We start from the raw sequence: 56,292 nt of genomic DNA on the forward strand, positions 1-56,292 counted from the left end.
GCAGGAGCTGACACAGATGCAGGAGCGGATGCTGGAAAAAGCCGACCGTATGGAACAGCTTTTAAAGCAGGCAGCCAAAGCGCTGGCCGCCAACACCAACTATGCTACGATGGTGTCTACGCCCCTGAACAGTGCCAACAAGTTGAAATTTATCCAGTTGTCCATGGTAGATGAAGGCCATGTGATCGCCGTGATCGTTCTGGGAGGCAATGTCATCAAGAATAAGATCATAGAGATCGAAGAGCCGCTAAGCAATGAAAATCTTCTGAAGCTGAATATGCTCCTGAATACCTCTTTAAATGGGATGGCCATTGAGGAGATCAATCTGGGACTGATCGCAAGGTTGAAGGAGCAGGCTGGGATCCACGGAGAGATGGTGGGGATGGTGCTGGATGCAGTAGCAGACGCCATTCAACTGGAGGAAGAGATGCAGATCTATACCAGCGGAGCTACCAACATCTTCAAATATCCGGAACTTAGCGACAAGCAGAGCGCGCAGGAGATCATCAGCGCTTTTGAAGAAAAGCAGCAGTTGACGGAGCTTGTGACACAGACCCTGTCCCAGGAAGAAAACACGGGGATCCAGGTGTATATCGGGGAAGAAGCGCCGGTGCAGACCATGAAGGACTGCAGTGTGGTTACGGCAACGTATGAGCTGGGAGACGGAATGAAAGGAACGATAGGGATCATCGGACCAAAGCGTATGGATTATGAGCATGTACTAAAATCCATGCGAAGGCTGCAGCAGGAGCTGGATCAGATGTTTCATAGAAAAGAATAGGAAGGTGGAAAATGGCTGTGAAAGACAGGCAGGACAAAAGCCAGGAAGAAATTGTAAAAGAGGCAGTAAAAGAAGCAAAGGAAGCAGCGGGCAAAGCATCCTGTGAAGACGCGGAAAAAGAGAGGCAGGCAGACTGCCAGGAGCCTGAAGGCGCGTCTGAGGAAAAGGGACAAGACGCCGCAGATCCCCGGCAGACTTCCGATGAGGAAGAAAAAAAGGGAAAGAAAGACAAAAAAGATGAAAAGATAGAGGAACTGACTGATCGGGTCACCAGACAGATGGCAGAGTTTGATAATTTCAGAAAACGCACCGAGAAGGAAAAGGCGCAGATGTATGAGATCGGAGCCAGAGACATCGTGGAAAAGATCCTGCCGGTGGTAGACAACTTTGAAAGAGGACTTTCCGCCGTGAAGGAGGAGGAAAAGGATCAGCCTTTCGTACAGGGAATGGAAATGATCTACAAACAGATGATGACGACTCTGTCGGAGGCGGGAGTAGAAGTGATCGCCGCCGTGGGAGAAGCCTTCGACCCCAATCTCCACAACGCAGTCATGCATGTGGAGGATGAAGAGCAGGGTGAAAATGTCGTAGTGGAAGAATTCCAAAAAGGATACAAATATAGAGAAACCGTTATCCGACACAGTATGGTAAAAGTAGCAAATTAAGGAGGAATTAGTTATGGGAAAAATTATTGGAATCGACTTGGGTACAACAAACAGTTGTGTGGCAGTAATGGAAGGCGGACAGCCGGTAGTGATCGCCAACACAGAAGGAGCAAGGACGACCCCGTCTGTAGTAGCCTTTACTAAGACGGGAGAAAGGCTGGTGGGAGAACCGGCAAAACGTCAGGCAGTGACCAATGCAGAACGGACGATCTCTTCCATTAAGAGGGAGATGGGGTCTGACTTCAAAGTGGCCATCGACGACAAGAAGTATTCTCCCCAGGAGATTTCTGCCATGATTCTGCAGAAGTTAAAGGCGGATGCAGAAGGATATCTGGGAGAAAAAGTGACGGAGGCGGTGATCACCGTTCCTGCATATTTTAACGACGCACAGAGACAGGCTACCAAGGATGCAGGAAAGATCGCAGGACTGGATGTAAAGCGTATCATCAACGAGCCTACGGCAGCGGCTCTGGCATACGGACTGGACAATGAAAAAGAACAAAAGATCATGGTGTATGACCTGGGTGGAGGAACCTTCGACGTGTCTGTGATCGAGATTGGCGACGGCGTCATCGAAGTATTGTCCACAGCAGGAGACAACAGACTGGGCGGAGACGACTTTGACCAGAAGCTGACAGACTACATGATCGCAGAGTTTAAAAAGCAGGAGGGAGTAGATCTTTCCAATGACAAGATGGCTCTGCAGCGGCTGAAAGAGGCAGCGGAAAAAGCAAAGAAAGAACTTTCCTCTGCAACGACGACCAACATCAACCTTCCGTTCATCACTGCTACGGCAGAGGGACCGAAGCACTTTGATATGAACCTTACCAGAGCAAAATTTGACGAGCTGACACACGAGCTGGTGCTTCGCACATCCGAGCCGGTAACGAGAGCGCTTTCCGATGCAGGTATCACAGCGGCTGAGCTGGGACAGGTTCTGCTGGTAGGAGGATCCACCCGTATCCCGGCCGTTCAGGCAGAAGTAAAGAGACTGACGGGCAAAGAGCCCAGCAAGTCCCTGAATCCGGATGAATGTGTAGCTCTGGGAGCTTCCGTACAGGGTGGAAAACTGGCAGGAGATGCAGGAGCAGGCGACATCCTTCTTCTGGACGTAACTCCGCTTTCCCTTTCCATTGAGACCATGGGAGGCGTAGCTACCAGACTGATCGAGAGAAATACTACCATCCCCACCAAGAAGAGCCAGATTTTCTCCACGGCGGCAGACAATCAGACGGCAGTGGATATCAACGTGGTTCAGGGTGAGAGACAGTTTGCAAGAGATAACAAGTCTCTGGGACAGTTCCGTCTGGATGGAATCCCGCCGGCACAAAGAGGTGTTCCGCAGATCGAGGTAACCTTTGACATTGATGCCAATGGTATTGTAAACGTTTCTGCAAAGGACCTGGGGACCGGCAAAGAACAGCATATCACTATCACAGCCGGATCCAACATGTCTGATGACGAGATCAATAAGGCAGTGAAAGAAGCGGCTGAGTTTGAGGCGCAGGACAGAAAGAGAAAAGAAGGAATCGACGCCAAGAACGATGCAGATGCTATGGTATTCCAGACGGAGAAGGCTTTAAAAGAGGCAGGAGACAAGCTGGACGCAGCAGACAGAGAGGCAGTAGAAGCAGACTGCAAGGCTCTGAAGGAAACTTTGGAGAAAGCAACGGGAGAAGAACTGTCCGACGCACAGATCGCAGAGATCCAGGCAGGGAAAGAAAAGCTGATGGAGACGGCGCAGAAACTGTTTGCCAAGATGTATGAGCAGGCAGGAGGTGCAGCAGGCGGCCCGGCGCCGGATATGGGAGGTTCCCAGCAGGCAGGACCGGCACCGGAGGGGTTCTCCGGAGACGATGTGGTAGACGGAGATTATAAGGAAGTATAAGAAATGAAAGCAGATGTTCTGTGAGGGTAGAGATAGCTGCCTTCACAGAACTTCCTTGCGTTAAAAAACCTGTGGAAAGAAAGGATATATCATGGCAGAAACAAAGAGAGACTATTATGAAGTATTGGGCGTTGGAAAGGACGCGGATGATGCGACCTTGAAGAAAGCCTACAGACAGGTGGCTAAAAAGTACCATCCGGATATGAACCCGGGAGATGAAGCGGCAGAAAAGAAATTTAAAGAGGCATCAGAAGCCTATGCTGTATTGAGTGATCCGGAAAAACGCCGCCAGTATGATCAGTTCGGCCATGCTGCCTTTGAAGGAGGAGCAGGAGGCGCCGGCGGATTCGGCGGATACGATTTTAGCGGAGCAGATTTCAGTGATATTTTCGGAGATATTTTCGGCGACTTTTTTGGCGGCGGAAGAAGAGGCGGCAGAAGCCAGGGGCCAATGAAAGGAATGAATATCCACAAGACTGTCCGGATCTCTTTTGAGGAAGCCGTGTTTGGCTGCGAGAAAGAACTGGATGTGGTTTTGAAGGAGGAATGTGCCACCTGTCATGGAACCGGAGCGAAGCCGGGAACCAGCCCTCAGACCTGTCCCAAGTGCGGCGGAAAGGGCCAGGTGGTCTACACGCAGCAATCCATCTTCGGAATGGTACAAAACGTCCAGACCTGTCCGGAATGTCACGGAAGTGGAAAGGTGATCCGGGAGAAATGTCCCGACTGCGGCGGAAGCGGCTATATTTCCAAACGAAAGAAGATTTCCGTTTCCATTCCGGCGGGAATCGACAATGGACAGAGCGTGCGGATCCGGGAAAAAGGCGAGCCGGGAACAAACGGCGGACCAAGAGGGGATCTTTTGGTGGAAGTGGCAGTATCCAGGCATCCAGTGTTCCAGAGGCAGGATATGCACATCTTTTCTACTGTGCCGGTATCCTTTGCCCAGGCGGCCCTGGGAAGTGATATCCGCATCAAGACGGTGGACGGAGAAGTGGTGTATAGCGTGAAGCCGGGAACGAAGACGGATACCAAGGTGCGTTTGAAGGGAAAAGGAGTACCTTCTGTCAGAAACGCCCAGGTACGGGGGGATCATTATGTGACGTTGGTGATCCAGACGCCGGAGAAACTGAGTTCGGAAGCGAAAGAGGCTCTGCGCAGATTTGATGAATTGTCAGGCAATACGCTGAAACAGGAGACGGAAAAAGAGCCGGAGGCAAAAGGCGGCAAGAAAAAGAAGGGCTTTATGGATCGGATGAAAGAAACGTTCGAGGGATAAGCTGCGACGGATGAAAGATATAAAAGACACAAAAGACACAAAAGACAGTCGTTTTACAGGAAACTGGATCTGTGAAACGAGAGACAGGCTTTGAGAAAGGGGGAACGGGATGAAGGTACTGGATGCGAAGACCATCGAAAAGTTGGTGGATCTGAATGAAATGATGGACCAGATAGAGGAAGCCTACGCTGTTTTTGGAAAGGGAGAGTTTTATATGCCTCCCCGTCCTGTGATCGAACATGACAACAAGACCATGATGTATATGCCTTGTTATACAGAGGAAGTGATCGGAACCAAGATACTCAGCATTTTTCCGGAAAATGGAAAACTGGGACTTCCGGCCATTGACGGTGTAGTGTTGCTGAATGACGGGAAGACCGGGACTCCTCTTGCGGTGATGGACGGTCAGGCTGTCACTGCCTGGAGGACGGGGGCAGTAGGAGGCGTGGGGATCCGCCATCTCTCCAGAAAAGACTGCCGGACTGTGGGCATTATAGGAGCAGGGGTGCAGGGCTTCCATCTGGCGCTTTATGCCTGTGCGGCAAGGCCGATTGAGACGGTTTATGTCTTTAATCACAGTGACAGGGACCTGACAGAATATCTGAAAAAGCTGGAACAGGCCATTGGGCGGCCGGGAGTAAAGGTGGTACAGTGTGCAACTACGGAAGAGCTGGTGAAAAACAGTGATATTATCTGTACGGCAACGCCGTCAGAAACTCCCGTACTGCCGGAAGAGGAAGGACTTCTGACGGGGAAGTGTATCATTGCCATAGGCTCTTATACCCCCAAAATGCGGGAGCTTTCGGACGTGCTGTTTCGGCTGGCAGACCAGGTGATGATCGAGCTTCCTTACGCCTGTGAGGAAAGCGGGGATCTGAGTGTTCCGCTTGAAAAAGGGATCCTTACGCAGGATCGGATCGTGCTGATGCATGAATATCTGGCAGGCGACAGAAAAGATGTGGCTTACGGGCAGACCACCTGCTTTAAATCGGTGGGAATGGGCCTGTTTGACGTATGTGTTGCAAAAAAACTATTAGAAAAAGCAAAGGAGAACAATCTATGAGAGCAGTAGCGACAGAGAAGGCACCAAAGGCATTGGGACCATATTCCCAGGGATTTGTACACGAACATATTCTGTATTCGGCAGGACAGATCGCTCTGGATCCTGCAACGGGAGAACTTGTGGCAGAGGATATTGCGGGGCAGACAGAGCAGGTATGCAGGAATCTGAAAGCTGTGCTGGAGGCAGCAGGAAGTTCCTTTGACAAGGTATTAAAAACCACCTGCTTTTTGGCAGATATGGGCGACTTTGCCGCGTTTAATGAAGTGTACGGAAAGTACTTTACCTCCAAGCCGGCAAGAAGCTGCGTGGCAGTAAAAACGCTACCGAAAAACGTACTCTGCGAGGTGGAAGTGATCGCTGTCACAGAATAAAGCTACGGATTGCGACACAGGCTTCTGAGTGAAAAAGGAGATCTCAGGAGGATAGAAAAGGTATAAGAAGTGGAATAGGATTAAAAAAGCCGCTGCATTCTGGTGAGTGCGGCGGTTTTTTGCTGCGGATAAAGCTTGTAATCTCAGCAGCAGGAAAAATCCGGACAGTGGTTTTGAAGAAAATAGAAAGTGATTTTAAAAGAAAAATCTTCAAAATAGCGGGGTGAAAGAAGAAAAAAGTCTGTGAGAAGGAGAGGTCATAGAAAAAAGATGGCAAAAAACAGAGATATACAGGGGAATCGGGAAAGAAAAAAAGAGAAGGCTTCTGTGATAATTAAAAAAAGAGACGATTTTCCTGAAAGGGGAGTCGGATCGAAGGGAGATTATGAAAAAAATAACGAAGGATTTCGGATGTAAAAAAGTCAAATGAATAGCAAAATAAAACAGCAAAAAATAGAAATCCGAATAATTTGCGAAAAGAAAAAAATGTACAATTAATAATGCGTTTGCAATGACATAGTGAAGAAAAAATGTACAATATGATGAATTACATGTTAAATGAATAACAATTATTGCCGGAATGTCTATAATTGGGTAGAATATGACTAAGAGTTAGTGCGAAATGCACAAAAAGAGAACGAAAGAAAAGAAGGGGGAAACTTATGTTAAAAGCAATTAGTGGATTTGTCGAGACACTGAATGGATGGGTCTGGGGCTGGGCTATGATTATCCTGCTGTTTGGAACACATGTTTTTATGACGGTCCGGACAGGCTTCATTCAGAGACACACGGTTGGAAAAGGGATCAAGCTTTCTGTATCCAAGGATCCGGATGCGGAAGGAGAGGTTTCACAGTTTGGGGCGTTGACGACGGCTCTGGCAGCTACCATCGGAACGGGTAATATCATCGGTGTAGGTACGGCGATCGCTCTTGGAGGCCCCGGAGCCGTGCTTTGGTGCTGGTTGACCGGTGTGTTTGGTATCGCTACCAAGTATGCAGAGTCTCTGATCGCAGTTATGTACCGTGTAAAGACAGAGGATGGACGTATGCAGGGCGGAGCCATGTATGCACTTTCCAGAGGACTGAATATGAAATGGCTGGGCATGCTGTTTGCCATCTTTGCAGGATTTGCCTCTTTCGGAATCGGATGTGCGACACAGGTAAACGCTATCGCAACGGTATGTAAGGAAACGCTAGGCGTTCCTACCTGGATCGTAGGAATCGTGATCGCGATCCTGACAGCGATCGTTATCTTTGGAGGAATCAAGTCCATCGCAAATGTTTGCGAAAAACTGGTTCCCTTTATGGCAATCTTCTATGTGATCGGATGTATCGTGATCCTGGTTATGAATTATGACTTTATCTTCCCGGCTATCGGCGTGATCTGCAAGCTGGCATTTACGCCGGGCGCAGCAGCAGGCGGACTGGTGGGAGGCGGAATCCAGTATGCCATCCGCTTCGGAGTTGCAAGAGGACTGTTTTCCAATGAATCCGGTCTTGGATCTGCCCCGATCGCAGCGGCGGCAGCTCAGACAAGAAATCCGGTGCGTCAGGCTCTGGTATCTTCTACAGGAACCTTCTGGGATACGGTTGTAGTATGTCTGATGACAGGACTGGTTCTGGTAACGACCATCATGAAGAATCCGGCGATCAATGCAGATCAGGTGGACAATGGGGGTGTACTGACTTCCCTGGCATTCGGACAGATTCCGGTACTTGGTCCCATTATTCTGACGCTGGGTATTATCTCCTTTGCGTATTCCACGATCCTGGGATGGGCTTATTACGGAGAACGCTGTGTAGAATACTTCGCAGGAAGCAAGGGACTGATCCCCTATCGTATCCTGTATATCGCAGTAGCGGCGATCGCTCCTGTAGTAGCTTTGGATCTGGTATGGCTGATCGCAGATACACTGAACGCGTTGATGGCGATCCCCAACCTGGTGGCGATCCTGCTCTTGTCCAATAAGATCGTGGCAGAGACGAAGAAGTATATCAACAACCTGGATGCAAAAGACGACACGCCGGTTCCTGTGATCAAGGACTAGGAAGTGGAAGCGAAGGGTTAAAGCCAGAAAAAGAAAAGAACGAAAAAAACTGTTGACAAAGTTGCTTTCTTGCAGTAAAGTAACCGCATAGACAAAACCGATGAGAAAGAGTAGTAGCTTTTCAGGCGATATTTCAGAGAGTGGCAGATGGTGGGATTGCCATATAGAACTGATCAGTGAATGGACTTTCGAGGGCAGCCTGAAATGAAAAGAGTAGGAGCTGTCGGGAACCGAACCCGTTATCAATCAGGAGTGTATGTCAGTACACAAGAAGAGTGGACAGTCGTCAATTTGAGTGGCACCGCGATAATGTGAATTACCGCCTCAAACTATCAGTTTGGGGCGGATTTTTTTATTGTTTCACAGGAACTGTGTCCCAGAAAGGAAACCATGACGACTCCCCCGGATGAACCAATTCTTTCGATCGGAAACCGCATCAGGAAGGGAGAAAAAAGATGAAGAACAAAGCAATGAAAAACAGAGTAACGGCAGGGATCGCAGTGACGGCGCTGGCAGCAGCCATGCTGACCGGGTGTGGAGGAAAAACGGGAGAAAGTGGCAAGAAGGAAACCTATACCATAGGAATCTCTCAGTTTGCAGAGCACAAATCCCTGGACAACTGCCGGGAGGGATTCTTGATGGGACTGGAAGAAGAAGGGATCAAGGAAGGGGACAATCTGAAGGTGGAATACAAAAATTCGGCGGCAGATATGGGAACGGCCGGACAGATCGCGGACAGTTTTGTATCAGACAAGGTGGACTTGATCTGCACCATAGCGACTCCGAGCGCCCAGACGGCATACAATGCGTCAATGGATTCAGACATTCCGGTGGTCTATACAGCGGTGACAGATCCCGTTGCGGCAGAATTGGCAGACAAGGACAAACAGCCGGTGGGAGAAGTGACAGGGACTTCCGACAAGCTGCCTATTGAGGAACAGTTGGAAATGATCCGAAAGATATTGCCGGATGCGAAAAAAATAGGTATTATGTATACGACCAGTGAAGCGAATTCGGTTTCTGCCATCGCAGAATACAAAGAACTGGCAGGCAAATTTGGATTTGAGATCATAGAAAAGGGTGTGACGGCTGCAGCAGATGTACCGCTGGCAACCGACGACCTTCTGGATCAGGTGGACTGCATCACCAATCTGACAGACAACACGGTAGTATCCTCTCTGGCAACTGTTCTGGAGAAGGCGAATGAGAAGAAGATCCCGGTGTTCGGCAGTGAAGTGGAGCAGGTCAAGCTGGGATGTCTGGCAGCAGAGGGGATCGATTATATCAGCCTTGGAAAGCAGACGGGCAAGATGGCGGCAAAGATCCTGAAGGGAGAAAAGCAGGCGTCGCAGATGAAGTTTGAAACGATCACAAAACCAGGATTTTATGCCAATACAAAAGTGGCGGAGACGCTGGGCATTGAGATTCCACAGGATATACTGGCGGAAGCGGTAGAAAGTTTTGATACAATAGAGAAATAAAGCGTCTGTGGGAAATGGCAGACAGGCGTATGGGAGGCAAACATGGATTTTTTGATCACAATCATGGAGCAGGGACTGATCTATGGGATCCTGGCTCTGGGAGTCTACATTACATATAAAATATTGGATTTTCCGGATCTGACAGTAGACGGCAGTTTTCCTTTGGGAGCTGCCGTTACGGCTGCGATACTTACGCGGGGAGGATCTCCCTGGCTGACTCTTCCGGCTGCTTTTTTTGCCGGGGCCCTTGCCGGAGTTTTGACCGGCCTGATCCATGTAAAAGGAAAAGTGCGGGATCTGCTTTCCGGTATCATTATGATGACTGCTCTGTGGTCGATCAATCTGTATCTGGCAGGAACCTCCAATGTTCCGTTGTTTTCCCAGAAGACGATCTTTAAAAATGATCTGACGGCACGGATGTTCCAGGGAGAGCTGAAGTCTTATGGAACCCTGCTGATCATCCTGGTAATGGCAGTGATCTGTAAGCGGATACTGGACTGGTATCTACAGACAAAGTCCGGGTATCTGCTACGGGCGGTGGGAGATAACGACAAGCTGGTCACTTCGCTTGCAAAAGACCAGGGGAATGTAAAAATACTGGGTCTTTCCATTGCGAATGGGCTGGTGGCGCTGGCGGGCTGTGTTTTTGCCCAGGAAGAAAGGGTGTTTGAGATCTCCATGGGAACGGGAGCCATCGTGATCGGACTGGCCAGTGTGATCATCGGAACCAGTCTGTTTCGCCGACTCACACTGCTTCGGACAACAACGGTAGTCCTGGTGGGATCGATCATTTACAAAGGCTGCGTGGCACTGGCGATCCGTCATTTCAGTCCTTCGGCGATGAAGCTGATCACGGCAGTGTTGTTCCTGATCATTCTGGTATTTAGTATGGAAAGAAAAGCGAAGGGGAAGAAGAATGCTTGAATTAAAACATATCCAAAAACATTATAATGTGGGAACGGTCAATGAGCTGTGCCTCTTCGAGGATTTTTCCCTGACGGTGGAGGAGGGAGAGTTTGTTTCGGTAGTGGGAAGCAACGGATCCGGAAAGACCTCTCTTTTGAATCTCATCTGTGGGAGCATCGAGCTGGAAAAGGGACAGATCTGTATGAATGGAAGAGATATTACCAGAGAAAAGGAATTTAAGCGGAACCGGAAGATCGGAAGAGTATATCAGAATCCATCGGTAGGAACCTGCCCTTCTATGACGATCCTGGAGAATATGGCGCTGGCAGATCACAAAGGAAAGCTATATGGTCTGGGCAGAGGAACAGACAAAAAACGGATCGATTTTTACCGGGAACAGTTAAGGACGCTGAATTTGGGTCTGGAGGACAAGCTGGATGTAAAGGTGGGAGTCCTTTCCGGAGGACAACGACAGGCCATGGCGCTTTTGATGTCTACTATGACGCCGATTGAATTTCTGATCCTGGACGAGCATACGGCAGCGCTGGATCCCAAGACGGCAGAGAGGATCATGGAACTGACAGACCAGGTGGTCCGGGAAAAACATCTTACCACCATTATGGTCACGCACAATCTCAGATATGCAGTGGATTATGGAAACAGACTGCTGATGATGCATCAGGGAAGGGCGATCCTGGATAAGAGAGGAGCAGAAAAAGACGGCACCACGGTGGAAGATATCCTGGGATTGTTCAACGAGATCAGTATTGAATGCGGCAACTGACAGACTTGGGGAAAAGGAAGGGGAAAGCAGAAGGGATAGCCGGCAGAGACCGGGATGAAGCGGGCAAAAAAACGGAGAAGGACAGAGAAAGGCAGGAAGCTATGGCAAAGAGGATCGCACGGTTTTATAAGGTGAGTTTGAAGCAGTTTGCAGAAGGATGCGGGGATCTGGGACTGGAAGAGAAGGAGGTGGAACGGATCTACCGGGAGATCGCGCTTCCCAGAAGGGCAACATCGGGATCGGCAGGGTATGATTTTTTTGCACCGATTCCCGTTACGCTGAAACCGGGACAGACGGCGAAAATCCCTACAGGCATCCGGGTGGAGATGGAAGAGGACTGGGTGCTGAAATGCTACCCCAGAAGCGGTCTGGGATTTCGCTATCGGCTGCAATTGAACAATACGGTAGGGATCATTGACAGCGACTATTTTTATTCAGACAATGAAGGGCATATTTTTGCCAAGATCACTAACGATACCAACGAAGAAAAATGCCTGGAATTAAAGGCGGGAGACGGGTTTATGCAGGGGGTTTTTGTGGAGTACGGCATCACGGTGGATGACCGGGCGGACGGGGTGCGCAATGGGGGATTTGGAAGCACTTCAAAAGAATCAGAGAAAACCTTCACAGAAACTTAAGAAATTTGCATGAACAAGGGGAACATGGTATGATGTGAGTGTAAGGAGGGGATTTTATGAACGCAAGTTATGTGATTACGGTCAACAGTACCGTAGACTTACCCAAAGCGTGGCTGAAGGAGAGAGAGGTTCCTGTAGTGCCGCTGCATTATACCATAGATGGGAAGACATATCCGGATGGGGAAGGATTGTCATCAAAGGAGTTTTTTGATCTGCTGCGGGAAGGGAAACAGGCGGTGACTTCGCAGGTGAACTCGGAAGACGCAAAGGAAGTATTGGAGCCTCTTTTAAAAGAAGGGAAAGACATCCTGCACCTGGCGTTTTCTTCCGGACTCAGCGGAACCTGTCAGAGTATGATGCTGGCTGCCAGCGAACTTCGGGAGGCTTATCCGGAAAGAAAGATCCAGGTGATCGATACGCTTTGCGCCTGCATGGGAGAAGGATTACTGTTGTATTATGCCCTGCAGAAGCAGGAGGAAGGGAAAACACTGGAAGAGGTGGCCGAATGGATCACAGAGAACCGGCTGCATATCTGCCATAATGTGGCGGTGGATGATCTGCATCATCTCCAAAGAGGCGGACGGATATCCAAGACGGCGGCTGTGATTGGTACCATGGTACAGATCAAGCCTATCATCCATGTGGATGAAGAGGGGTGCCTGAAGGTTGTGGGGAAAGAAAGGGGAAGAAAGAAAGCCCTGAACAGGATCGCACAGAAAGCCATTGAGCAGACAGAGGGAGGATGGACCAACGAGATGGTTATGATCACGCACGGAGACTGTCTGGAAGATGCGGAGTATGTGGGGAGACTGATGGAAGAAGCCCTGCATCCCGAAGAGATCCTGATCCACAATATCGGGACTGTTATTGGAAGCCATACGGGACCGGGAGTGGTGGCTGTCTTTACGGTGGGGAATAAAAGATAGGAACAACAAAAGAAAGGATGAGCAGAGAATTTGGCTGTTCGTCCTTTTCCTGTGTCACGGACGAGAAAGGATGAACCTTTTAGAGACAGAGAAACGAATCGATGTCTACTTTAACTTTATAGGCAACTGTCAAGTACAACAGAAAGACAACAAAATAATAATTTTTTTAAAAAAATAAAAACAACTGTACTGCTGTAAAAATCCACGTTGAATTTTACGGCTTTTTACTGTTTTTTTTGTTGCGCAAAATCAAAAAGAAAGGACAGGAAAAATGAAAAATATAGACGAAAAAATTTAATGGAGGACGAAAAAATCACTCTTTTTTTGCATCGTTTCATATCGCTGCCGCAGGATCCTGGCAGAGCATTTTTGTTTCATGGGATTGATTTCCTGTGAAACAGAAAACTGCCCGCCTTTTCAGACGGACAGTTGTAAAAAACTTTTTATCAGAGAGATTCTGCATAGCTGCTCTCATGGGCAGGAATTTCTGCCTACAGGGAGAACAGTCCCAGTCCTGTGGCGATAGAGCTTGCCAGGATCACCACCAGAAGGATAGGAGCGATCCACTTGATCATAACGGTAAACAACTTCTCGGACTTGAATGTTCCGCCGGATACACGAACCTCGTCTGCGACCACATCGGGCTTGATGATAAAGCCGACAAAGATGCAGGTAAACAGTGCCAGGATCGGCATCAGGATGCTGTTGCTGATAAAGTCCATAATGTCCAGGATGCTCATACCATGCCAGGAAACAGAACTCAAAGGTCCAAATCCAAGAGAAGAAAGGCTTCCCAGGATCAAGGAGAGAACCGTTACAAAGACGCAGGCAAACTTCCTGGACCAGTGGAATTTGTCACGGAAGATAGACACGATGGTCTCCATCAGAGAGATGGCAGAGGTCAGTGCCGCGAAAAATACCATGATGAAGAAGATGGTTCCGATAAATCCGCCAAACTTCATGCTGGCAAATACCTTTGGCAAAGTGATGAACATCAGCCCGGGTCCTGCGCCAAGTGCGGATTTGTCACCGCCGGAAAATACAAACACGGCCGGGATGATCATAAGTCCGGCAAGGAATGCGATACCGGTATCAAAAATTTCGATCTGGTGTACAGAACCTTCCAGGTTGTCATCTTTTTTCATATAGGAACCATAAGTGATCATAATACCCATTGCAAGGGACATGGAATAGAACATCTGTCCCATGGCTGCCAGAATGGTTTTGGCAGAAAAGTCGGACATACGGGGCCGCAGGTAGTAGATCAGTCCTTCCTTTGCTCCATCCAGTGTAACAGTGTAGACTGCAATGATGAGGGAAAGAAGGACAAGGATCGGCATCATGATCTTGCTGACCTTTTCAATTCCTTTTTCCACACCCAAAAGAACAATGATGGCGGTAAGTGCAATAAACAGGAAGAACCAAAGCAGCGGGCTTACAGAGTTGGTGATAAATCCTGTGAAGTAGTCGTCTCCCGTTGCAGCCTTCATATTTCCGGAAATAAATACGGAAAAATATTTCAGCACCCATCCTCCTATAACAGAATAGTAGGGGAAGATGATGATGGGGATGACCGCCGCTAAAACACCCAGAAAACCAAACCGCTTATCCAGTGCGGTGAAGGCTCCGATGGCACTCAAGCCTGTCTTGCGCCCAAGAGCGATCTCGGCTGTCATCAAGGTGAACCCAAAGGTGACTGCCAGAACCACATAGGTTAAGAGAAATGTCCCTCCGCCGTATTTTGCCGCAAGATACGGGAACCGCCAGATGTTTCCCAGTCCCACAGCAGATCCGGAAGCGGCCAGGACGAAACCGATCTTACTTGAAAAATTACTTCGTTTTTGCATAAAAAACCCTCCTCACAATTTTCATAATAACTTAAATCCTCTATTTCATACGCATAAAACGTTTGCTCTTTTAAATAATGGAATAATTATTAAAAAAGTATAAAAATAGATTATGCTCTATTATGCCATGAAACCAGATGGTTTTCAAGCAATAAATACAAGAATTTTTATTCTACAAACATCCTACAAACAGGAGATTGTCCGAAAAAAATAAAGATTGACAGAAAGGACTGGTTGTGGTAGTCTATTGGAGGTAAAGAAAGCAGAGTATCCACTCTCACCGTAGCACAAAGGTGACTCCGGTTTATATCGTATTAGAGTCCGTTAATGGAGTTCTATGTAGATACGAAGGTGGATAGTCTCAGACTGTTCACTTATTTTTATGGAATAATGGAGGTGTACAACAATTAGCGATTTAATGATTAACGGGCAGATTAGGGACAAGGAAGTAAGACTGATCGGCGAAGACGGAGAACAGTTAGGTATCATGTCCTCCAAAGAGGCGATGAAGCTGGCTCAGGAAGCAGAGCTGGACTTGGTAAAGATCGCACCGAAAGCGCAGCCACCTGTTTGCAAGATCATCGACTACGGAAAGTACAGATACGAGCTTGCAAGAAAAGAAAAAGAAGCAAAAAAGAAACAAAAGACGGTGGAGATCAAAGAAATCAGGATGTCTCCCAATATTGACACCAACGACTTAAATACTAAGGTGAACAATGCCAGAAAGTTTCTGACGAAAGGCAACAAGGTGAAGATCACTCTTCGTTTCAGAGGCAGGGAAATGGCGCATGTACAGCAGAGCAGACATATTCTTGATGATTTTGCAAAACTGCTGGAGGATGTGGCGACTGTGGAAAAGGAAGCCAAACTGGAAGGAAGAAACATGAGTATGATTTTAACTGAAAGACGTTAAAAATATATTTTCAATTTAAGGAGGAATTTATCATGCCAAAGATTAAGACAAATAGAGCGGCAGCAAAGCGCTTTAAAAAGACAGGAACCGGGAAGCTGAAAAGAAACAAAGCTTATAAGAGCCATATCTTAACCAAAAAGTCTACGAAGAGAAAGAGAAATCTCAGAAAGGCTACGATCACAGATGCAACCAACGTTAAGAATATGAAGAAAGTATTACCGTATCTGTAAGAAAGAAAAGATTTGAAGGAGGAATAAGACATGGCAAGAATTAAAGGCGGCTTGAACGCTAAGAAAAAACATAACAGAACTTTAAAGCTGGCAAAGGGTTACAGAGGTGCCAGATCCAAACAGTATAGAGTAGCAAAACAGTCTGTAATGAGAGCGCTGGCAACGGCCTATGCAGGAAGGAAAGAAAGAAAGAGACAGATGCGTCAGCTGTGGATCGCACGTATCAATGCAGCAGCAAGAATGAACGGACTGTCCTACAGCAAATTCATGCATGGTCTGAAGCTTGCGAACATCGACATGAACAGAAAGATGCTGGCAGAGATGGCAGTCAATGATGCAGAAGGATTTGCAGCATTGGCAGAGGCAGCAAAGGCAAAGCTTGCTTAAGAAGAAAAGAAAAGGGATCGCCGGAGAGGGAAGATCTCAAAGAAAGGGGCAGGTGTGGCTCGTAAGAGTGGCACCTGCCCCTGAAATATGTTAAAAACAGTATGTTCGCATGAGTGAAATCATACTTTCCCCGCCGGACTTCCCCCGCCGGAAAAGGCGGTCGGTCTACCGTCTGAAGGTGTTCGGAAAAACCGGCGCAGCCTGAAACGGAGAAAGAACTGTCAGAATCCGTTGATCAGGGATAGACCAGCTGATCTTCGGACGGGGATTCCAAAACGTCTGCCAGATATTTTTTTGCCAGATAGTTTGCCATAGGAAGGTTCAGATCCAGATAGTTGCCGCAATCCCTCGGGGAGGCTCCGGGAATATCGCCGGAAAATCCTGCAACAAACTGAAATGTTTCCCGAAGAAGGGGAAGGACCTGGGAGGAGGTATATTCTCCGGATAAAAGGAGGTAGAAACCGGTACGACAGCCCATGGGACCGAAATAAATGGTTTTGTCTCCGTAGTCCGGATGATTGCGTAAAAAGGTGGCTGCCAGATGTTCGATGGCGTGCATTTCCGCTGTGTTCATCACCGGTTCTTTGTTGGGGCGGGTGAATCGCAGATCAAACGTAGTGACGGGGTGCCCCTGCACGTGATCGATCCGAGATACGTAGACGCCGGGAAGCAACGATAAATGGTCTATGGTAAAGCTTGTGATTTTCTCCATGAAAGATTCCTCCTGTGTTGTTTGAATGAATGACCTCTCTTGGAGACAGTATAACATTTTTGCGCGAAAATGGCATGGATTTTCACGGGAGACCGCAGATTTTGTAAGAGGTCCCGGAACTTTGACCGTTTCAACAGTCGCTGGAAAAAGAGAGGATCCGGGTGGAAGGAATGTGAAAAAAGTGATATAATCCTTTGTGTTTCCATCGATGTTCCCGGTTGGAAGAGGAAAGAAAAGGACAGTCAGACAAAGAGAGAACGGGAAATGAAAAAAGCGGAGAAAAGCTGAGAAGAAAGGAATGGGATCATGGAGATATATTTGGTCAGACATGGAGAAACCGATTGGAATAAAGCAAGACTGATCCAGGGAAGGGCAGATATCCCACTGAATGATTTTGGAAGGAGTCTGGCAAGGAAGACGGGAGAAGGACTCAGGGACGTCGTGTTTGACGTCTGCTATTCCAGTCCTCTGCAAAGAGCCAGGGAGACGGCAGAACTGATCGTGGCCGGCCGGCAGATGGCGATACGGGAAGATGCCAGACTTCTGGAAATGGATTTTGGAGAGTACGAAGGGAAGTGCTGCAAATGGGATGACTGGGAGCTTCCCGCAGAGTTCCGTGATTTTTTTGAAGCGCCGGAGCAGTACAAAGCGCCGGCAGGAGGAGAGGATTTCCTTCAGGTAAAGGAAAGAACGGGGCGGTTTTTAAAGGAACTGACAGAAAAAGAGGAACTGCAGGAATCCAGGATTTTGGTGGTCAGCCATGGCGCTGCCCTGGCAGGGATGCTGAACGTTATGCGGCGAGATCCACTGGCGAAATACTGGGGAAACGGAGTCGCAAAAAATTGTGCGGTAACCATTGTGGAAGCCTCGAAAGAGTGCTATTCTATTTTGGAAGACGGCAGAGTCTATTATGACGATCAGGTAAAGCCGTGGTAGAAGAGGAGAGGAAACATGTTACAAGGAAAAAAAGTGTTATTTAGCGGAATGCAGGCTACCGGAAATCTGACCCTTGGCAATTATCTGGGGGCGCTGAAAAACTGGGTGAGCTTAAGTGATGAATATGAATGCTTCTACAGTGTGGTGGATATGCACTCCATTACCGTCAGACAGGATCCGGCGACGCTGAGAAAGCGGGCCAGAGCTCTTTTGACTCTGTATCTGGCGGCAGGGATCGATCCGGAGAAAAACTGTATCTATTATCAGTCCCATGTGTCCGGTCATGCAGAACTGGCATGGATCCTGAATTGCTTTACTTATATGGGAGAGCTGAACAGGATGACACAGTTTAAGGATAAGTCTGCAAAGCATGCCGATAATATCAATGCCGGACTATTTACCTATCCGGTGCTGATGGCAGCGGATATTCTGCTGTTTCAGGCAGATGTGGTGCCGGTGGGGATCGATCAGATGCAGCATCTGGAGATTACCAGGGATATTGCCCAGAGATTCAACAATATTTACGGGGAGGTCTTCACCGTTCCGGAGGCCTATATCGGAAAAGTGGGAGCCAAGATCATGAGCCTCCAGGAGCCGACGAAAAAAATGTCCAAGTCTGATGAGAATCCCAATGCCAGCATTTATCTGATGGATGATGCGGATACCATCCTGCGCAAATGCAAGCGGGCAGTGACGGATTCAGAAGGAGCGATCCGCTACAGAGAAGAGCAGCCGGGAGTCCGCAATCTGATCGATATTTACAGTGCATGTACCGGAAAAACGCCCGAGGAAACAGTGGGTGAATTTGAAGGAAAAGGGTATGGTGTGTTTAAAGAGGCGGTAGGAGAAGCGGTGGTTTCTGTGCTTCGCCCGCTGCAGGAAGAAGTACGGAGGCTGGAAAAGGACAAGACTTATCTTGATGAGATCATCAAGAACAATGGAGAAAAAGCGGGATATTTTGCCAACAAAACACTGCGTAAGGTGCAAAAGAAGGTAGGTTTCCCGGAAAGGATCCGTTAAGATCCACGGAGATAGAAAGAGAGACAGATCTATGAACACATAGAAATGTCTCTCTCTTTTCTTTTATGAAGATAAGGTTAGTTGTCCTCCTCCTGGAGCGTATAGGTCTGACGTTTTCTTGCCATTTCGTCACTTTCCAGATACTCGTCGTAGGTGGTGATCTTATCGATCAGCTTTCCGCCGGGAACGATCTCCATGATGCGGTTGGCGGTGGTCTGTACGATCTGGTGATCTCTGGAAGAGAACAGAATAACGCCGGGATATTTGATCATGCCGTTGTTCAGGGCAGTGATGGATTCCATATCCAGGTGGTTGGTAGGCTCGTCCAAGATCAGGACATTTGCCCCGGAGATCATCATCTTGGACAGAAGACAGCGAACCTTTTCTCCTCCGGAAAGGACCTTTACCCGTTTGACTCCGTCGTCTCCCGCAAAGAGCATACGTCCTAAAAAGCCTCTGACATAGGTGACATCTTTTTCTTCGGAATACTGCGTCAGCCATTCCACAATGGTAGAATCATTTTCAAACTCGTCTCCCGGATCCAGAGGGAAGTAGGCCTGAGAGGTAGTGATCCCCCATTTATAGGTACCTTCATCCGGTTCCAGCTCTCCGGTGAGAATCTGGAACAGAGTAGTCTTTGCCAGCTCGTTGCCTCCTACAAAGGCCACCTTGTCGTCACGGTTCAGGGTAAAGGTCAATTGATCCAGTACCTTTTCCCCATCGATGGTCTTGCTCAATCCTTCCACCGAAAGGACTTCATTTCCGATCTCCCTGTTAGGACGGAAGTCGATGTAGGGGTATTTTCGGCTGGATGGCTGGATATCGTCCAGTTGGATCTTTTCCAGAGCGCGTTTTCTGGAAGTGGCCTGCTTGGATTTGGAAGCATTGGCGCTGAACCGGGAAATGAAATCCTGTAATTCCTTGATCTTTTCTTCCTTTTTCTTGTTGGCTTCCTTCATCTGGCGAATGAGCAGCTGACTGGATTCATACCAGAAGTCATAGTTTCCGGCATACAGCTTGATCTTTCCATAGTCGATATCGGCGATCTGGGTGCAGACTTTATTTAAAAAGTAACGGTCGTGGGACACCACGATTACAGTGTTTTCAAAATTGATCAAAAACTCTTCCAGCCACGCAATGGCGTCCAGATCCAGGTGGTTGGTAGGCTCGTCCAGAAGCAGGATATCCGGGGAACCAAAAAGCGCTTGGGCAAGAAGAACCTTAACCTTTTCCGGTCCGGCAAGAGTCTGCATAAGGCTATAGTGCAGGTCGGTGGAAATTCCCAGTCCATTGAGCAGGGTAGCAGCGTCCGATTCTGCCTCCCAGCCGTTCATAGCGGCAAATTCTGCCTCCAGTTCACTGGCTTTGATTCCATCCTCGTCCGTAAAGTCCTCTTTGGCATAGATCACTTCCTTTTCCTTCATGATCTCATAGAGGCGAGGATTTCCCAGCATAACCGTATCCAGTACCGTATAGGCATCGTACTTAAAGTGATCCTGCTGCAGGAAGGACAGACGCTGTCCGGGGGTCAGGATCACCTCTCCTTTAGAGGGTTCCAGCTGTCCGGAAAGAATCTTCAAAAAAGTAGATTTTCCAGCTCCGTTGGCTCCGATCAGACCGTAGCAGTTTCCTTCGGTAAATTTAATGTTGACATCTTCAAAGAGGGCTTTTTTGCCCACTCGCAGCGTAATATTACTTGTGCTTATCATAGAGATGAAAGGCTCCTTTATTATAGATTTGGCAGTTCTTGCCACTAGCTTATCTTAACAAAAGCCTATGAAAATAGCAAGGAGAAAGAAATTCCCATAATAAGGAAGGAAAATCCCGAAAAACGGGAAAGCCGGAAGGAGGAAAACAGACAGAGAGGAAGAAAACTGCCTGTGGAGAAAACAGGGGTGTTGTGGTAGGATGAAAAGCAGGAGGTCTTTTGCCTCGATACAAATGAAGAAACAACAGAAAAAGAAGGTGGAAACTTGGACTACGACAGAGTATTAAAGATCATGAAGGTAGCAGAACGGCTGAAATGTAACCCCAGGCATTCCTGGACCAGCACCGGGAGAAGGGAAAGCGTAGCGGAGCATACCTACAGGCTGTGCCTGTTTGCCTGGCTGGTGGGAAGAGAATTTCCGGAATGTGATCAGGAGAAGCTGATGAAGATGTGCCTGTTTCATGATCTGGGAGAGGCGGTAACGGGGGACATTCCCTGTTTTGAGAAAAAAGAAGCGGACAGAGAAACGGAAAAGCAGGCAATCGATACATTACTGTCAGAACTGCTTCCTTGGGAGGAAGAGGCAGAGCTTCGGGAATTGTTTGTAGAAATGGAAGCGTGCGTGACACCAGAGGCCAGGATATTTCACGCTCTGGACAAAATGGAAGCGGTAATCCAGCATAATGAAGCGCCCATAGCTACCTGGATCCCGCTGGAACATGAATTGCAGCTGACTTACGGGGAGAAAGAAGCGGGATTTCATCCCTATCTGCGAGGACTTCGGGAGAGATTGAAGCAGGATTCGCAGGAGAAAATGCAAAAAGAATTGCCTGAAATGGGGAAGAAGGAACAAAACAGTGAAAGAGAAACAGACAGGTGAACGCAAAAGCAGGAGAGGCAGGGAGGAGATCATCCCTGCTTTCTTAGTTTCAGCTTACCCCAGACGGACAGAAGGATCCCCAGCCAGATCAGGGAAAAAGAAATCTTTTCTCCAAAAGAAGGAGATTCCCGGTAATGAAAGATACCGATCAAAAATTGAATGGTAGGATTCAGATACATCAGGATGCCTGACAGATAATAGGGAACCTTTTTGATGCCGGAACTGTATACAAGAAGAGGCACGGAAGTCACAAGTCCGCACAGCGGGAGCAAAAGAAACTGACTGCCGTGAAGAATTCCCAGGCTCCCCTTATGCGAAAGCTCCATCCAGATGATGAAAGGAAGAGCGAGAGGGGTGACGCACAGGGTTTCCAAAAACAGAGAAACGATGGGATCTGTGGGGAGAGAGTTTTTGACGGCTCCATAAACGGCAAAGGTGGAAGCGATCAGTATGGTAAAAAGAGGGATGGCTCTGGTGTAAAAAATCATACAGAGCAGACCGAGAAAAGAAAGCAGATAAGCTCCTTTATCCCAGAAACTGAGAGATTCCTTAAAAAAGAAGATGCCGATCAGCCCCACCAGAAGAGGCTGCACAAAATAGCCCAGACTGGCGTCCAGTACATGACCGCTGCTGACCGCATAAATATAAAGCCCCCAGTTGAGGGAGATCAAAAGACCGGAAAGCAGGCAGATCCGCATAACGGAACCGGTGACAAAGGCGGCCCGGAGCAGGGCGAAGCGCTGAGTGGCTAAAATCACCACAAAAAGAAGACCCATAGACCAGAAGATCCGTTGAGCCAGAACATATACCGGATGCACATGGGATAAGAGTCCCCAAAACAGAGTGAGGAACCCCCAGCACACATAGGAAAACAGGATTTCGGCGGTGCCAAGGGTCTGCTCTTTATTCATAGGACACTTCCTGTAGGTAGAGTCCCTTTGGATCGCAGGGATTGCTTGCCGGCAGGTTTCCGGCAAAGATCTCCTCGATCTCTTCCTTTTTCCGAATGCCAAGGCCGATATCCAGAAGGGTTCCGATCAGGATGCGCGCCATGTTGTGAAGAAAATCATCTGCCTTGATGGTGATCAGCATTTCCTCGATATCTGCGTAGATGTCCAGGTCATAGATGGTCTTGACGGTAGACTTGCTCTTTTTTACAGAAGAAAAGTTGCGAAAATCATGGGTGCCTATGAGAGAGAGGGCGGCCTGCTGCATGACTTTCTTATCCGGGATCTTAAAGCTGTGATAGATATACCGCCTGTCAAATACGCTGGGAACCTCGTCGATAGTGATCCGGTAAACATAGGTTTTGGACAGGGCGTTCAACTGCGCATGAAATCTTTCCGGCTTTTCTTCCACTTTGGTGACAGCAATGTCCATAGGAAGATAGCGGTTCAGATAATGCTGGATTTCTTTGGTGGTCATGCTGCACTCTGTTTTGAAGTTAGCAACCTGAAGGTAGGCGTGCACCCCGACCTCTGTGCGGCAGCCGCAGTGAAGCTCGCAGAGATATTCCCCCGTCATTTTCCGCAGGACTTCGATGATCTTGTTGGAGATGGTATTGCCGGATTCGTCCTTTCCCAGGCGGGTCCAGCCCTGATACCTGCTCCCGTCATATTCGATGGTGAGTTTTATGTTTCGCATAGGATATACTCCTTTTTATAAGAGAAAGAGAACCTGTGAAAGAAGCTGTGCCGGAACTTTTCTGTCAGACAGAAAAATTTCCCGGCAGGACAACAGGTTCTGTGGATTTGTAAGTTACCGGTTCCAGTATAGCAAATCCTATGATACAATGGAAGAGTTCTTTCAGGAGAGAGAACGGAATTGTAAAATCGCAGAAGAGAGGGAAACATATGGATATGGAAAGCAGAACAGTCTCAGAGTCTGTCGTGGAGACCGTGCACATTGTCAGACCGAATCATCTAAATGCAGCCGGGCGTCTGTTTGGAGGCGTGCTGATGCAGTGGATCGACGAAGTGGCGGGCCTTGTGGGGAAAAGACACACCAGAATGAATGTGATCACCGCTTCCGTGGATAATCTGAAATTTTTGCATGGAGCCTACCAGAAGGATGTGATCGTCATCATAGGAAAGACGACTTATGTGGGCAATACCTCTATGGAGGTAAAGGTGGATACCTATGTAGAGCATATGGACGGAGGAAGGACGCTGATCAACCGGGCATATTTTACCATGGTGGCGCTGGATGAGAACGACAGGCCGGCAAGGGTTCCAAGACTGGAGCTGGAAAAAGAGGAAGAGTACGAAGAGTGGGAGAAGGCCAAAAAGCGTCAGGAAGTCAGAAAGATGAGAAAAGAAGAGGACTTTTGATCTGGTGAGGAGTTTTCTTCAGAAGGGAATTTTGGCGCACGGGCGGGCTTGAGAGACCGGAAAGCAGGAAAAGACAGGTGTCAAGAAAAAATACTTGACACCTGTCTTTTTGCGGTGTATGATAGCACAGGTGATGAAAATGGATGAACTTTTGGAACGTACATTATTATTCGATTTTTACGGCGAGCTTCTGACAAAGCACCAGAAGGAGATCTACGAGCAGTATATTTCAGAGGATCTTTCTCTGGGAGAGATCGCAAAAGAAGCCGGAATCAGCAGGCAGGGAGTCCATGACCTGATCAGAAGATGCTCTGCTACCCTAAAAGGGTACGAGGAGAAGCTGCATCTGGTAGGACGGTTTGTGTCTGTGCGGGAGAAGGCCAGGAGGCTGGAAGAGCTGCTGGAGGACAAGGACGGATCTGATGCAGAAGCCTGTCTGGAGAAAGCCCGGAAGCTTTCCCGGGAGATCATAGAGGAATTGTAAAATGGCATTTGACAGTTTAACAGAAAAATTACAAAATATATTCAGGCAGCTAAGGAGCAAAGGACGACTGACGGAAGAGGACGTAAAGGAAGCCCTAAAGGAGATCAAGCGGGCGCTTCTGGCAGCAGACGTCAACTTTAAAGTTGTCAAAGAATTTATCGGAAATGTACAGCAAAGAGCGGTGGGGCAGGACGTAATGAACGGATTGAACCCGGGACAGATGGTGGTCAAGATCGTCAACGAAGAGCTGACTTCTCTGATGGGCTCCGAGACGACAGAGATCGCACTGCAGCCGGGGAAAGCCATGACCGTCATTATGATGGCGGGACTTCAGGGTGCGGGAAAGACTACCACCACGGCAAAGCTGGCGGGCAAATTCAAGCAAAAGGGAAAGAAGCCCTTGCTGGTAGCCTGTGACGTGTACCGGCCGGCGGCGATCTCCCAGCTAAAGATCAACGGAGAAAAGCAGCAGGTGGAAGTGTTTTCCATGGAGGATAGCCGCAAACCTGCGGAGATCGCGAGGGAGGCGGTCGCCTATGCGGAAAAGAACGGTCACAATCTCGTGATCCTGGACACGGCGGGGCGGCTTCATATCGACGAAGAGATGATGGAGGAGCTGCAGCAGATCAAAAAAGCAGTAACGGTACATCAGACCATCCTGGTGATCGACGCCATGACGGGACAGGACGCTGTAAATGCGGCAAAGGAGTTCCACGAGAAGGCGGGCATTGACGGAGTCATCATCACGAAGCTGGACGGAGACACCAGAGGCGGAGCGGCGCTGTCAGTGAAGGCGGTGACCGGAAAGCCTATATTCTATGTGGGTATGGGAGAGAAGCTGTCGGATCTGGAGCAGTTTTATCCGGAGCGGATGGCATCCAGGATCCTGGGAATGGGAGATGTGCTGTCCCTGATCGAAAAAGCAGAGGCCCAGATCGATGAGGACAAGGCGAAGGAGATGAGCCGTAAGCTAAAGAAGGCTCAGTTTGACTTTGAGGACTATCTGGAAAGTGTCAAACAGATGAAGAACATGGGAGGCATCGGCAATATCATGAACATGCTGCCGATGGGAGGACTGGGTAAGATGAAAGGTCTCAGCGAAGATCAGACTTCCCAGGCGGAAAGAAGCATGGCCAGGATGGAAGCTATGATCTATTCCATGACGGTTCAGGAAAGACGGGATCCGGATCTTCTGAATCCTTCCAGAAAGCATCGAATCGCGAAGGGCGCCGGAGTGGACATCAGCGAGGTCAACCGTATGATCAAACAGTTCGGCGAGATGAAGAAGATGATGAAGATGATGGGAAAAGGCGGAAGAAGGGGAGGATTCAGGCTTCCTTTTTAACCGGTATGGCTATGGTATATCGCAGTATGCGTTATATAGATCAAAAAGAACAGAAAGATGAATGGAGGAAAAGTAAGATGGCAGTAAAAATGAGATTAAGAAGAATGGGACAGAAGAAGGCTCCTTTTTATAGAATCATAGTGGCTGATTCAAGATCCCCAAGAGATGGAAAGTTTATCGCAGAGATCGGAACCTATGATCCGACCCGCAATCCAAGTGCGATCCATGTAAATGAAGAAGAAGCAAAGAAATGGCTGGCAAACGGAGCACAGCCGACCGAAGCAGTCAGCAAAATTTTGAAAGTGGCAGGCATCGAGAAATAAGATATGCCTTTGGAGGTGTACATTAGATGAAAAATCTTGTAGAAGTGATCGTCAAGGCGCTGGTAGACCACCCGGGAGAAGTTGTCATCCACGAAAAAGAAGAAAAGGGCGTAGAGGTCCTGGAAGTTCGTGTGGCAGAGTCAGATATGGGCAAGGTGATCGGCAAGCAGGGACGGATCGCCAAGGCGATTCGCTCTGTGGTAAAGGCTGCTGCGACAAAGGAAAACAAGAAAGTCAGTGTAGATATTATGGACTAGGGAAAGATCCCTGTGGGGCAGGCAGTTGTGACAGTCTGTCCCTGTTTCTGTTTTGAGGAGAGATGTATGGAAGAAATGTTACAGGTAGGAGTGATCGCTTCTACCCACGGGATCAGGGGAGAGGTCAAGGTGTTTCCCACCACAGACGATGTGGGACGGTTCCGGGATCTGAAACAGGTATATCTGGATACCGGCAGAGAGAAACTGCTACTGGATGTGGAATCGACAAAGTTTTTTAAACAGATGGTCATCCTGAAATTCCGGCAGTTTCAAAGCATCAATCAGGTGGAGGGCTTTAGGCGGCGCCCCTTATTGGTACGGCGGGAGGATGCTCTTCCTCTGGAAGAGGATGAATATTATATTGCGGATATGCTGGGGATGGATGTGGTACTGGAAGGGGGAGAGCATTTCGGGGTTCTTGCCGATGTGATCGAAACAGGCGCCAACGACGTATATGTGGTGGACAGCGACTGTCACGGTCAGGTGCTGCTGCCGGCCATCAAAGACTGCATCCTGTCTGTGGATATTGCACAGAGACAGATGTGCGTCAGACTTATGAAAGGACTGGTATAAAGAAGATGGAGATTCATATCATGACACTGTTTCCGGAGATGGTCATGCAGGGGCTTGGCGCCAGCATCACCGGACGGGCAATGGACAAAGGGCTGTTGAAGATCCATCCGTGGAACATCAGAGATTATGCCTTCAACAAGCACAGCAGTGTGGACGACTATCTCTACGGAGGAGGAGCCGGGATGCTGATGCAGGCAGAGCCGGTGTACCAGACCTACCAGGCGATCTGCAAAGAGACAAAGGGCCATCCAAGAGTCGTCTATCTCTGTCCGCAGGGCAGGACATTCTGCCAGGAGATGGCAGAAGAGTTTTCCGGGGAAGAGGAACTGGTGCTTCTATGCGGACATTATGAAGGGATCGATCAGCGGGTACTGGACGAGATCGTGACAGATTATGTATCCATAGGAGATTTTGTGCTCACCGGAGGAGAACTTCCGGCCATGATGCTGGTAGATGCTGTGGGGAGACTGGTTCCGGGAGTTTTAAACAACAGCCAGTCGGCAGAAAAGGAAAGCTTTCAGGAGTATCTTCTGGAGCATCCGCAGTACTCCCGTCCGGAGGTCTGGAATGGAAAAAAGGTTCCGGAGGTGTTGCTTTCCGGGCACCATGCCAATATTGAAAAATGGAAACGGCAGCAGTCCGTCCTGCAGACGGCAAAGCACAGACCGGATCTTCTGGAAAAAGCGGACCTTACCGGAGAAGAAAAACAGATGGTAAAAGAATTTCGGGAGCGGCAGGTATCTGACAAGGAGGTGTCGGACATATGCAGGAGGAATTGAGACAGATCATTGAAAAGGGGCGACGGATCGTGTTTTTTGGAGGGGCGGGAGTTTCCACAGAAAGCGGCCTTCCGGATTTTCGTTCCGAGCAGGGATTATATCAGGCAAAACAAGAATACGGATATTCTCCCGAGGAAATGTTAAGTCACAGCTTTTTCATGAAAGACAAGGAATTGTTTTTCAAATATTACAAGGAAAATCTGATCTGGAAGGAGGCGCTTCCCAATGACGCGCATCTTGCCCTGGCCAGACTGGAGCAGGAAGGGAAGCTGCGGGCGGTAGTCACGCAAAATATAGACGGGCTGCATCAGATGGCGGGAAGCAGGACCGTACTGGAGCTTCACGGCAGCGTTCAGAGAAATTATTGCATGGAGTGCGGGCAGTTCTATGATCTGGATTATATTCTGGAAAAAGATCACTGCGAAGGATATATCCCCCGATGTAAAAAGTGCGGAGGAGTGGTAAAGCCGGATGTGGTGCTGTATGAGGAGGCGTTGTCGGACACTGTTTTAAAGGAATCCATCCGAATGATCGCAGAGGCGGATGTCCTGATCGTAGGAGGAACCAGTCTGGTGGTCTATCCGGCGGCGGGACTGATCGATTATTTCAACGGCGACAGACTGGTGCTGATCAACAGACAGCCCACCGCCTGTGACAACAGGGCGGATCTGGTTCTGCATGATTCCATTGGGAAGGTACTGGCCTTTTCCTGAGAGGAAAGAGCAGATAACATGTGCGGATACGACAGGATAGAAAAGGCAGTGGAAAAGAAGGAAAGTCCGTGAATATGCGAGAATATACGAATGTACGAAAAAAATAAAAAATCTTGCAAAGCGGAACTAAGTGTGATAAGATAGGACAGGTTATGAGAAGGAAGATGGTCCGCTGGTACGAAGGTATTAAGAACATCCAGTTTTAATAGGAGGAAAATAGCATGAATGAAATTATCAGAAGCCTGGAAGCGGAGCAGTTAAAGGCAGAGGCGCCTCAGTTTCGCGTGGGAGATACCGTAAAGGTATACGGAAAGATCAAAGAAGGAAACAGAGAAAGAGTACAGGTATTTGAAGGCACCGTACTGAAAAGACAGGGCGGAGGCTCCAAAGAGACCTTTACCGTAAGAAAGAACTCCAACGGGGTAGGCGTGGAAAAAACTTGGCCGCTGCACTCTCCAAATGTGGAAAGAGTAGAAGTTGTTCGCAGAGGTAAAGTAAGAAGAGCGAAACTGAACTACTTAAGAGACCGTGTAGGTAAGAGAGCAAAAGTAAAAGAACTGGTAAAATAGAGATGAGGGAAGAGGGCAAGTACATAGCGTATGTTGCCCTTTTTTGCTATATGAGAGGGATTATGAAGAAAAGAACCAAAAATTCCTATATCAGCTCCTACAAAAGAAAAAAACGGATCATGCAGCTGGCGAAAGGGAAGCAGGGCGGCAAAAAACGGAGAAAAGAACTGCTGAAAGCGTTGTGGAAGCGCCTTCCGAAAGCCGGAATATGGGTGTTCCAGATTGTGATCGTGTGCCTGCTGGCATTTGTACTGGTCTATTATTTCGGTCAGAGAGTCAGCACGGTGGGGGACTCCATGCGTCCTGTCCTGCAAAATAAGGATGTGGTACTGGTCAATCGGATGGTGTACAATGTCAGCGTACCGAAGCGGGGGGATGTGATCGTATTTAAACCCAAGGGGAACGAGAACTCCCACTACTACATGAAACGGATCGTGGGACTGCCGGGCGAGACTGTGGAGATCATTGAAAACAACGTCTATATCAACGGGAAAAAATTAAAAGAAGACTATCAGGTGACGGACATAGATGACGTGGGGATCGTGCATGAAAAGATGCAGCTGTCGAAAGAGGAGTATTTTGTCCTGGGAGACAACCGGAAAAACAGCGAGGACAGCCGGGACGCCGACGTGGGAAATGTAAAAAAAGAGTACATCTATGGGAAGGCATGGATGGTTATTTCTTTTACCAGACAATTTGGATGGATTCGATAAGGAGAAACAGATGCAAGTACAATGGTATCCTGGTCATATGACAAAAGCAAAGCGTATGATGCAGGAAAATATAAAACTGGTGGATCTCATCATAGAGCTGGTGGACGCCAGAGCTCCCATCAGCAGCCGGAACCCGGATATAGATACTCTGGGAGCGGGAAAATCCAGGCTGATCCTGCTGAATAAAGCAGATCTGGCAGAGGAGCACTGGAACAGCCGGTGGATCGAGCATTTTAAAGAGAAAGGGATCCTGGCAGTAAAGGTCAATTCCAAAAAGGGCGGAGGGATAAAATCTATCCAGGGAGTGATCCAGGAAGCCTGCAAGGAAAAGATGGAAAGAGACAGAAAGAGAGGGATCCTGAACCGCCCGGTCAGAGCGATGGTGGCCGGCATCCCAAACGTGGGGAAATCCACCTTTATCAACAGTCTTGCGGGAAAAGCCTGCACGAAGACGGGGAACAAGCCGGGAGTTACCAGAGGAAAACAGTGGATCCGCCTGAACCGCCAGGTGGAGCTTTTGGATACACCGGGGATCCTGTGGCCGAAGTTTGAAGATCAGAGGATCGGTCTTTGTCTGGCGATGATCGGTTCCATAAAGGAAGAAGTCCTAAATCTGGAAGAGCTGGCGGCGCACGCCGTTTCCTTTCTGAACCGGGAGTATCCGGGAATGTTAGAGGACAAGTATGGGACGTCCCGCTGCGAAGATCCCTATGAGGCGCTGGCAGCCATTGCGCAAAGCAGAAACTGCCTGCTAAAAGGGGGAGAAGCAGACATTGAAAAAGCGGCGCTGCTTTTTCTGGATGATTTTAGAAACGGAAGACTGGGCAGGCTGACACTGGAGCGCCCGGTTAAGGAGGAAATAGAATGAGCAGGAAAACAGAAGGGGAAGGACTGCTGGTCCGCGTATTTGGGAAAGTGATCGGGGGGATTCTTGGCTGGATCCTTTATCTGCTGATCATCGTAGGGCTGACCTATCTGATCATTACCTATGTGGGGCAGCGGACCCGGGTCAGTGGTTCTTCCATGGAAACGACCTTAAGCGACGGCGATAATCTGATCGTGGACAAACTGTCCTATCATTTCCGTGCCCCCAGCCGATTTGACATTGTGGTATTCCCCTATCAGTATGCGGAAAACACCTATTATATCAAGCGGATCATCGGCCTGCCCGGGGATACGGTACAGGTGATCGACGGGTATGTGTGGATCAACGGAGAACGGCTGGAATCAGACACCTACGGGAATGAAGTGATGAACAGTCCGGGGATTGCAGCAGAACCTATCACGCTGGGAGAGGATGAGTATTTTGTACTGGGAGACAACAGGAATCACAGTGCGGACAGCCGGGAGCCCAGCGTAGGAGTCATCAAAAGGAAAAACCTGATGGGCCGGGCGTGGGTAAGGATCTATCCTTTCGATAAAGTGGGGACGATCCGGCATGAGTAGAAGGAAGGACGATCCGATCGCCGGATGTAAAGGACAGGAAGCGTCGGAATCACAAAAAAAAGATCAGACAGAAAACGGGACGCCAAAAAACAGACAGGAGAAGCGGCAGGCAGAACAAGGACCAAGCAGAAAACAGATCAGGGAAGCGGAGAAGAAACAGAGACAGGAAGAACGCCTCCAAAAGGAGCGGGCACGTACAGAGCAGATGTACCAGTTTGAAGAAGCATACAGAGAGTACCAGGCTATTTGCGGAATTGACGAGGTGGGAAGAGGTCCTTTTGCGGGGCCGGTAGTGGCGGCAGCGGTGATCCTGCCCAAAGAAGAACGGCTGCTTTATCTGAATGATTCCAAGAAGCTGACTGAAAAGAAGCGGGAACTGTTATATGAGAAGATCATGGAAAAAGCGGTGGCAGTAGGGATCGGGATGGTCAGTCCGGCCAGGATCGATGCCATCAATATTTTGCAGGCCACCTATGAGGCTATGCGGATGGCGGTATCTGAGCTTTCGGTGGCGCCGGACCTGCTGTTGAACGATGCGGTGACGATTCCGGAACTTCCCATGAAGCAGGTGCCTATCATCAAAGGAGATGCCAAAAGTGCTTCCATTGCGGCGGCAAGTATCGTCGCAAAGGTGACCAGGGACCGGCTGATGTGTGAATATGACAAAATACTTCCGGGATACGGCTTTGCCTCCAACAAGGGGTATGGAACCAAAGCCCATATCGAAGGGCTGCAAAAGCTGGGAGTAACACCCATCCACCGACGCACTTTTTTGAAGAACTATATAGACGATTGATTTTTCTTAAAATATCATAAAACAAAAGATTTTCTCTGAAAGACTATGGGAATGGCAGACTTTTTGAAAAATCAGACGGAGAGTGGATTCTCTTTGGGGAAAGCGGATGGCACAGAAAAAGAGACAAAAAGCAGATACCAGACGGCAGACAGGGAAGGCCTATGAAGAAAGAGCGGCGGCTTTTCTTCAGAACCGGGGATATACGGTCATAGAACGTAATGTATTCAGCCGGATCGGAGAGATCGATATCGTTGCAGAAGAAGGAGGATATCTGGTGTTTTGCGAGGTGAAATACCGGAGAAAAGGAACCTTCGGAATAGCGGCGGAAGCAGTAGACGCAAGAAAGCAGAAAAAGCTGTTTTACTGTGCGATGGAATATCTCAGGCAAAAAGGCCTGCAGGAAATCCCCTGCCGCTTTGATGTGGTGGCATTTGACGGGGAAAGTGTCGAAGTTTATCAAAACGCATTTTGAAGTGAAAAGAAACGGAGGCGGAAGCATGAAACCGGAGCTTACCTACAAACCGGGCAGCAGAACGTTTGTACCGAAGGAGCAGCAAGGGGTTCCTTTTTTGTCCTGTGAGGGACTGGAAAAAACAGGGATCGTACATCAGGGCTTTTCCACCAGACTGGGAGGGGTCAGCAAAGGGTGCTACAGCACCATGAATATCAGTACCAGCAGAGGGGATGATCCGGCTGCCATCCGGGAGAATCAGAGGAGGATCGCAAAAGCCATAGGGATAGAACCGGAATCTATGGTATACACCCATCAGGTACATGGCACCAGGGTGGTGCGGGTTGGAAGAGACGACTGTGGAACCTGTATTCCTGAGACAGACGGACTGGTCACAAACGAAACAGGAGTCTGCCTGGTTACTTTTTTTGCGGACTGCGTTCCTCTGTTTTTTATCGACAGAAAGAATCGTGCCATCGGACTGAGCCATTCCGGGTGGCGGGGAACGGTAGGCCGTATGGGAGAAGTGACGCTAAGGAGGATGGCAGAGGAATTTGGAACCCGAAGCGAAGACGTAACGGCGGCCATTGCTCCTTCCATCTGCCAGGACTGCTACGAGGTCAGTGAAGATGTAGTGGAACAGTTTCGGCGGGCGTTTGACGAGAGGCTGTGGCAGGATATTTTTTATGAAAAAGGGCGGGGGAAGTACCAGCTAAATCTTTGGAAGGCCAATGAATACGTGCTGTTGGAAGCAGGGATCAAAAGGGAAAACCTGTTTGTAACGACCATCTGCACCCATTGCAACCCCCAGATACTGTTTTCCCACAGAAGGACGGGAAATCAGAGGGGCAATCTAAGCGCCTTTCTTGCACTGAAATAGGAGTAGGAAAATGGAGATGTGTGTATTAACGACGGAAAGTACAAAAGAAGTGACAGAAACGGTACAGGATACGGTAGGTGAAGTTGGCAGGATGACAGAATACCTGCAAAACCACCTTCCGGATATCCTGGCCTATGGGATCAGGGTGCTCCTGGCACTAGTGGTGTTTTTTGTGGGACGCATCGTCATCAAGTGGATACGGGCGCTGGTGGGGCGTTCCTTTCAGCGTTCCGGAGTGGATGCAGGCGTCAGGCAGTTTACCGATTCCTTCCTCAAATTTGCGCTGTATGTGGTGCTGATCTTCAGCATCGTAACCAAGCTTGGCGTAGACACGGCGTCGGTGGCGGCTGTTCTGGCGTCGGCGGGAGTGGCCATCGGCCTGGCGCTGCAGGGAAGTCTGGCAAACTTTGCCGGAGGAGTACTGATCCTGCTTTTAAAGCCGTTTGAGGTAGGGGATTATATTGTGGAGGATACCAATAAAAATGAGGGAACTGTGAAAGAAATCCAAATTTTTTACACGAAACTCAGTACCCTGGACAATAAGACCATCGTGATCCCAAACGGGATGCTGACCAACAACAGCATCACCAACGTAACGGCCAAAAATGAAAGGAGACTGGATCTTAGAGTGACGATCGCCTACGATTCAGATCTTCGCCGGGCAAAACAGCTGCTGGAGCAGGTGGTAAAAACAGACGGGCAGATTCTGCAGGAAGAGGAGATACTGATTTTTGTGGATGAGCTGGGAGAAAGAGGCGTTGTTCTGGGAGCCAGGGCCTGGGTGGTCAGCGAGCATTACTGGGAAGCCAGATGGCGCATCCTGGAAAATATCCGGCTCGCATTTGAAGAGCATGGGGTCCGCCTTCCGGAAGTGGGAGTGATCAGCAGACCCAGATAGGAGAGCGAAGATCAAAGAGCTTACGAAGAATCTGCAAATACCCTGCAGCGCGCTGCCAAACCGGTGGAAACCTTGAAAACAAAAGGGTTTTCTCTTGAAATCTTTTTGAAAATATGATAACATCTAAAGGTCGCAAAAAACACGCATTTGTTTGCCGGAGACGGTGCCGCAGGATCTGCGGTTTGAAGGCTTACACATATGCGGAAGAAAAAACCAAATGGAGGAAAAAACATGAGTGTAATTTCAATGAAACAGCTTTTGGAGGCAGGTGTACATTTTGGACACCAGACAAGAAGATGGAACCCGAAAATGGCCCCGTATATCTACACAGAGAGAAACGGGATCTACATCATTGACCTGCAGAAATCTGTAGGAAAAGTAGATGAGGCTTACCAGGCGATCTCTGATGTAGCGGCAGAGGGCGGAACCGTTCTGTTTGTAGGAACCAAGAAGCAGGCACAGGATGCGATCCGTACAGAAGCAGAGCGCTGCGGTATGTACTATGTAAATGAGAGATGGCTGGGTGGTATGCTGACCAACTTCAAGACCATCAAGAGCAGAGTGGCACGTCTGAAAGAGATCGAGAGAATGTCAGAAGACGGAACCTTTGAGGTGCTGCCGAAGAAGGAAGTGATCCAGTTGAGAAAAGAATGGGAAAAGCTGGAGAAGAACCTGGGCGGAATCAAGGATATGAACAGACTGCCGGATGTGATCTTCATCGTAGATCCGAAAAAAGAGAGAATCTGTGTGCAGGAAGCGCATACGCTGGGAATTCCGTTGGTAGGAATCGCGGACACCAACTGTGATCCGGAAGAGCTGGATTATGTGATCCCGGGAAATGACGACGCTATCCGCGCTGTCAAGCTGATCGTATCTAAGATGGCAGATGCCGTGATCGAAGCAAACCAGGGAATGACAGGAGAAGACGTATACGAAGAGGCTGTTTCCGAGGAAGAAGCGGCAGAGTAGTCATTCTCATAAAAGATAGAAAATAGAAAATAGGAACGGAGGAATAGAAGCATGGCAATTACAGCTAGCATGGTAAAAGAGCTGAGAGAAATGACCGGAGCAGGAATGATGGACTGCAAGAAGGCTCTGAATGAGACCAACGGAGACATGGATGCAGCCATTGAGTACCTGAGAAAGAACGGTCAGGCAAAGGCAGAGAAGAAGGCGGGACGTATTGCGGCTGAGGGAATCGTTATGGCAGAGGTAAGAGACGATAAGACGGCAGCGATCGTAGAGGTGAATTCTGAGACAGACTTTGTTGCAAAGAACGCAGAATTCCAGGGATTTGTAAAGGCAGTGGTAAATCAGGCGCTGGCAACAGATTCTGCGGATCTGGACGCTTTCATGGCAGAGGCATGGAACGAGGACGCTTCCAAGACAGTAAAAGACGCCTTGACAGAAAAGATTTCTGTGATCGGAGAAAATCTCAGCATCAGAAGATTTGAGAAGGTAGTATCCGAAGGGTGTGCCGTATCTTACATCCACGGCGGCGGACGGATCGGAGTCATCGTAGACGCAGAGACGGACGTTGTGAATGATGAGATCAGAACCTGCCTGAAAAATGTTGCAATGCAGGTGGCGGCAATGTCTCCCAAGTATGTATCCAGAGAGGAAGTGTCTCAGGATTATCTGGAGCACGAAAAAGAGATCCTTCTGGCACAGGCAAAGCTGGAAAATCCGAACAAGCCGGACAACATCATCGAAAAGATGATCATCGGACGTCTGAACAAAGAATTGAAAGAGATCTGCCTGCTGGATCAGGTATATGTGCAGGATGGAGATCTGACAGTAGAAAAATATGTGGAAAAAGTTGCAAAGGAAAACGGAGCAACCGTTACCGTAAAGAGATTTGTGCGTTTCGAGACCGGAGAAGGAATCGAGAAAAAGCAGGAGGACTTTGCAGCAGAAGTTGCAGCTCAGATGGGAAAATAAGCGATCCTGTGTGAAAAGCAGCCTGGCGAAATGAAAAGAAGACCCCTACGATCGGCATGTGATTCCGGTCGCAGGGGTTTTGTAGGAGAAAAGGAATGAAGAAAAAATTGTCGTTAACGACGCAGATATTTATTGCGCTGGTACTGGGGATCCTGGCGGGAATTGCCCTGACGGGACATCCGGATATCGCAACCACCTACATCAATCCCATCGGTACCATTTTTTTAAATCTGATCAAATGGATCGTGACTCCGCTGGTGTTTTTCTCAATTATGGCAGGGGTTATTTCGTTACAGGACATTAAAAAGGTGGGCTCCATTGGGGGCAAGACCATCCTGTATTATATGTGTACCACGGCATTTGCCGTCACGATAGGGCTGGCGTTTGCCAATGGGCTGAAGGGGATCTTTCCGGTGCTGAGCACGTCGGATCTGAAATATGAGGGAAGTGATCCGGTAAGTTTTATGGAAACGCTGGTCAATATGTTTCCTTCCAACTTCATAGCACCGTTTTTAGATGCAGCCATGCTGCAGGTGATCATAGGCTCCCTGCTGGTGGGGTTTGCCATTATGCAGGTGGGAGACAAGGGAAAAAAGGCTGTGCAGGCGGTGGATACCATCAATGACATTTGTCTGATGGTCATGGAACTGATCCTGAAGCTTTCTCCGATCGGAGTATTTTGCCTTCTTTGTCCGGTGGTGGCCGTGAATGGACCTTCCATCATCGGATCCCTGGCAAAGGTGCTTCTGGTAGCCTACGTATGCTATGTCGTACACGGAGTTTTTGTGTATTCCCTGTCTGTGAAAGCAGTGGCGGGGATGAATCCCGTTACGTTTTTCAAGGGGATGCTGCCGGCGATCCTGTTTGCGTTTTCGTCAGCTTCCTCTGTAGGAACGCTTCCTTTGAATATGGAATGTACGGAAAAGCTGGGGGCAAAAAAGGAAGTATCCTCTTTCGTGCTCCCACTTGGGGCGACGATCAATATGGATGGAACGGCCATCTATCAGGGAGTCTGTGTGGTATTCATTGCTTCCTGCTATGGCATCAACCTGACGATCTCCCAGATGATCACCATCGTACTGACGGCCACCCTGGCTTCCATCGGAACGGCGGGAGTGCCGGGATCCGGGATGGTGATGCTGGCCATGGTGCTGCAATCGGTGGGGCTTCCTGTGGAAGGGATCGCACTGGTAGCCGGAGTGGACAGATTGTTTGATATGGGACGGACGACGGTAAATATCACAGGAGACGCTTCCTGTGCCATTGTGGTAAATGCATTGTTGGAGAAAAAAGAAGCAAAACGGCAGTAATGACAGTGTTCTTGGAGGGAAGAGTATGGGAAAAGTAATGCTTTCAAAAACAGAGTCGCTTTTTATGCATAACAGGTTGAAAGAACGATTGGCTGCCCGGGGGATTGCTTTTGAAGAGGAGGCAGCTGTCGGGGCAGGGATCAAGGAAATGATAAAGAACATTCTTGTGTTTCAAAGGCCGAGCAGCGGTGTTCGAAGAAGCGAATCTCCGGGAACATACACCCTTTGGATCGAGGAAGAAGACAGTGAGAAGGCAAGGCTCATAAAAGAAGAGCTGGAGAAAGCCTTATAGAATTTACGAGAATTTCAGGGATGCTTTTCTTGAGGGAAGCATCCCTTTCCTGTAAAAAAAGTCAGGTTGAAATTCCGTCCGAATCAAAGTAAAATGAGGGGAACAGAAGAAAGGAAGACAAGTTGATGCAAAGACACAAAGACATAAAAAAAGCATTTCTGGCAGCATTTCCCCATACGGTCCCGATCCTGGCGGGCTTTCTGTTCCTGGGGCTGTCCTATGGGATCTACATGAATGCTTCCGGATTTTCCTTTTGGTATCCCATGCTGATGAGTATGCTGATATTTGCAGGGTCCATGGAATTTGTGGCTGTCAGTATACTGTTAGGCGGGTTTCATCCTCTGCAGACTTTCCTTCTTACGATTGTGATCAATGCAAGGCATCTGTTTTACGGCCTGTCTATGCTGGATCGGTACAGAGGGCATGGCAGGAAAGATCTCTACCTGATCTTTGGGATGTGTGATGAAACCTTTTCCATTAATTATACGGCAGATATACCGGAGGGAGTGGATCCAGGATGGTTTATGACGTTTGTGACGCTCCTGAATCATTTTTACTGGGTGCTGGGAGCTACGCTGGGAGGCCTTTTGGGAGGACTTCTGCACATCAATACCAAGGGGATCGAATTTGTGATGACGGCGATGTTCGTTGTTATTTTTCTGGAGCAGTGGAGAAAAGAAAAAAGCCATGAAAGCGGCGTGCTGGGGCTGGGAATCTCCCTTCTGTGTCTTTTGGTATTTGGAAGAGACCATTTTATCATTCCGTCGATGGTGGGGATCCTGGTGGTGTTAAGCGGGATGCGGATCTATACACGGCAGAGGGAAAAAGGAAGGGAGGAAGTTGTATGACGGTGGGACAGCAGATGATCCTGATCGGCCTGATCGTACTGGGAACGGTTCTGACGCGGTTTTTTCCCTTTCTGCTATTTCCCGGAGGGAAGGAAACGCCAAAGTATATCGTCTATCTGGGTAAAGTGCTTCCTATGGCGGTATTTGGCCTTCTGGTAGTGTATTCTGTAAAACAGGTACACATACTTCAAAGACCGTATGGGATTCCGGAGGCTCTTGGGATTTTGGCGGTCATAGCCCTGCATTGCTGGAAAAAACAGATGCTTTTGTCCATTGGAGGAGGAACGGTGTTTTATATGTTGCTGGTGCAGCTGGTCTTTTAGCCGGAGGAAACATCCGGGAGGGAACAGTACAGAAAACACAGGGAAGAAATCAGATTTTACGGAGAAGATGGCGGCGCAAGCCGCAGGAGATAACGCTTGCAAAAAGCAGGAAAGGAGATAGGATATGGGATTGATCAAAGCAGGATTCGGTGCGGCAGGAGGAACCTTGGCAGATCAGTGGAAGGAGTTTTTCTATTGTGACGCTCTGGAGGGGGACGTGCTGGCGGTACGAGGAGAAAAAAGAGTCGGAGGCCGTTCCTCCAACAAAAAAGGGAACGACAACGTGATCTCTAATGGTTCAGGGATCGCAGTGGCAGACGGCCAGTGCATGATGATCGTGGAGCAGGGAAAAGTGGTGGAGGTCTGTGCAGAGCCGGGAGAATACACCTACGACACTTCCACAGAACCCAGCATTTTTACGGGAAGTCTGGGAGAAAGCATCAAGGAGGTTTTCCGGACGATAGGAAAACGGTTTACCTTTGGGGGAGATACGGGAAAGGATCAGAGAGTTTACTATTTTAATACCAAGGAGATTATGGACAATAAATTTGGGACAGCCAATCCCTTTTTGTTCCGGGTGGTGGATAAAAATGTAGGGCTGGACCGGGATGTATCGGTGCGCTGCAATGGGATCTATTCCTACCGGATCACCAATCCGCTGCTGTTTTATACCAATGTGTGCGGAAATGTAGAAAATATATATGAAAGAGAAGAGATAGACGGGCAGTTAAAGACGGAGTTTGTCAGCGCACTGCAGCCGGCTTTTGCCAAGCTGTCTCTGTTAGAACTGCGGCCCAGCCAGATTCCGGCACATTCTGCGGAACTGGAACAGGCTATGAATGAAGTGCTGACGAAAAAATGGTCGGAGCAAAGAGGGATTACGGTAGTGTCGGTAGCCATGAATCCCATCACACTGAAAGAGGAAGACCTTCAGAAGATCCAGCAGGCACAGGACAGTGCGATCCTGAGGGATCCCACCATGCTGGCAGCAACGCTGGGCGGAGCGCAGGCAGAGGCAATGAAAGCGGCGGCAGCCAATCCCAACGGAGCCATGATGGGATTTATGGGAATGAACATGGCGGGAAATGCCACAGGGACCAATGTGCAGAATCTCTTTGAAATGGGGGAACAAAGGCAGGCACAGCAGATGGGGGCAGGAACTTTTGCTTCGGGACAGCAGATGCAGACAGGACAGGTGCAGCAGTGGTTCTGCCCATCCTGCAAAACGGCCAACGAAGGAAAGTTTTGCTGTAATTGTGGCACAAAAAAGCCGGAAGGAAGCGCAGGCTACCGATGTGATAAGTGTGGATGGCAGCCACAGGCAGGACAGAATCCGCCGAAATTTTGTCCGGAATGTGGAGATCCGTTTCGCGAGGAGGATAAGATCTGAACATGACAGGTACAGTGGAATATAAATGTCCCGCGTGCGGGGGCGCCATGGAGTTTGACAGCGCTACCCAGAAGATGAAATGCCCCTTTTGTGGGACGGAACTGGAAGTAGAGGAATTTCTCAGACTGCAGGAGCAGGAGGAGGCGAAGCGCGCAGAAACGTCAGGGGTATCAGAACTGTCTGAGCCTGCGGAGGTGAAAGCGGGGGAAAGCGCCCAAAAGCCGGAGGAGCAGAAATCCTGGGAATCCGAAAAAGAGGGATGGTCCCCGGAAGAAGCGGAACAGATCTGCGTTTATATCTGTCAGTCCTGCGGAGGAGAGATCGTGGCAGAAGCGACCACAGGCGCCATGTCCTGTCCGTTTTGCGGCAACCATGTGACCGTTCGCGGGAAATTTGAACAGGATGCAAAACCGGATTACGTCATTCCCTTCAAGAAAAACAAACAGGAGGCAAAAGCGGCTTACCGGAAGCATTTGGAAAGAAAGCCTTTTTTGCCCAAGGTGTTTTCCAAAGAAAATCACATAGATGAGATCAGAGGGCTTTATGTGCCCTTTTGGATTTTTGATACACAGGCGGAGGGCGATATTTCCTACGAAGGAGAGAAGATCCGGAAGTGGAGGATCGGAGATATCGAGTATACGGAACATGAGCTGTACCAGATACAAAGAAGCGGAAGAATAGAATTCAGGCACATTCCAGCAGATGCTTCCAGAAAAATGGAAGACACCCTGATGGAATCCATTGAGCCTTACGAGTTTTCCGAGGCGGTGCCGTTTGAACTGGCGTACCTGGCAGGCTACGTGGCAGACCGTTACGACGTGGAAAGAAAAGAGTGTGAAAAGCGGGCGAAGGAAAGGGTAAAAGCCAGCGTAGAAAGAGAATTTGCGGCTACGGTGGAAGGGTATCTGGCGGTCAGCTGTACCGACAGCAGGCTGGATGTCTCCAAGGGAAGATACTGGTACACCCTGTATCCGGTCTGGATGCTGAATACCACCTGGAAGGGCAAACAATATACCTTTGCCATGAATGGGCAGACCGGGAAGTTTGTAGGAGATCTTCCCATGGATAAGAAGGCATTTTGGATGTTTGTCCTTCCCTGTGGACTGATACTGAGCGTGGTGATCTATGCCATCGTATGGCTGTTGTCCATGTTGTAGGAGGGAAAACGCATGAAAAAAAGAAGAAGACTTCTTGCGGTGGGGATTTTGTTTCTGGCAGTGCTGGCCGGATGGGCGACCGGCGGGGAAGCGTCGGGACATCCGTCAGAAAGAATCCTGGATCAGGCAGACCTTTTGACGGACCGGGAGGAGAGCAGGCTGTCACAGCTTCTGGACAGGTACAGTCAAGAGAATCAATGTGATATTGTGGCGGCTACGGTGGATTCCCTGGGAAACAAGACGGCGCAGGAGGCGGCGGACGATCTGTTTGATGAAAAGGGATATGGCACAGGAACGGAAAGAGACGGGATTCTCTTACTGGTCAGCATGGAGCGCCGGGACTGGGCCATCAGCACCTCCGGATTTGCCATGCAGGCGTTCTCCTTGGACGGGCAGACGTATATCATGGATCAGGTAAAGCCTCTTCTTGGGGAAGAAGAGTATTTCCAGGCATTTCAGACATATGCAAACCTGTCTGCGGAGCTTGTGGAACAGGCAAGGGAAGGGAATCCTTACGGAGAGGGAAAGAGCTCCGGAAAGCCGGTTCCTCTCTACTGGATCCCGGTGAGTATAATCCTGGGAATGGGACTGGCATGGGTATTTGGAAGAATCAGAGCCTCTGCATTAAAATCTGTCACAGGAGAGAAGCTGGCAGCCAGGTACATCGTTCCAAAGAGCTTCCATCTGACGGTCAGACAGGATCAGCTGATCCGAAAATTTGTTACCACCAGAAGAATAGAAAAAAGCGGGTCGGGAAGCGGAGCGCACACAAGCTCTTCCGGCAGAACCCATGGCGGTTCCAGCGGAAAATTTTAGGAGGAAAGCTGTACGCATACAAAAAGAAGGAGGCATCAGGCGTCCTTCTTTTTGTATAAGAATCCATGGGGAATTTCCCTGAAAAATCCGAAAGGATCCGTTGCCGAAAGAAGGGCAAAAGCCTGTAGAAAAAGAAGGAAACAGAGGGAAACCGGGAGCTGACTCATATTGAACCGGGAAAAAAATTGTGCTATATTGGAGACAGCAAAACTATATCAATTTGACGGAGGACAACAAAATGGAACGTAAAAATGTCTGGAAAGAGTATACCAAAGAGCAGCTGGACCAAGTGGAAGCTATGGCAGTGCGCTACAAGACCTGTCTGGATCTGGGGAAGACAGAAAGGGAATGTGTAAAAATCTCCATAGACATGGCGAAAGAGAGAGGATATGTAGACCTGAACGAATGTATTGCGCAGGGAAAGACTCTGAAAGCCGGAGATAAGGTGTATGCATCCTGGATGGGTAAGGCGGTAGCCTTCTTCCATATCGGAGAAAGACCGTTGGAAGAGGGGATGAACATCCTGGGAGCCCACATTGATTCTCCCAGGATCGACCTGAAGCAGAATCCGCTGTACGAAGATTCGGAGCTGGCTTTTCTGGACACACACTATTATGGCGGTATCAAAAAATACCACTGGGTAGCCATGCCGCTGGCACTTCACGGAGTAGTGGCAAAGAAGGACGGGACGGTTCAGGAAGTGGTGATCGGAGAAAGGGAGGAAGATCCGGTTCTGGTCATTACAGACCTGCTGATCCATCTGTCACAGGAGCAGATGGAGAAGAAGGCAAGTGTCGTGATCGAGGGAGAAAACCTGGATGTGCTGGTAGGAAGCAGACCTTTGACGGGAGAGGAAAAGAAAGAAGGAGAAGAGGTAAAAGAAGCGATCCTCAAATTCCTGAAGGACACCTATGACATAGAAGAAGAGGACTTTCTGTCTGCAGAGCTGGAACTGGTTCCGGCAGGAAAGGCAAGAGACTGCGGACTGGATCGGAGCATGGTCATGGGATATGGGCAGGATGACAGGGTATGTGCCTTCACCTCCCTGTTTGCCATGCTGGAAGCAGACGCTCTGAAGCGGACGGGCTGCTGCCTTCTGGTAGACAAGGAAGAAATCGGAAGTATGGGAGCAAGCGGGATGCAGTCCAGATTTTTCGAGGATATGGTGGAGGAAGTGGCTCTGTTGACAGGAAACGGCAATACGGTTGCGGCGAGAAGAACTCTGCGGAATTCTTTCATGCTGTCTTCGGATGTAAGCGCCGCCTTTGATCCTTTGTATGCCAGTGCTTTTGAAAAGAAGAATACGGCGTTCTTTGGGAAAGGAATGGTGCTGAACAAATACACAGGTGTTCGAGGCAAGGCAGGAAGCAGTGATGCCAATGCAGAATACATTGCAAAGATCCGCAAAGTGTTTGCGGACAGGCAGATCGCTTTCCAGACGGCAGAGCTGGGAAGAGTCGATCTGGGCGGCGGCGGTACCATTGCCTATATCATGGCGAATTACGGAATGAACGTAATCGACAGCGGAGTGGCTGTTCTGGCCATGCATGCACCCTATGAGATCAGCAGCAAGGCAGATATTTACGAGACCTGTCGGGGATATAAGGCCTTTTTGGAAGAGATGGAATAGGGGGAAGCGTGATGACGAAAGCAGGAGAAAGAGAAGTAGTGCGGGCAGAGCATGTCAACGGAGGAGCCGGATACATCCTAAAGGAAGCTCTCCTGAATCAGGAGGAGATGGGAGCGCACTGCCGGATGTTCAGCAAGGTTGTTATCCCGCCGGGAGGCGAGCTTGGATGTCATGAGCATGTGGGAGAGACGGAAACCTACTATATTTTGTCCGGACAGGGCGTTTACACCGACAACGGAACGGAGCTGACGGCAGAAGCGGGAGATGTTTTCTTCTGTAAGGATGGAGACAGCCACGGTCTGAGAAATACGGGAACAGAGGACATTGCCTTTGTGGCAGTGATCCTGAAAAAGTAGCGTAGAAGCAAAGACAGAATACAAAGACAGGATACAGATACAAAGAGGATCCACAAACAGCCAGAGAGACAGCTGACGGGATCCTCTTTTGGTGTCACAGACAAAAAGAAACCACCTGCCTAGTCGGTGCCCCTGATTTCGACAGAAACGAGCCAGAGCGCAGGCTTGCCCAAGACCCCGGCGACTGCAGGGGGACCGGAATGCCTGTGCAGTTCGGTGATCAGGCATATTGGGCAAACAGTCTTTGAAAAAATTCCAGCAGCCGCTGATCTTCCTGTGGCAGGCGGTAGCAGAAGCGGACATATTCTCCCTTTAGCCCTGCAAAAGAAGAGCAGTCCCGGATCAGAAATCCTTCCCGGATGGCGGCCTCAAAGACCTGCGGGGAAGTCGGGCCGCGCAGGATCTGCACCAGCTGGAAGTTGGCAAAGGAAGGATATAGTTTCAGAGCGGGAATGGTAGACAGCGCTTTCTGGCAGCGCAGGCGTTCCTGCCGGATCAGTTCCTTCGTCTGTTGGATGTAGTCGGTATCCTGAAACAGCCGTTCTCCGGCAAAGGCTGCGATGCTGTTTAGGCTCCAGGGATTCTGAAGCTTCTGCAGATGGGCCAGGAAGTGCCGACTGCCGGTGACGCCGTAGCCCAGACGCAGGCCGGGTGCGGCGAAAAACTTGGAAACACCCCGGATGACCATCAGGTTGTCATAGCGCGTTGTCAGAGAAACAGAGGAAATGTTGTCCGCAGGGGCGAACTCCACATAGGTTTCATCGATCATCACATAGATGTTTCTGGCTTTGCAGAAGCGTATGATCTCTTCCATCTCGTCCAGGCAGATGGCGGAGGAGGTGGGATTGTTGGGGTTACAAAGGATCAGAAGGGAGATGGTTTCATCCAGCGCCTGAAGAAAATGAGGAAGATTCAGGCGAAAATCATCCTCTCTGCGAAGGAAATAAGAAACCTTGCCGCAGCCGTTCAGGGAAAGCTCCCGTTCGTATTCCGAATAGGACGGAGAAAGGAGCAATGCCCTTTTCCGGGCGTACAGTCGGATAAACAAAGAGATCAGCTCTGTAGATCCGTTGCCGATGGCGACGGAAGAGGGGGAAACATCCAGATACTGCCCGATGGCCTCTTTCAGAGCCGTATAATTCCGGTCCGGGTATCTGGTGACAACATCCAGATGAGCTGCCAGCTCCTGACGGACGGCAGGGGAAAATCCCAGAGGATTTACGTTGTCGGCAAAGGGAAGGATGGACTCGGGAGGGATCCGGTAAAAAGCGGATATTTCTTCCAGATCACTTCCGTGAAAGGTGGTTGTTTTTGTCATATATAGGGTCCTCCTGTCATTGTGTTCAAGATTTTGTGTCTATTCCATTGCTATTTTCCTTAGAGTGATGATATAATTTATTATAATTATGCGTGTAGAAAAAAGCAATGGAAGAAGCAGGTGTGAAAGTTGAAGAATAAGATTCAAAAATTTTCAAAAGGGGATTTTCAGGAATCCAGGACACAGGTGGTGCTGGATGAGACCAATCTGGTTTTGATCATCGGAGAGGGAGAAGTCTATCGGGGGAGTTTTACAATCCGGACCAATGGAAAGGGAACGGTAAGAGGGCTGGTCTATCCCTCTTCTTTTCGCGTCAGTTTCAAGGACCAGGGATTTGAAGGCAATCCGGCCAGGGTCGAGTTTACCTACGACGGAAGAGGACTGCGCCCCGGACATGTGGAGGAAGGAAAGTTTACGGTGGTCTGCAATGGAGGAGAGCTGGATCTGGCCTTTACGGCGATCATCGAAAAGCCTTATGTGATGACCTCCTACGGCAAAGTCCAGAGTACGGATGATTTTCGGAAACTTGCCATTAAGGATTTTTCGGAAGCGGTGCGGCTTTTCCGCTCCAGAGAATTTTATGAGATCTTAAAATACGAAAACGAACGGATTTTTCACCTGTATGACAATATGAGAAAATGGTCCCTGGGAGAACAGGCGATGGAGGAGTTTCTGGTGGGGATCAAGCAGAAGGAGTGTATCTTCCTGACCATGCAGGGAGACGGGATGCTGTTTGAAGACATCCAGGAGCCTACCAAGGGGACACTGACTCTGATGAAGAATACCTGGGGATTCATGCCGGTCAGGATCGAGACGGAAGGGGAGTTTCTACGGGTTTCCCGCACGCAGTTAAGTACCGATGATTTTGTAGGAAATGTGTACGAGGTAGAATATGTGGTGCGTCCGGAAAAGCTGCACGGAGGCCGGAACTTTGGCATGCTGAAGTTTGTCACGCCCTACGAGGAGCTGACCTACCAGGTGGAAGTGCTTCAGAATCAGGAATATCATGACGATCATGGGATCGCGGAGCTTTTGAAGGCGCAGATCCTGAAAGAATATATCGGATATGTTGCAGGCAGAAATGAACTGGGACGATGGGTGGACAGCGCCACGGAAAAGATGACGGCGCTGCGAAAGATAGACCCTCTGAATGAAATGTACCAGCTGATGCAGGCGCATGTGTACCTGTTCGGCAACAAGGTGGAGGAAGCAAAGTGGATCCTTGAGAATTATAACTACAACCGTTTTGCCATCGGAAAGGATCCGGTCACCAATTGCTACTATCTGTTTTTGACGGCGATGGTCAGGGGAAAGGGCAATCATGTGGAGCGGGTGCTGGACGAGATCGGGAAGACCTACATGAAGCATCAGGATTCCTGGTTTTTGCTGTTTATGATCATGAAGCTGGATCCCCGCTACAAAAACCCGTACAAACGGATCGAAGTGCTGGAACAGCAGTTTCAGTATGGAATCAACGAAGCGTTGTTTCTGCTGGAATCCTACCTGTGCTACCAGGAGAAGCCGATCCTGCTGAAAAAACTGGGACGGTTTGAGATCCAGGTACTGAATTTTGCGTCCAAATACCGGCTGATGACCAGGGAACTGGCGCTGTATGTGGCCAATTTTGCCAGCCAGCAGAAGCAGTACAGTGACGAGATGTTCCGGATCCTGGAGCGTATCTACAAAATGTACAGTGAGCCGATGATCTTAAACACCATCAGCACCTTCCTGATGAAGGGAGATAAAAAAGAGCAGAGGTATTTTGGCTGGTATCAGAAAGCGGTGGAGGCGAAGCTGAAGATCGCAAGGCTGTATGAATATTACATGATGACGATCCGGGAAGATGTGGTAAGAGGGCCTCTTCCCAAGGAGATCCTCCTTTACTTTATGCACGGGAATTCCCTGGACTACAGAAAGGCGGCTCTTTTATATACCAACCTGGTGACCTACGAGGAACAGGCGGGAGATTTGTACCTGGCTTACCGGGAGCAGATGGTGGCTTTTACCTGGGAGCAGTTGGAGAAGCGTCATATCACAGAATCCCTTCGGGTTTTGTATAAGCGCTTTTGCCGGGAGGAAGAGATGACGCCGGAGAGGATGGAGGCGATGCGGGATATCTGCTATTCCTACGAGATCACTACCAGGGTGCCCAATATGAAGTGCGTGCTGGTGATCGAAAAGGACGGAAGCATCCGACAGCGGATCCCCTATACGGAAGAGGGAACCATCGTCCGCTTGTACGACAAGGAGTCCAGAGTGGTGTGGGAGTCGGTGGAAGGCCGCTATTACACAGACTCGGTGGCTTATGAGACGAAACGCCTCTTTTATGAACCGAGGTTTCTGGAAATGTGCCGCAACTATGAGGGCGGCACAGGGGCGTGGAAACAGGAGCAGAAAAAAGAAGAGCCTACGTTTGAGAACATTCATCAGAAAGGACTGGATGCCTTCGATGAAAAGGATGTATTTATCCTCTGCAGCAAACGGATCCGGGAAGACAACTACGAAGAAGATGACTTCCTGAGCCATCTTTGTTTTGAACTGTTTAAGCGGGGACAGTACGATAAAGTCACCCTCACCTACCTGGCAAGTTACTACTGCGGAGCAACTTCGGACATGAAGCGTCTGTGGAAGGCTCTGAAGGAGTATGAAGTGCCTGCCCATAAGGTGGGAGAACGGATCATTACCCAGATGGTCTTTTCGGAAAACCTGTTCGGGGAAGAAAAGATCTTTGAGGATTATTATCTGACGGATATGGTATATTTCCGATTAAAGCAGGCGTACCTGGCCTATGTTGCTAGAGAATACATTTTGTACGAGAGAGAACTGGAAGAAAGCGTGTTCCAGATCATTGGGAACGAGTGCGAGAAAAAGGAAGATCTGCCGGATGTATGCAAAATTGCCCTTCTGAAGTTCTACGCCGGAAAAAGCTGTTCCTCCGACATGGAGGCGGTGCTGCACCAGGCGCTGCGGGAGATGTGTGAAAAGCAGATCGTATTCCCCTTTTACTTTCAGTACCGGGAAGAGTGGCTGCGGGAGGTGCTGTTGTACGATAAGGTGCTGCTGTCCTACCGGGGCAGACCGGGCAGCAGCGTGGTGCTGTATCACAAGAGCAAGGAGGCCGGGAAGGAAGAGCTGGGCTATCGGTCAGAAGCCATGATCTCTGCCTACGAAAACATCTATGTAAAACGGTTTGTATTGTTCCAGGACGAGGCGGTGCATTACTACATACAGGAAACGGACGGAGATCAGATCCTCACCACGGATAAGCATGTTTTGACGGGAGAGGCCAACCGTACCGTTTCCGGAAAATACGGAAGACTGAACCAGATGACAGAAATGGAAGGCGGAAATCTGCTGAGAGCCATGCAGGCGTATGCGGAAGAGGAAGAGATGGCAAAGAAGCTGTTCCATAAATACTAAAAAGGAGGATGTGCGGTGAGAAAGGGCGGTATTCTTGGCTATGACTTAAACGATAAGTATTGCCAGATCAGCTATTATGACGAATCAAAGGAAGAACCACAGACACTGGAATCCTCCGGAGAAAACTACCAGATCCCCATGATGATCGGATATGTGCGGGAGCACTGGGTCTATGGCAGGGAAGCGAAAAAGTACAGCGTTATCAATGAAGGTCATATCGTATCGGGAATTTTTGAGAAGGCGGTCAAGCGGGAAAAGGTTATGATCGGCGGAAAGAGCTTTGACGGAGTGTGGCTGTTGGCCAGATTCATCCGACTGAGCCTGCAGGAATTTGACTCCATCGATTTCATCACATTTTCCGTTCCCTATACGGATATCGACATGTCCAAAATGCTAAAAGGCATCGGACAGCATATTGGCGTGGAGAAGGATAGGATCTTTATAGAAGACTATAAGGAAAGCTATTGCAACTATATGTTTTATCAGCCAAAGGAGCTGTGGCAGTACGAATCGGCTCTGTTTTACTGCGATGCAAGAGAGATCCGCGCCTACATGCTGAGAAAGCTGAACGCCATCAGCGGAAGAGGAAACGACAGATTCGTGACGGTGGATGAGGTGGCAAATGCCAGGATCCAGGAGTTGTCGGCTATCTACCCGGTTTTAAATGTGGACCGGGCAAAGGATGCAGACGAAAAGTTTAAGGGGTTTATCGAAAATATTTTTGAGAAAAAGGTGGTTTCTTCCGTGTATCTTACGGGGGAAGGATTTGAAAACAGCTGGTATCCCAATTCTTTGAAGATTCTTTGCAACGGAAGGCGGGCATTTATCGGGAATAACCTGTACAGCAAGGGCGCCTGCTATCACTCCATGAAGAAACTGAGAGGATATGAGGAGGGGCCGATCTATCTGGATGAATCCAAGATGGCGGAGCAGATCTGTCTCCGGATGCGGGTGAGAGGACAGGAAAGATGGTATCCCATCGTAGCATGGGGAACCCACTGGTACGAAGCGGACGGCGAATGGGAAGTTCTTTTGGAGGATGCTTCGGACATTGAGATCCGTGTGGAGACGCTGGCAGGCAGCGAGGTGCAGATGGAGCGGGTATCCCTGTCGGGACTGCCTTCCAGAAGGGACTACTCTTTGAGGCTTCGGATCGAAGTGATGTTTTTGGATGAGAGGACCTGCAAGATCATCTTCCGGGATGCGGGGTTTGGAGAATTCTTCCCCGCCACGGATTTTTATGCAGAGAAGCTGTTGAATTTAGGAGGGATCAATGGGCAGTTTAATTCTATGTCATAGGCAAAAAGCAAAGCAACCATATGAGATCGCCAGGGTCCATGTACGGGTCTATACCATAGAGGAACTTTGCTATTACATCTGCAACAACCTGTATCTCATTGATTATACCCTGATGAATCGAAGGCTTTGCAGATGGTTTGAAACAGAACTGGGACTTTTGGAGCTGGCAAAAAAGCTGCGGGAAGCGCTGGATGAAAACTGTTCGCTGGAACAGTTTGTGATGATGATCCTGAAAGAATCCTGCATTTATCTTCCGGCTGATCTGAACCGGATCCAGGGGATCCTGGAGCATCTGCAGTCCCAGAAGGAAGTGGAAAGGGCCAAGCACAAGGCGGACAGCCTTTGGGAAGGCGGAGAATACGAGGCTTCGATCCTGGTGTATCAGACCATTGTGGATGGCGAATGGGATGATTCTCTGGATAAGAGCTTTTACGGAAAAGTGTACGCCTGCCTGGGGGCGGCTTACGGCAGGCTGTTTTTGTACAAAGAAGCAATCCGTATGTATGAAGAGGCCTGCAGGCTGTGTGAAGAACCGGAATTTTTAAAAGCATACCTGTATTGCTGTAAAAGAGGGCGGTCCGAGGCGGAGTATGTCAAGATGCTTTCGGGCAATCCGGCATTTTTAAGCCTGGACTCTGTCCTGAAAGAGGAATTAAAGCAGATTTCGGTGGAAAGTGAACCGGTCTGCACACAGGAGCAGTTGACACTCTGGAAAAAAGACTACAAAAAGGTTGACAATCATTCCGAAGCGTGTTAGTATGACAAAGTAATTTAGCAAGGTAAAGTAGTCAATTATTAGCAAGGTAGCATAATGACGAAACGAAAGCATACCGACGGAACAGATTTGGAGGAATGGTTATGAAGAGGAAACTGGCAGTTGTATTGGCACTGACGATGGCGGCAGCAGTGGTATTGGCAGGCTGCGGCAGCAATAAGAAAGAAACAAAGAAGGAAAGCAAGGCAGAATTTGCAGCCAAGGAAAAAGGGGATACCTTTACAGTAGGGTTCGATCAGGATTTCCCGCCTATGGGCTTTGTGGGGGATGATGGGGAATATACAGGATTTGACCTGGAGGTGGCAAAGGCTGTGTGTGAAAAACTGGGCCTGAAATTTGTACCCAAGCCTATTGCCTGGGATGCAAAGGATGCAGAGCTGAAATCCGGCGGGATCGACTGTGTATGGAACGGATTTACCATCAATGGAAGAGAAGACGATTATACCTGGAGCAAGCCGTATCTGAATAACAAGCAGGTGTTTGTGGTCAGGAAGGACTCCGGGATCAAGACGGAGAAGGATCTGGCAGGGAAGGTGGTAGACGTACAGACGGACTCTTCTGCCCAGGTAGCGCTGGAAGACAACAAAGAACTGACAGACACCTTTGGAAATCTGCAGGTGGTTGCGGATTATAATACCGGCTTTATGGATCTGGAATCCGGCGCAGTGGATGCGGTTGCCATGGATATTGTGGTGGCGGCTTACCAGATTGAAAAAAGAGAAGCAGAGTTTGAAATTCTGGATTACGAGATCGCTTCCGAGGAGTACGGAGTGGGATTTGCAAAAGGAAATGAAGCCCTGCGTGACCAGATCCAGAAGGCGCTGGAAGAGCTGGCAGATGAAGGGACACTGGCACAGATCTCCGAAAAGTGGTTCCAGAAAGATATTACAACGATCAATCAATAAGCTTAGGGGAAGCGAAACAGGTGAGCTGTCCGAAAGATGGCTCGCCTTTCGTTTCGTAGGAAGGAGTAAGTTATGTCCGTTTCAGTCATGATTCATAAATTGATGGAGGGCATGCTGGTGTCGCTGGCAATCTTTGCCGTTACACTGGTGTTTTCTTTGCCGCTGGGACTTTTGGTGTCCTTTGGAAGGATGTCCAGAAATCCGGTGGTCCGGGGTGTATTTAAAATTTATATTTCCATTATGCGGGGAACGCCTCTGATGCTCCAGCTGATGGTCATTTATTTTGGACCCTACTATCTGCTGGGGATCCAAAACAGCTACACCTGGAAAAACATGGCGGTGGCAGTGGGCTTTGTGCTGAACTATGCAGCATATTTTGCGGAGATCTACCGGGGCGGGATCGAATCGATGCCAAAGGGACAGTATGAGGCGGCAAAGATCCTGGGCTATAACAGCAGCCAGACATTTCTTCGGATCATTCTTCCCCAGGTAATGAAAAGGATCCTTCCTTCCATCACAAACGAAACGATCACGCTGGTCAAGGACACCTCTTTGGCCTTTACCATCGGCATCATGGAGATGTTCACCATTGCCAAGGCACTGGCAGCGTCCCAGACCACCATGCTTCCGTATCTGTTTGCAGGGATCTTCTATTATGTGTTTAATTTTGTAGTAGCATTCCTGATGGAAACCATCGAAAAGAAAATGAACTATTACAGTTAGGGGGGAATCAGATGAACTTATTGGAAATGCGTCATATCAGAAAAAGCTTTGACGGTGTGGAAGTGTTGAAAGATATCTCCCTGACGGTGAAGGAGGGAGAGGTATTGGGGATCATCGGACCCTCCGGCTCCGGGAAATCCACGCTGCTTCGCTGCGCGACAAAGCTGGAGACTTACGACGCCGGAGAAGTGACATACGGAGGAAGCGTGGGCCTGGTCTTCCAGAATTTTAATCTTTTTCCACATTTTTCAGTGCTGAAGAATATCATGGATGCACCTATACGGGTACAGAAGAGGAACCGGGCGGAGGTAAAACAGGAGGCGGAGGAGCTTCTGGAAAAAATGGGTCTGAAAGACAAGGCGAACGCCTATCCTTGCCAGCTGTCAGGCGGACAGCAGCAGAGGGTATCTATCGCGCGGGCTTTGGCTATGAAGCCGGACATCCTGTTTTTTGACGAGCCGACTTCTGCTTTGGATCCGGAGCTGACAGGCGAGATCCTGAAGGTGATCCGGCAGCTGGCGCAGGAGAAGATGACCATGGTGATCGTGACGCATGAGATGGATTTTGCAAAACATGTTTCGGATCACATTATTTTCATGGAAGAAGGATATATTGCCCTGGAAGGAAGCCCGGAGGAGGTTTTTGAGTCTTCTAATGCCAGGATTCAGGAGTTTTTAGGGAGGTTTTCCAAGAACCGGTAGAGGACAGGAAATTTTTCTCGGAGAAGCAGGATCAGAAAGGCGTGTCGCAAAAGCGGCTGCCGATTCAAATACATGGGACAAAACTAATAAGTGATGAAAATAAATTAGGTATACTAATAAATAATCACAATAGAAATAATAATCAAATACAAGACACAGGCAGGGGGAAATATTGCTTTTCCCCCTGCCTTGTATTATACTGAGAAGGCACACAAAGGGCAATGAATTCAGAAAAGGATGGGTGTTATTATGCAAAAATTAGAGCAATTGTACGAGGGAAAAGCAAAGAAAGTGTTTCGGACGGACGATCCGGATGTGGTGATCGTAGACTATAAGGATGACGCTACTGCTTTTAACGGAGAGAAAAAAGGAACAATTGTGGGGAAGGGTGTAATCAACAACCGTATGACCAATTATATTTTTCAGAAATTAGAGGAAGAGGGCGTGCCGACACACTATGTGCAGGAGCTGAGCGACCGGGAGACGGCAGTAAAGAAAGTGGAGATCGTACCTCTGGAGGTGATCGTGCGTAATGTGGCGGCAGGAAGCTTTTCCAAAAGGCTCGGGATCGAAGAGGGAACGGCCCTTCTTGCCCCGACGCTGGAGTTCAGCTACAAGGACGACGATCTGGGCGATCCTCTGATCAACGATTATATGGCGATCGCCATCGGAGCTTCCACCAGGGAAGAAATTGAAAAGATCACAGAATATACCTTTAAGGTCAACGATGTCCTGAAAGCGTTTTTCAAAGAAGCAGGGATCGAACTGATTGACTTTAAGATTGAGTTTGGGCGCTACCACGGAGAAGTGATCCTGGCAGATGAGATCTCTCCGGATACCTGCCGCCTGTGGGACAGCAAGACCAGAGAAAAGCTGGATAAAGACAGATTCCGCAGGGATATGGGAAATGTGGAGGACGCTTATCAGGAAGTATTCAGAAGGATCGGAATTCAGTAAGGAGCAGAAGAATGAGTCAGGACAGATACAAAAGCCCTCTTTCCGAGAGGTACTCCAGCAAGGAGATGCAATATATATTTTCGCCTCATAAGAAATTTACCACCTGGAGAAAATTATGGGTGGCCCTGGCGGAGACAGAAATGGAACTGGGACTTCCCATTACACAAGAGCAGATCGACGAACTGAAGGCAAATGTAGAAAACATCAACTATGACGTGGCCCGGGAAAGAGAAAAGCTGGTGCGCCACGATGTGATGTCCCACGTATATGCCTACGGGGAACAGTGCCCGAAAGCCAGAGGGATCATCCATCTGGGAGCCACCTCCTGCTATGTGGGAGACAATACGGATATCCTGATCATGGCAGAAGCATTGGAACTGATCCGAAAAAAGCTTCTGAATGTGATCGACAGGCTGGCAGGATTTGCGGACCGGTACAAGGATCTTCCTACCCTGGCATTTACCCACTTTCAGCCGGCACAGCCTACCACCGTGGGAAAAAGAGCTGCACTGTGGATCCAGGAATTTATGATGGATCTGGAGGATCTGGACTATGTGCGCGGCAGCCTGAAGCTTTTGGGATCCAAGGGAACAACGGGAACACAGGCAAGCTTCCAGGAATTGTTTGAGGGCGAGGAGGAAAAAATCTCCCAGATAGACAAAAAAATCGCGGAAAAAATGGGAATGCCGGACTGTTATCCGGTTTCCGGACAGACCTATTCCAGAAAGGTCGATACCAGGGTGCTGAATATCCTGGCGGGGATTGCTGCCAGCGCCACCAAGATGTCCAATGATATCCGTCTGCTGCAGCATCTGAAAGAGGTGGAGGAGCCTTTTGAAAAAAATCAGATCGGTTCATCCGCCATGGCTTACAAGAGAAATCCCATGCGGAGCGAGCGGATTGCGTCTCTCTCCCGGTATGTGATGGTGGATGCACTGAATCCGGCTATTACCTCCGCTACACAGTGGTTTGAGCGGACGCTGGATGATTCTGCCAACAAGCGGTTGAGCGTGGCGGAAGGCTTTCTTGCCACAGACGGGATTTTGGATCTGTGCATGAACGTAGCGGACGGACTGGTGGTCTATCCCAAGGTGATAGAGAAACGTCTCCGCTCGGAGCTGCCTTTCATGGCTACAGAAAACATCCTGATGGACGCAGTGAAGGCAGGAGGAGACAGACAGGAGCTTCATGAGAAGATCCGGGAAATGTCCATGGAGGCAGGCCGTAACGTAAAGGAAAACGGGCAGGAGAACAATCTGCTGGAGCTGATCGCAAAGGATTCTTCCTTTGATCTGTCAGAAGCAGACCTGGAGAGGGTGATGGATCCCTCCAGATATGTAGGGCGCTCCGGCCGCCAGGTAGAAGCATATCTGGCGGATCATGTAAGGCCGGTACTGGCTGCAAACCAGGGAGAACTGGGCATGATGTCTGACATAACGGTATAGCTGAAAAATGAAGTCAATCCAGAAAGTTTCACAAAAAAACTGACAGGAAACTGTGCAAAAAAGACAAATTAAAGCGATTGGTTTTTGGGGCTTGAAAAATAAATAACAATGGATTATTATTGACGTATGCAATAGTTATTTATAAATAAAACCTATAATACATATAAAAATGGAGCGGGTTGAGATTTTTCTGGAGAGAACTTTTAAAGTCGCCGAAGAGGCAAGCTTGTAAACGGATCGTATTTACAAAGTGAAACTTTCAGGCAAAAGGACAGAGAAATGGACTGCATTCTGGATATTGTACTGTGCGACTGAAGATAGTGAAGGCAGGACAAAAGACAGGAAGGGCGAGATACACAAGGTGTATGTTCGTCCTTTTTCTTATTCTGTGGGAACATTGTCTCCTGTGCAATCAAAATTCCCTGACAGGAGGGCACCGCGGGAGAAGCGCCTTATGACAGAGAGGCTTCCGACAGTGGATCCCCGGGAGAAGAAGTTTGATTTATAGAAAATTTCAATAAGGAAACGAAAAAATGGCAAAAGAAGATTATATCATAGTTACCAACAATCCTATGGTGTATCAGAAGTACGACGGACAGAGGAAGATGATCTATGCAGAAACTTCCTATGAAGGACTTTTGCAGCAGGTCCGGGATAAAGTACACG

At 48.9% G+C, this 56,292-nt stretch carries 60 protein-coding genes, 1 riboswitch and 1 other annotated feature (2 of these 62 running past the window's edge); of the genes, 54 read left to right on the forward strand and 6 right to left on the reverse strand.

Annotated features, from left to right (window positions below):
* From hrcA to FYJ34_RS10745, 12 genes are all read left to right on the forward strand, one after another.
* Positions 1-781 carry the 3' portion of a heat-inducible transcriptional repressor HrcA gene (gene hrcA, locus FYJ34_RS10690; RefSeq protein WP_154478484.1) on the forward strand. 269 nt of this gene lie to the left of the window's left edge, so only the last 781 of its 1,050 coding nucleotides appear in the window; its start codon lies off the left edge, out of view; the stop codon is at positions 779-781.
* Between the two features lie 17 nt (positions 782-798).
* Positions 799-1,446 (forward strand): nucleotide exchange factor GrpE, encoded by a 648-nt coding sequence (gene grpE / locus FYJ34_RS10695; protein ID WP_416389717.1) that lies wholly within the window; start codon positions 799-801, stop codon positions 1,444-1,446.
* A 13-nt stretch (positions 1,447-1,459) separates the two neighbouring features.
* Positions 1,460-3,334, forward strand: a complete 1,875-nt coding sequence (dnaK, locus tag FYJ34_RS10700; protein ID WP_154478488.1) for a molecular chaperone DnaK — start codon at positions 1,460-1,462, stop codon at positions 3,332-3,334.
* A 91-nt stretch (positions 3,335-3,425) separates the two neighbouring features.
* Entirely contained in the window at positions 3,426-4,613 is a 1,188-nt protein-coding gene (gene dnaJ / locus FYJ34_RS10705; protein WP_154478490.1) for a molecular chaperone DnaJ, read from the forward strand.
* A gap of 109 nt (positions 4,614-4,722) precedes the next feature.
* Positions 4,723-5,676 (forward strand): ornithine cyclodeaminase family protein, encoded by a 954-nt coding sequence (locus FYJ34_RS10710; RefSeq protein ID WP_154478492.1) that lies wholly within the window; start codon positions 4,723-4,725, stop codon positions 5,674-5,676.
* The gene (locus tag FYJ34_RS10715; RefSeq protein ID WP_154478494.1) at positions 5,673-6,047 is read left to right on the forward strand and encodes a RidA family protein; all 375 of its coding nucleotides are present in this window, start codon (positions 5,673-5,675) and stop codon (positions 6,045-6,047) included. Before FYJ34_RS10710 ends, FYJ34_RS10715 begins: the two co-directional genes overlap by 4 nt.
* A gap of 662 nt (positions 6,048-6,709) precedes the next feature.
* Positions 6,710-8,095, forward strand: coding sequence for an alanine/glycine:cation symporter family protein (locus FYJ34_RS10720; protein ID WP_154478496.1), 1,386 nt, complete (start codon positions 6,710-6,712; stop codon positions 8,093-8,095).
* A 91-nt stretch (positions 8,096-8,186) separates the two neighbouring features.
* Positions 8,187-8,425: a binding site (T-box leader), on the forward strand.
* Positions 8,426-8,565: 140 nt separating this feature from the next.
* Entirely contained in the window at positions 8,566-9,576 is a 1,011-nt protein-coding gene (locus tag FYJ34_RS10725; protein WP_154478897.1) for an ABC transporter substrate-binding protein, read from the forward strand.
* Between the two features lie 42 nt (positions 9,577-9,618).
* Positions 9,619-10,500, forward strand: a complete 882-nt coding sequence (locus tag FYJ34_RS10730) for an ABC transporter permease (RefSeq protein WP_154478498.1) — start codon at positions 9,619-9,621, stop codon at positions 10,498-10,500.
* On the forward strand, positions 10,493-11,266 hold the full coding sequence (locus tag FYJ34_RS10735; RefSeq protein ID WP_154478500.1) for an ABC transporter ATP-binding protein: 774 nt from the start codon (positions 10,493-10,495) through the stop codon (positions 11,264-11,266). The genes FYJ34_RS10730 and FYJ34_RS10735 overlap by 8 nt, the downstream gene beginning before the upstream one ends.
* Positions 11,267-11,367: 101 nt before the next feature.
* On the forward strand, positions 11,368-11,904 hold the full coding sequence (locus FYJ34_RS10740) for a dCTP deaminase/dUTPase family protein (protein ID WP_154478898.1): 537 nt from the start codon (positions 11,368-11,370) through the stop codon (positions 11,902-11,904).
* Positions 11,905-11,960: 56 nt separating this feature from the next.
* Positions 11,961-12,830, forward strand: coding sequence for a DegV family protein (locus tag FYJ34_RS10745; protein WP_154478502.1), 870 nt, complete (start codon positions 11,961-11,963; stop codon positions 12,828-12,830).
* A gap of 491 nt (positions 12,831-13,321) precedes the next feature.
* Here the strand turns inward: FYJ34_RS10745 and FYJ34_RS10750 are convergent, their stop codons facing one another.
* The gene (locus FYJ34_RS10750; protein WP_154478504.1) at positions 13,322-14,677 is read right to left on the reverse strand and encodes a sodium-dependent transporter; all 1,356 of its coding nucleotides are present in this window, start codon (positions 14,675-14,677) and stop codon (positions 13,322-13,324) included.
* Positions 14,678-15,095: 418 nt separating this feature from the next.
* Here FYJ34_RS10750 and infC point away from each other — a divergent pair, with 418 nt between their 5' ends.
* The 3 genes from infC to rplT are packed head-to-tail and all read left to right on the forward strand — an operon-like array spanning position 15,096 to position 16,207.
* Positions 15,096-15,590, forward strand: a complete 495-nt coding sequence (gene infC / locus FYJ34_RS10755) for a translation initiation factor IF-3 (RefSeq protein WP_154478506.1) — start codon at positions 15,096-15,098, stop codon at positions 15,588-15,590.
* A 32-nt stretch (positions 15,591-15,622) separates the two neighbouring features.
* Positions 15,623-15,820: a 50S ribosomal protein L35 gene (rpmI, locus tag FYJ34_RS10760; protein WP_154478508.1), complete on the forward strand. Its 198-nt coding sequence runs from the start codon at positions 15,623-15,625 to the stop codon at positions 15,818-15,820.
* 30 nt (positions 15,821-15,850) lie between these two features.
* A complete protein-coding gene (gene rplT, locus FYJ34_RS10765) occupies positions 15,851-16,207 on the forward strand; it encodes a 50S ribosomal protein L20 (protein ID WP_154478510.1) in 357 nt (118 codons plus the stop codon).
* A 235-nt stretch (positions 16,208-16,442) separates the two neighbouring features.
* Here rplT and FYJ34_RS10770 read toward each other — a convergent pair whose 3' ends face one another.
* A complete protein-coding gene (locus tag FYJ34_RS10770) occupies positions 16,443-16,919 on the reverse strand; it encodes an S-ribosylhomocysteine lyase (protein WP_154478512.1) in 477 nt (158 codons plus the stop codon).
* A gap of 306 nt (positions 16,920-17,225) precedes the next feature.
* On the opposite strand from FYJ34_RS10770, the gene FYJ34_RS10775 reads away from it, so the two are divergent.
* Entirely contained in the window at positions 17,226-17,855 is a 630-nt protein-coding gene (locus tag FYJ34_RS10775) for a histidine phosphatase family protein (RefSeq protein WP_154478514.1), read from the forward strand.
* A 15-nt stretch (positions 17,856-17,870) separates the two neighbouring features.
* Positions 17,871-18,875: a tryptophan--tRNA ligase gene (gene trpS / locus FYJ34_RS10780; protein ID WP_154478516.1), complete on the forward strand. Its 1,005-nt coding sequence runs from the start codon at positions 17,871-17,873 to the stop codon at positions 18,873-18,875.
* Positions 18,876-18,952: 77 nt separating this feature from the next.
* Here trpS and FYJ34_RS10785 read toward each other — a convergent pair whose 3' ends face one another.
* The gene (locus FYJ34_RS10785) at positions 18,953-20,584 is read right to left on the reverse strand and encodes an ABC-F family ATP-binding cassette domain-containing protein (protein ID WP_154478518.1); all 1,632 of its coding nucleotides are present in this window, start codon (positions 20,582-20,584) and stop codon (positions 18,953-18,955) included.
* A 264-nt stretch (positions 20,585-20,848) separates the two neighbouring features.
* On the opposite strand from FYJ34_RS10785, the gene FYJ34_RS10790 reads away from it, so the two are divergent.
* Entirely contained in the window at positions 20,849-21,463 is a 615-nt protein-coding gene (locus tag FYJ34_RS10790) for an HD domain-containing protein (protein ID WP_154478520.1), read from the forward strand.
* A 29-nt stretch (positions 21,464-21,492) separates the two neighbouring features.
* Here the strand turns inward: FYJ34_RS10790 and rarD are convergent, their stop codons facing one another.
* Together rarD and FYJ34_RS10800 are read right to left on the reverse strand one after the other, a co-directional pair.
* Complete coding sequence (gene rarD / locus FYJ34_RS10795; protein ID WP_154478522.1) at positions 21,493-22,374, reverse strand: EamA family transporter RarD; 882 nt, start codon at positions 22,372-22,374, stop codon at positions 21,493-21,495.
* Entirely contained in the window at positions 22,367-23,107 is a 741-nt protein-coding gene (locus tag FYJ34_RS10800) for a tRNA pseudouridine synthase A (RefSeq protein ID WP_154478524.1), read from the reverse strand. Before FYJ34_RS10800 ends, rarD begins: the two co-directional genes overlap by 8 nt.
* A gap of 209 nt (positions 23,108-23,316) precedes the next feature.
* Here FYJ34_RS10800 and FYJ34_RS10805 point away from each other — a divergent pair, with 209 nt between their 5' ends.
* The 27 genes from FYJ34_RS10805 to FYJ34_RS10935 all read left to right on the forward strand — a co-directional run bounded on the left by FYJ34_RS10805 (position 23,317) and on the right by FYJ34_RS10935 (position 44,083).
* The gene (locus FYJ34_RS10805; RefSeq protein WP_154478526.1) at positions 23,317-23,793 is read left to right on the forward strand and encodes an acyl-CoA thioesterase; all 477 of its coding nucleotides are present in this window, start codon (positions 23,317-23,319) and stop codon (positions 23,791-23,793) included.
* Positions 23,794-23,932: 139 nt separating this feature from the next.
* Positions 23,933-24,277, forward strand: a complete 345-nt coding sequence (ylxM, locus tag FYJ34_RS10810; protein ID WP_173017097.1) for a YlxM family DNA-binding protein — start codon at positions 23,933-23,935, stop codon at positions 24,275-24,277.
* Between the two features lies 1 nt (position 24,278).
* Positions 24,279-25,622 carry a signal recognition particle protein gene (ffh, locus tag FYJ34_RS10815; RefSeq protein ID WP_154478530.1) on the forward strand — a complete coding sequence of 448 codons (1,344 nt, stop codon included), beginning with the start codon at positions 24,279-24,281 and terminating at the stop codon, positions 25,620-25,622.
* Between the two features lie 77 nt (positions 25,623-25,699).
* Complete coding sequence (gene rpsP / locus FYJ34_RS10820; RefSeq protein ID WP_154478532.1) at positions 25,700-25,945, forward strand: 30S ribosomal protein S16; 246 nt, start codon at positions 25,700-25,702, stop codon at positions 25,943-25,945.
* A gap of 26 nt (positions 25,946-25,971) precedes the next feature.
* Positions 25,972-26,202 (forward strand): KH domain-containing protein, encoded by a 231-nt coding sequence (locus FYJ34_RS10825; RefSeq protein WP_154478534.1) that lies wholly within the window; start codon positions 25,972-25,974, stop codon positions 26,200-26,202.
* A 66-nt stretch (positions 26,203-26,268) separates the two neighbouring features.
* Positions 26,269-26,775, forward strand: a complete 507-nt coding sequence (gene rimM, locus FYJ34_RS10830; RefSeq protein ID WP_154478536.1) for a ribosome maturation factor RimM — start codon at positions 26,269-26,271, stop codon at positions 26,773-26,775.
* 5 nt (positions 26,776-26,780) lie between these two features.
* The gene (gene trmD / locus FYJ34_RS10835) at positions 26,781-27,554 is read left to right on the forward strand and encodes a tRNA (guanosine(37)-N1)-methyltransferase TrmD (RefSeq protein WP_154478538.1); all 774 of its coding nucleotides are present in this window, start codon (positions 26,781-26,783) and stop codon (positions 27,552-27,554) included.
* Entirely contained in the window at positions 27,539-28,267 is a 729-nt protein-coding gene (locus tag FYJ34_RS10840) for an NAD-dependent protein deacylase (protein ID WP_154478540.1), read from the forward strand. Before trmD ends, FYJ34_RS10840 begins: the two co-directional genes overlap by 16 nt.
* 221 nt (positions 28,268-28,488) lie before the next feature.
* Positions 28,489-28,836 (forward strand): 50S ribosomal protein L19, encoded by a 348-nt coding sequence (gene rplS, locus FYJ34_RS10845; RefSeq protein ID WP_154478542.1) that lies wholly within the window; start codon positions 28,489-28,491, stop codon positions 28,834-28,836.
* 62 nt (positions 28,837-28,898) lie between these two features.
* Complete coding sequence (gene lepB, locus FYJ34_RS10850) at positions 28,899-29,549, forward strand: signal peptidase I (RefSeq protein WP_235899439.1); 651 nt, start codon at positions 28,899-28,901, stop codon at positions 29,547-29,549.
* Between the two features lie 10 nt (positions 29,550-29,559).
* Complete coding sequence (gene ylqF, locus FYJ34_RS10855) at positions 29,560-30,417, forward strand: ribosome biogenesis GTPase YlqF (protein ID WP_154478544.1); 858 nt, start codon at positions 29,560-29,562, stop codon at positions 30,415-30,417.
* A complete protein-coding gene (gene lepB, locus FYJ34_RS10860; RefSeq protein WP_154478546.1) occupies positions 30,414-30,995 on the forward strand; it encodes a signal peptidase I in 582 nt (193 codons plus the stop codon). The genes ylqF and lepB (FYJ34_RS10860) overlap by 4 nt, the downstream gene beginning before the upstream one ends.
* Positions 30,988-31,791, forward strand: a complete 804-nt coding sequence (locus FYJ34_RS10865; protein WP_154478548.1) for a ribonuclease HII — start codon at positions 30,988-30,990, stop codon at positions 31,789-31,791. Before lepB (FYJ34_RS10860) ends, FYJ34_RS10865 begins: the two co-directional genes overlap by 8 nt.
* A gap of 106 nt (positions 31,792-31,897) precedes the next feature.
* A complete protein-coding gene (locus tag FYJ34_RS10870) occupies positions 31,898-32,263 on the forward strand; it encodes a YraN family protein (RefSeq protein WP_154478550.1) in 366 nt (121 codons plus the stop codon).
* Positions 32,264-32,288: 25 nt separating this feature from the next.
* A complete protein-coding gene (pgeF, locus tag FYJ34_RS10875; protein WP_154478552.1) occupies positions 32,289-33,122 on the forward strand; it encodes a peptidoglycan editing factor PgeF in 834 nt (277 codons plus the stop codon).
* A 10-nt stretch (positions 33,123-33,132) separates the two neighbouring features.
* Positions 33,133-34,020, forward strand: coding sequence for a mechanosensitive ion channel family protein (locus FYJ34_RS10880; RefSeq protein ID WP_173017098.1), 888 nt, complete (start codon positions 33,133-33,135; stop codon positions 34,018-34,020).
* Between the two features lie 231 nt (positions 34,021-34,251).
* A complete protein-coding gene (gene rpsB / locus FYJ34_RS10885; RefSeq protein WP_154478554.1) occupies positions 34,252-34,989 on the forward strand; it encodes a 30S ribosomal protein S2 in 738 nt (245 codons plus the stop codon).
* Positions 34,990-35,040: 51 nt separating this feature from the next.
* Positions 35,041-35,961, forward strand: coding sequence for a translation elongation factor Ts (gene tsf, locus FYJ34_RS10890; RefSeq protein WP_154478556.1), 921 nt, complete (start codon positions 35,041-35,043; stop codon positions 35,959-35,961).
* Between the two features lie 95 nt (positions 35,962-36,056).
* Positions 36,057-37,271 carry a dicarboxylate/amino acid:cation symporter gene (locus tag FYJ34_RS10895; RefSeq protein ID WP_154478558.1) on the forward strand — a complete coding sequence of 405 codons (1,215 nt, stop codon included), beginning with the start codon at positions 36,057-36,059 and terminating at the stop codon, positions 37,269-37,271.
* Positions 37,272-37,296: 25 nt separating this feature from the next.
* Positions 37,297-37,563, forward strand: coding sequence for a hypothetical protein (locus FYJ34_RS10900; RefSeq protein WP_154478560.1), 267 nt, complete (start codon positions 37,297-37,299; stop codon positions 37,561-37,563).
* A 125-nt stretch (positions 37,564-37,688) separates the two neighbouring features.
* On the forward strand, positions 37,689-38,411 hold the full coding sequence (locus FYJ34_RS10905; RefSeq protein ID WP_154478562.1) for an AzlC family ABC transporter permease: 723 nt from the start codon (positions 37,689-37,691) through the stop codon (positions 38,409-38,411).
* On the forward strand, positions 38,408-38,734 hold the full coding sequence (locus FYJ34_RS10910) for a branched-chain amino acid transporter permease (RefSeq protein WP_154478564.1): 327 nt from the start codon (positions 38,408-38,410) through the stop codon (positions 38,732-38,734). The genes FYJ34_RS10905 and FYJ34_RS10910 overlap by 4 nt, the downstream gene beginning before the upstream one ends.
* 124 nt (positions 38,735-38,858) lie before the next feature.
* A complete protein-coding gene (locus FYJ34_RS10915) occupies positions 38,859-40,124 on the forward strand; it encodes an SPFH domain-containing protein (RefSeq protein WP_154478566.1) in 1,266 nt (421 codons plus the stop codon).
* Between the two features lie 2 nt (positions 40,125-40,126).
* Positions 40,127-41,281: a TFIIB-type zinc ribbon-containing protein gene (locus tag FYJ34_RS10920; RefSeq protein ID WP_154478568.1), complete on the forward strand. Its 1,155-nt coding sequence runs from the start codon at positions 40,127-40,129 to the stop codon at positions 41,279-41,281.
* A gap of 12 nt (positions 41,282-41,293) precedes the next feature.
* Complete coding sequence (locus tag FYJ34_RS10925) at positions 41,294-42,097, forward strand: TPM domain-containing protein (protein ID WP_154478570.1); 804 nt, start codon at positions 41,294-41,296, stop codon at positions 42,095-42,097.
* Between the two features lie 238 nt (positions 42,098-42,335).
* Positions 42,336-43,727 (forward strand): aminopeptidase, encoded by a 1,392-nt coding sequence (locus FYJ34_RS10930; RefSeq protein WP_154478572.1) that lies wholly within the window; start codon positions 42,336-42,338, stop codon positions 43,725-43,727.
* A gap of 11 nt (positions 43,728-43,738) precedes the next feature.
* Positions 43,739-44,083 (forward strand): cupin domain-containing protein, encoded by a 345-nt coding sequence (locus tag FYJ34_RS10935; RefSeq protein WP_154478574.1) that lies wholly within the window; start codon positions 43,739-43,741, stop codon positions 44,081-44,083.
* Between the two features lie 220 nt (positions 44,084-44,303).
* Here the strand turns inward: FYJ34_RS10935 and FYJ34_RS10940 are convergent, their stop codons facing one another.
* Positions 44,304-45,401 carry a pyridoxal phosphate-dependent aminotransferase gene (locus FYJ34_RS10940; protein ID WP_154478576.1) on the reverse strand — a complete coding sequence of 366 codons (1,098 nt, stop codon included), beginning with the start codon at positions 45,399-45,401 and terminating at the stop codon, positions 44,304-44,306.
* A 129-nt stretch (positions 45,402-45,530) separates the two neighbouring features.
* On the opposite strand from FYJ34_RS10940, the gene FYJ34_RS10945 reads away from it, so the two are divergent.
* The 9 genes from FYJ34_RS10945 to FYJ34_RS10985 all read left to right on the forward strand — a co-directional run.
* Positions 45,531-48,821: a DUF5717 family protein gene (locus FYJ34_RS10945; protein WP_154478578.1), complete on the forward strand. Its 3,291-nt coding sequence runs from the start codon at positions 45,531-45,533 to the stop codon at positions 48,819-48,821.
* Between the two features lie 15 nt (positions 48,822-48,836).
* Complete coding sequence (locus FYJ34_RS10950) at positions 48,837-50,120, forward strand: DUF5716 family protein (protein ID WP_330582588.1); 1,284 nt, start codon at positions 48,837-48,839, stop codon at positions 50,118-50,120.
* Positions 50,095-50,877: a hypothetical protein gene (locus FYJ34_RS10955; RefSeq protein ID WP_154478580.1), complete on the forward strand. Its 783-nt coding sequence runs from the start codon at positions 50,095-50,097 to the stop codon at positions 50,875-50,877. Before FYJ34_RS10950 ends, FYJ34_RS10955 begins: the two co-directional genes overlap by 26 nt.
* A gap of 101 nt (positions 50,878-50,978) precedes the next feature.
* Positions 50,979-51,800, forward strand: coding sequence for an amino acid ABC transporter substrate-binding protein (locus FYJ34_RS10960; RefSeq protein ID WP_154478582.1), 822 nt, complete (start codon positions 50,979-50,981; stop codon positions 51,798-51,800).
* A 72-nt stretch (positions 51,801-51,872) separates the two neighbouring features.
* A complete protein-coding gene (locus FYJ34_RS10965) occupies positions 51,873-52,523 on the forward strand; it encodes an amino acid ABC transporter permease (protein ID WP_154478584.1) in 651 nt (216 codons plus the stop codon).
* Between the two features lie 11 nt (positions 52,524-52,534).
* The gene (locus FYJ34_RS10970) at positions 52,535-53,224 is read left to right on the forward strand and encodes an amino acid ABC transporter ATP-binding protein (RefSeq protein WP_154478586.1); all 690 of its coding nucleotides are present in this window, start codon (positions 52,535-52,537) and stop codon (positions 53,222-53,224) included.
* A gap of 249 nt (positions 53,225-53,473) precedes the next feature.
* Positions 53,474-54,181 carry a phosphoribosylaminoimidazolesuccinocarboxamide synthase gene (gene purC, locus FYJ34_RS10975; protein ID WP_154478588.1) on the forward strand — a complete coding sequence of 236 codons (708 nt, stop codon included), beginning with the start codon at positions 53,474-53,476 and terminating at the stop codon, positions 54,179-54,181.
* 11 nt (positions 54,182-54,192) lie between these two features.
* Positions 54,193-55,626, forward strand: a complete 1,434-nt coding sequence (gene purB, locus FYJ34_RS10980) for an adenylosuccinate lyase (protein WP_154478590.1) — start codon at positions 54,193-54,195, stop codon at positions 55,624-55,626.
* A 180-nt stretch (positions 55,627-55,806) separates the two neighbouring features.
* Positions 55,807-55,911: riboswitch (glycine riboswitch) on the forward strand.
* Positions 55,912-56,159: 248 nt separating this feature from the next.
* On the forward strand, positions 56,160-56,292 hold the beginning of the coding sequence (locus tag FYJ34_RS10985; RefSeq protein WP_154478592.1) for a GrdX family protein. The gene runs 254 nt beyond the window's last position; only the first 133 of its 387 coding nucleotides appear in the window; the start codon lies at positions 56,160-56,162; its stop codon lies off the right edge, out of view.

The sequence above is a fragment of the Suipraeoptans intestinalis genome (assembly GCF_009696485.1).
Taxonomy (GTDB): domain Bacteria; phylum Bacillota; class Clostridia; order Lachnospirales; family Lachnospiraceae; genus Suipraeoptans; species Suipraeoptans intestinalis.

What these genes read in the sequence shown, in the direction of transcription:
- FYJ34_RS10920 (WP_154478568.1), top strand. Translation starts at nt 40,127, where the DNA reads ATGACAGGTACAGTGGAATATAAATGTCCCGCGTGCGGGGGCGCCATG.
- FYJ34_RS10825 (WP_154478534.1), top strand. Translation starts at nt 25,972, where the DNA reads ATGAAAAATCTTGTAGAAGTGATCGTCAAGGCGCTGGTAGACCACCCG.
- trpS (WP_154478516.1), top strand. Translation starts at nt 17,871, where the DNA reads ATGTTACAAGGAAAAAAAGTGTTATTTAGCGGAATGCAGGCTACCGGA.
- FYJ34_RS10710 (WP_154478492.1), top strand. Translation starts at nt 4,723, where the DNA reads ATGAAGGTACTGGATGCGAAGACCATCGAAAAGTTGGTGGATCTGAAT.
- rarD (WP_154478522.1), bottom strand. Translation starts at nt 22,374, where the DNA reads ATGAATAAAGAGCAGACCCTTGGCACCGCCGAAATCCTGTTTTCCTAT.
- FYJ34_RS10925 (WP_154478570.1), top strand. Translation starts at nt 41,294, where the DNA reads ATGAAAAAAAGAAGAAGACTTCTTGCGGTGGGGATTTTGTTTCTGGCA.
- FYJ34_RS10750 (WP_154478504.1), bottom strand. Translation starts at nt 14,677, where the DNA reads ATGCAAAAACGAAGTAATTTTTCAAGTAAGATCGGTTTCGTCCTGGCC.
- purB (WP_154478590.1), top strand. Translation starts at nt 54,193, where the DNA reads ATGAGTCAGGACAGATACAAAAGCCCTCTTTCCGAGAGGTACTCCAGC.
- rpmI (WP_154478508.1), top strand. Translation starts at nt 15,623, where the DNA reads ATGCCAAAGATTAAGACAAATAGAGCGGCAGCAAAGCGCTTTAAAAAG.
- FYJ34_RS10865 (WP_154478548.1), top strand. Translation starts at nt 30,988, where the DNA reads ATGAGTAGAAGGAAGGACGATCCGATCGCCGGATGTAAAGGACAGGAA.
- trmD (WP_154478538.1), top strand. Translation starts at nt 26,781, where the DNA reads ATGGAGATTCATATCATGACACTGTTTCCGGAGATGGTCATGCAGGGG.
- FYJ34_RS10965 (WP_154478584.1), top strand. Translation starts at nt 51,873, where the DNA reads ATGTCCGTTTCAGTCATGATTCATAAATTGATGGAGGGCATGCTGGTG.
- FYJ34_RS10720 (WP_154478496.1), top strand. Translation starts at nt 6,710, where the DNA reads ATGTTAAAAGCAATTAGTGGATTTGTCGAGACACTGAATGGATGGGTC.
- ffh (WP_154478530.1), top strand. Translation starts at nt 24,279, where the DNA reads ATGGCATTTGACAGTTTAACAGAAAAATTACAAAATATATTCAGGCAG.
- FYJ34_RS10805 (WP_154478526.1), top strand. Translation starts at nt 23,317, where the DNA reads ATGGATATGGAAAGCAGAACAGTCTCAGAGTCTGTCGTGGAGACCGTG.
- FYJ34_RS10840 (WP_154478540.1), top strand. Translation starts at nt 27,539, where the DNA reads ATGCAGGAGGAATTGAGACAGATCATTGAAAAGGGGCGACGGATCGTG.
- rpsP (WP_154478532.1), top strand. Translation starts at nt 25,700, where the DNA reads ATGGCAGTAAAAATGAGATTAAGAAGAATGGGACAGAAGAAGGCTCCT.
- FYJ34_RS10900 (WP_154478560.1), top strand. Translation starts at nt 37,297, where the DNA reads ATGGGAAAAGTAATGCTTTCAAAAACAGAGTCGCTTTTTATGCATAAC.
- ylqF (WP_154478544.1), top strand. Translation starts at nt 29,560, where the DNA reads ATGCAAGTACAATGGTATCCTGGTCATATGACAAAAGCAAAGCGTATG.
- FYJ34_RS10905 (WP_154478562.1), top strand. Translation starts at nt 37,689, where the DNA reads ATGCAAAGACACAAAGACATAAAAAAAGCATTTCTGGCAGCATTTCCC.
- FYJ34_RS10715 (WP_154478494.1), top strand. Translation starts at nt 5,673, where the DNA reads ATGAGAGCAGTAGCGACAGAGAAGGCACCAAAGGCATTGGGACCATAT.
- pgeF (WP_154478552.1), top strand. Translation starts at nt 32,289, where the DNA reads ATGAAACCGGAGCTTACCTACAAACCGGGCAGCAGAACGTTTGTACCG.
- FYJ34_RS10940 (WP_154478576.1), bottom strand. Translation starts at nt 45,401, where the DNA reads ATGACAAAAACAACCACCTTTCACGGAAGTGATCTGGAAGAAATATCC.
- FYJ34_RS10800 (WP_154478524.1), bottom strand. Translation starts at nt 23,107, where the DNA reads ATGCGAAACATAAAACTCACCATCGAATATGACGGGAGCAGGTATCAG.
- ylxM (WP_173017097.1), top strand. Translation starts at nt 23,933, where the DNA reads ATGGATGAACTTTTGGAACGTACATTATTATTCGATTTTTACGGCGAG.
- FYJ34_RS10785 (WP_154478518.1), bottom strand. Translation starts at nt 20,584, where the DNA reads ATGATAAGCACAAGTAATATTACGCTGCGAGTGGGCAAAAAAGCCCTC.
- FYJ34_RS10730 (WP_154478498.1), top strand. Translation starts at nt 9,619, where the DNA reads ATGGATTTTTTGATCACAATCATGGAGCAGGGACTGATCTATGGGATC.
- FYJ34_RS10960 (WP_154478582.1), top strand. Translation starts at nt 50,979, where the DNA reads ATGAAGAGGAAACTGGCAGTTGTATTGGCACTGACGATGGCGGCAGCA.
- FYJ34_RS10870 (WP_154478550.1), top strand. Translation starts at nt 31,898, where the DNA reads ATGGCACAGAAAAAGAGACAAAAAGCAGATACCAGACGGCAGACAGGG.
- FYJ34_RS10935 (WP_154478574.1), top strand. Translation starts at nt 43,739, where the DNA reads ATGACGAAAGCAGGAGAAAGAGAAGTAGTGCGGGCAGAGCATGTCAAC.
- dnaK (WP_154478488.1), top strand. Translation starts at nt 1,460, where the DNA reads ATGGGAAAAATTATTGGAATCGACTTGGGTACAACAAACAGTTGTGTG.
- tsf (WP_154478556.1), top strand. Translation starts at nt 35,041, where the DNA reads ATGGCAATTACAGCTAGCATGGTAAAAGAGCTGAGAGAAATGACCGGA.
- FYJ34_RS10745 (WP_154478502.1), top strand. Translation starts at nt 11,961, where the DNA reads ATGAACGCAAGTTATGTGATTACGGTCAACAGTACCGTAGACTTACCC.
- FYJ34_RS10775 (WP_154478514.1), top strand. Translation starts at nt 17,226, where the DNA reads ATGGAGATATATTTGGTCAGACATGGAGAAACCGATTGGAATAAAGCA.
- FYJ34_RS10725 (WP_154478897.1), top strand. Translation starts at nt 8,566, where the DNA reads ATGAAAAACAGAGTAACGGCAGGGATCGCAGTGACGGCGCTGGCAGCA.
- FYJ34_RS10880 (WP_173017098.1), top strand. Translation starts at nt 33,133, where the DNA reads ATGGAGATGTGTGTATTAACGACGGAAAGTACAAAAGAAGTGACAGAA.
- infC (WP_154478506.1), top strand. Translation starts at nt 15,096, where the DNA reads ATGATTAACGGGCAGATTAGGGACAAGGAAGTAAGACTGATCGGCGAA.
- purC (WP_154478588.1), top strand. Translation starts at nt 53,474, where the DNA reads ATGCAAAAATTAGAGCAATTGTACGAGGGAAAAGCAAAGAAAGTGTTT.
- FYJ34_RS10970 (WP_154478586.1), top strand. Translation starts at nt 52,535, where the DNA reads ATGAACTTATTGGAAATGCGTCATATCAGAAAAAGCTTTGACGGTGTG.
- rplS (WP_154478542.1), top strand. Translation starts at nt 28,489, where the DNA reads ATGAATGAAATTATCAGAAGCCTGGAAGCGGAGCAGTTAAAGGCAGAG.
- rimM (WP_154478536.1), top strand. Translation starts at nt 26,269, where the DNA reads ATGGAAGAAATGTTACAGGTAGGAGTGATCGCTTCTACCCACGGGATC.
- FYJ34_RS10895 (WP_154478558.1), top strand. Translation starts at nt 36,057, where the DNA reads ATGAAGAAAAAATTGTCGTTAACGACGCAGATATTTATTGCGCTGGTA.
- FYJ34_RS10955 (WP_154478580.1), top strand. Translation starts at nt 50,095, where the DNA reads ATGGGCAGTTTAATTCTATGTCATAGGCAAAAAGCAAAGCAACCATAT.
- rpsB (WP_154478554.1), top strand. Translation starts at nt 34,252, where the DNA reads ATGAGTGTAATTTCAATGAAACAGCTTTTGGAGGCAGGTGTACATTTT.
- lepB (WP_154478546.1), top strand. Translation starts at nt 30,414, where the DNA reads ATGAGCAGGAAAACAGAAGGGGAAGGACTGCTGGTCCGCGTATTTGGG.
- dnaJ (WP_154478490.1), top strand. Translation starts at nt 3,426, where the DNA reads ATGGCAGAAACAAAGAGAGACTATTATGAAGTATTGGGCGTTGGAAAG.
- rplT (WP_154478510.1), top strand. Translation starts at nt 15,851, where the DNA reads ATGGCAAGAATTAAAGGCGGCTTGAACGCTAAGAAAAAACATAACAGA.
- FYJ34_RS10910 (WP_154478564.1), top strand. Translation starts at nt 38,408, where the DNA reads ATGACGGTGGGACAGCAGATGATCCTGATCGGCCTGATCGTACTGGGA.
- FYJ34_RS10740 (WP_154478898.1), top strand. Translation starts at nt 11,368, where the DNA reads ATGGCAAAGAGGATCGCACGGTTTTATAAGGTGAGTTTGAAGCAGTTT.
- FYJ34_RS10770 (WP_154478512.1), bottom strand. Translation starts at nt 16,919, where the DNA reads ATGGAGAAAATCACAAGCTTTACCATAGACCATTTATCGTTGCTTCCC.
- FYJ34_RS10930 (WP_154478572.1), top strand. Translation starts at nt 42,336, where the DNA reads ATGGAACGTAAAAATGTCTGGAAAGAGTATACCAAAGAGCAGCTGGAC.
- FYJ34_RS10735 (WP_154478500.1), top strand. Translation starts at nt 10,493, where the DNA reads ATGCTTGAATTAAAACATATCCAAAAACATTATAATGTGGGAACGGTC.
- FYJ34_RS10915 (WP_154478566.1), top strand. Translation starts at nt 38,859, where the DNA reads ATGGGATTGATCAAAGCAGGATTCGGTGCGGCAGGAGGAACCTTGGCA.
- lepB (WP_235899439.1), top strand. Translation starts at nt 28,899, where the DNA reads ATGAAGAAAAGAACCAAAAATTCCTATATCAGCTCCTACAAAAGAAAA.